This window comes from Microbacterium sp. 01T413_2, assembly GCF_056398985.1.
On sequence record NZ_JBFTQL010000016.1, the window covers coordinates 1 to 56306 of the forward strand.

At 70.8% G+C, this 56306-nt stretch carries 51 protein-coding genes (1 of these 51 running past the window's edge); 34 read left to right on the forward strand and 17 right to left on the reverse strand.

The window, feature by feature from the left end; translation table 11 throughout:
- A partial coding sequence (locus AC1DMN_RS09955) for an NAD(P)-dependent oxidoreductase (protein WP_477384192.1) occupies positions 1-493 on the forward strand: 493 nt, incomplete at its 5' end.
- A gap of 130 nt (positions 494-623) precedes the next feature.
- Positions 624-1730, forward strand: a complete 1107-nt coding sequence (locus tag AC1DMN_RS09960; protein WP_477231118.1) for a LacI family DNA-binding transcriptional regulator — start codon at positions 624-626, stop codon at positions 1728-1730.
- A 24-nt stretch (positions 1731-1754) separates the two neighbouring features.
- Here AC1DMN_RS09960 and AC1DMN_RS09965 read toward each other — a convergent pair whose 3' ends face one another.
- Both AC1DMN_RS09965 and uxaC read right to left on the reverse strand, forming a co-directional pair.
- Complete coding sequence (locus AC1DMN_RS09965; RefSeq protein WP_477231119.1) at positions 1755-3119, reverse strand: mannitol dehydrogenase family protein; 1365 nt, start codon at positions 3117-3119, stop codon at positions 1755-1757.
- Positions 3116-4528, reverse strand: coding sequence for a glucuronate isomerase (gene uxaC, locus AC1DMN_RS09970; protein ID WP_477231120.1), 1413 nt, complete (start codon positions 4526-4528; stop codon positions 3116-3118). Before uxaC ends, AC1DMN_RS09965 begins: the two co-directional genes overlap by 4 nt.
- Positions 4529-4817: 289 nt before the next feature.
- Here uxaC and AC1DMN_RS09975 point away from each other — a divergent pair, with 289 nt between their 5' ends.
- The 3 genes from AC1DMN_RS09975 to AC1DMN_RS09985 all read left to right on the forward strand — a co-directional run bounded on the left by AC1DMN_RS09975 (position 4818) and on the right by AC1DMN_RS09985 (position 7811).
- Complete coding sequence (locus AC1DMN_RS09975) at positions 4818-5864, forward strand: LacI family DNA-binding transcriptional regulator (protein WP_440734168.1); 1047 nt, start codon at positions 4818-4820, stop codon at positions 5862-5864.
- Between the two features lie 182 nt (positions 5865-6046).
- Complete coding sequence (gene manD / locus AC1DMN_RS09980; RefSeq protein ID WP_477231121.1) at positions 6047-7285, forward strand: D-mannonate dehydratase ManD; 1239 nt, start codon at positions 6047-6049, stop codon at positions 7283-7285.
- The gene (locus AC1DMN_RS09985) at positions 7275-7811 is read left to right on the forward strand and encodes a gluconokinase (RefSeq protein WP_477231122.1); all 537 of its coding nucleotides are present in this window, start codon (positions 7275-7277) and stop codon (positions 7809-7811) included. The genes manD and AC1DMN_RS09985 overlap by 11 nt, the downstream gene beginning before the upstream one ends.
- Positions 7812-7939: 128 nt before the next feature.
- Here the strand turns inward: AC1DMN_RS09985 and pgm are convergent, their stop codons facing one another.
- Positions 7940-9583, reverse strand: coding sequence for a phosphoglucomutase (alpha-D-glucose-1,6-bisphosphate-dependent) (gene pgm, locus AC1DMN_RS09990; protein WP_477231123.1), 1644 nt, complete (start codon positions 9581-9583; stop codon positions 7940-7942).
- Between the two features lie 81 nt (positions 9584-9664).
- Here pgm and pheA point away from each other — a divergent pair, with 81 nt between their 5' ends.
- Positions 9665-10642, forward strand: coding sequence for a prephenate dehydratase (gene pheA, locus AC1DMN_RS09995; RefSeq protein ID WP_477231124.1), 978 nt, complete (start codon positions 9665-9667; stop codon positions 10640-10642).
- Positions 10643-11035: 393 nt separating this feature from the next.
- On the opposite strand, the gene AC1DMN_RS10000 is transcribed toward pheA, so the two are convergent.
- Positions 11036-12079 carry an LLM class flavin-dependent oxidoreductase gene (locus AC1DMN_RS10000; RefSeq protein WP_477231125.1) on the reverse strand — a complete coding sequence of 348 codons (1044 nt, stop codon included), beginning with the start codon at positions 12077-12079 and terminating at the stop codon, positions 11036-11038.
- 224 nt (positions 12080-12303) lie between these two features.
- Between AC1DMN_RS10000 and AC1DMN_RS10005 the strand changes: the two genes are divergently transcribed.
- The gene (locus AC1DMN_RS10005; protein ID WP_477231126.1) at positions 12304-12951 is read left to right on the forward strand and encodes a phosphoribosyltransferase; all 648 of its coding nucleotides are present in this window, start codon (positions 12304-12306) and stop codon (positions 12949-12951) included.
- Between the two features lie 67 nt (positions 12952-13018).
- On the forward strand, positions 13019-14758 hold the full coding sequence (locus tag AC1DMN_RS10010) for a cation:proton antiporter (protein WP_440734162.1): 1740 nt from the start codon (positions 13019-13021) through the stop codon (positions 14756-14758).
- Between the two features lie 71 nt (positions 14759-14829).
- Here the strand turns inward: AC1DMN_RS10010 and AC1DMN_RS10015 are convergent, their stop codons facing one another.
- Positions 14830-15045 carry a DUF2795 domain-containing protein gene (locus AC1DMN_RS10015; protein ID WP_477231127.1) on the reverse strand — a complete coding sequence of 72 codons (216 nt, stop codon included), beginning with the start codon at positions 15043-15045 and terminating at the stop codon, positions 14830-14832.
- Positions 15046-15073: 28 nt separating this feature from the next.
- Positions 15074-15496 carry an Hsp20/alpha crystallin family protein gene (locus AC1DMN_RS10020; RefSeq protein WP_440734160.1) on the reverse strand — a complete coding sequence of 141 codons (423 nt, stop codon included), beginning with the start codon at positions 15494-15496 and terminating at the stop codon, positions 15074-15076.
- A gap of 117 nt (positions 15497-15613) precedes the next feature.
- Between AC1DMN_RS10020 and AC1DMN_RS10025 the strand changes: the two genes are divergently transcribed.
- Entirely contained in the window at positions 15614-15955 is a 342-nt protein-coding gene (locus AC1DMN_RS10025) for a MerR family transcriptional regulator (RefSeq protein WP_441976831.1), read from the forward strand.
- Between the two features lie 121 nt (positions 15956-16076).
- On the opposite strand, the gene AC1DMN_RS10030 is transcribed toward AC1DMN_RS10025, so the two are convergent.
- The 4 genes from AC1DMN_RS10030 to AC1DMN_RS10045 form a co-directional block, all read right to left on the reverse strand.
- A complete protein-coding gene (locus AC1DMN_RS10030) occupies positions 16077-17513 on the reverse strand; it encodes a dicarboxylate/amino acid:cation symporter (protein WP_477231128.1) in 1437 nt (478 codons plus the stop codon).
- Positions 17514-17795: 282 nt separating this feature from the next.
- On the reverse strand, positions 17796-18416 hold the full coding sequence (locus AC1DMN_RS10035) for a VOC family protein (protein WP_477231129.1): 621 nt from the start codon (positions 18414-18416) through the stop codon (positions 17796-17798).
- Between the two features lie 174 nt (positions 18417-18590).
- Entirely contained in the window at positions 18591-19274 is a 684-nt protein-coding gene (locus AC1DMN_RS10040; protein WP_477231130.1) for a hypothetical protein, read from the reverse strand.
- Positions 19275-19695: 421 nt separating this feature from the next.
- Positions 19696-20952, reverse strand: coding sequence for an LCP family protein (locus AC1DMN_RS10045; protein ID WP_477231131.1), 1257 nt, complete (start codon positions 20950-20952; stop codon positions 19696-19698).
- Positions 20953-21132: 180 nt separating this feature from the next.
- Here AC1DMN_RS10045 and AC1DMN_RS10050 point away from each other — a divergent pair, with 180 nt between their 5' ends.
- Positions 21133-21537, forward strand: coding sequence for a YbjQ family protein (locus AC1DMN_RS10050; RefSeq protein WP_441976826.1), 405 nt, complete (start codon positions 21133-21135; stop codon positions 21535-21537).
- Positions 21538-21640: 103 nt separating this feature from the next.
- Here the strand turns inward: AC1DMN_RS10050 and AC1DMN_RS10055 are convergent, their stop codons facing one another.
- Positions 21641-21880: a helix-turn-helix domain-containing protein gene (locus AC1DMN_RS10055; protein WP_441976825.1), complete on the reverse strand. Its 240-nt coding sequence runs from the start codon at positions 21878-21880 to the stop codon at positions 21641-21643.
- On the reverse strand, positions 21877-22518 hold the full coding sequence (locus AC1DMN_RS10060) for a hypothetical protein (RefSeq protein ID WP_477231132.1): 642 nt from the start codon (positions 22516-22518) through the stop codon (positions 21877-21879). The genes AC1DMN_RS10055 and AC1DMN_RS10060 overlap by 4 nt, the downstream gene beginning before the upstream one ends.
- 179 nt (positions 22519-22697) lie before the next feature.
- On the opposite strand from AC1DMN_RS10060, the gene AC1DMN_RS10065 reads away from it, so the two are divergent.
- Both AC1DMN_RS10065 and AC1DMN_RS10070 read left to right on the forward strand, forming a co-directional pair.
- On the forward strand, positions 22698-23879 hold the full coding sequence (locus AC1DMN_RS10065; RefSeq protein ID WP_477231133.1) for a low temperature requirement protein A: 1182 nt from the start codon (positions 22698-22700) through the stop codon (positions 23877-23879).
- A gap of 223 nt (positions 23880-24102) precedes the next feature.
- Complete coding sequence (locus AC1DMN_RS10070) at positions 24103-26631, forward strand: ATP-dependent Clp protease ATP-binding subunit (RefSeq protein WP_477231134.1); 2529 nt, start codon at positions 24103-24105, stop codon at positions 26629-26631.
- Positions 26632-26718: 87 nt separating this feature from the next.
- On the opposite strand, the gene AC1DMN_RS10075 is transcribed toward AC1DMN_RS10070, so the two are convergent.
- Complete coding sequence (locus AC1DMN_RS10075; protein WP_440734141.1) at positions 26719-26976, reverse strand: hypothetical protein; 258 nt, start codon at positions 26974-26976, stop codon at positions 26719-26721.
- A gap of 385 nt (positions 26977-27361) precedes the next feature.
- On the opposite strand from AC1DMN_RS10075, the gene AC1DMN_RS10080 reads away from it, so the two are divergent.
- The 8 genes from AC1DMN_RS10080 to AC1DMN_RS10115 all read left to right on the forward strand — a co-directional run bounded on the left by AC1DMN_RS10080 (position 27362) and on the right by AC1DMN_RS10115 (position 36742).
- On the forward strand, positions 27362-28810 hold the full coding sequence (locus AC1DMN_RS10080) for an aldehyde dehydrogenase family protein (RefSeq protein ID WP_477231135.1): 1449 nt from the start codon (positions 27362-27364) through the stop codon (positions 28808-28810).
- A 189-nt stretch (positions 28811-28999) separates the two neighbouring features.
- Positions 29000-30880: an FAD-dependent oxidoreductase gene (locus tag AC1DMN_RS10085; protein ID WP_477231136.1), complete on the forward strand. Its 1881-nt coding sequence runs from the start codon at positions 29000-29002 to the stop codon at positions 30878-30880.
- Positions 30881-31061: 181 nt separating this feature from the next.
- On the forward strand, positions 31062-32063 hold the full coding sequence (locus tag AC1DMN_RS10090; protein ID WP_477231137.1) for an amidohydrolase family protein: 1002 nt from the start codon (positions 31062-31064) through the stop codon (positions 32061-32063).
- Positions 32064-32096: 33 nt separating this feature from the next.
- Complete coding sequence (locus AC1DMN_RS10095; protein ID WP_477231138.1) at positions 32097-33119, forward strand: DODA-type extradiol aromatic ring-opening family dioxygenase; 1023 nt, start codon at positions 32097-32099, stop codon at positions 33117-33119.
- Complete coding sequence (locus AC1DMN_RS10100; RefSeq protein WP_477231139.1) at positions 33116-33787, forward strand: RraA family protein; 672 nt, start codon at positions 33116-33118, stop codon at positions 33785-33787. The genes AC1DMN_RS10095 and AC1DMN_RS10100 overlap by 4 nt, the downstream gene beginning before the upstream one ends.
- Positions 33784-34437, forward strand: coding sequence for an RraA family protein (locus AC1DMN_RS10105; RefSeq protein ID WP_477231140.1), 654 nt, complete (start codon positions 33784-33786; stop codon positions 34435-34437). Before AC1DMN_RS10100 ends, AC1DMN_RS10105 begins: the two co-directional genes overlap by 4 nt.
- Positions 34434-35096 carry a 4-carboxy-4-hydroxy-2-oxoadipate aldolase/oxaloacetate decarboxylase gene (locus tag AC1DMN_RS10110; protein ID WP_477231141.1) on the forward strand — a complete coding sequence of 221 codons (663 nt, stop codon included), beginning with the start codon at positions 34434-34436 and terminating at the stop codon, positions 35094-35096. The genes AC1DMN_RS10105 and AC1DMN_RS10110 overlap by 4 nt, the downstream gene beginning before the upstream one ends.
- Entirely contained in the window at positions 35093-36742 is a 1650-nt protein-coding gene (locus AC1DMN_RS10115; protein ID WP_477231142.1) for an FAD-dependent monooxygenase, read from the forward strand. The genes AC1DMN_RS10110 and AC1DMN_RS10115 overlap by 4 nt, the downstream gene beginning before the upstream one ends.
- 147 nt (positions 36743-36889) lie before the next feature.
- Here AC1DMN_RS10115 and AC1DMN_RS10120 read toward each other — a convergent pair whose 3' ends face one another.
- Both AC1DMN_RS10120 and AC1DMN_RS10125 read right to left on the reverse strand, forming a co-directional pair.
- Complete coding sequence (locus AC1DMN_RS10120; protein WP_477231143.1) at positions 36890-38272, reverse strand: aldehyde dehydrogenase family protein; 1383 nt, start codon at positions 38270-38272, stop codon at positions 36890-36892.
- Between the two features lie 96 nt (positions 38273-38368).
- Positions 38369-39529: a PucR family transcriptional regulator gene (locus AC1DMN_RS10125; RefSeq protein WP_477231144.1), complete on the reverse strand. Its 1161-nt coding sequence runs from the start codon at positions 39527-39529 to the stop codon at positions 38369-38371.
- Between the two features lie 146 nt (positions 39530-39675).
- Between AC1DMN_RS10125 and AC1DMN_RS10130 the strand changes: the two genes are divergently transcribed.
- The gene (locus tag AC1DMN_RS10130; RefSeq protein WP_477231145.1) at positions 39676-41286 is read left to right on the forward strand and encodes a thiamine pyrophosphate-binding protein; all 1611 of its coding nucleotides are present in this window, start codon (positions 39676-39678) and stop codon (positions 41284-41286) included.
- Between the two features lie 101 nt (positions 41287-41387).
- Here AC1DMN_RS10130 and AC1DMN_RS10135 read toward each other — a convergent pair whose 3' ends face one another.
- Entirely contained in the window at positions 41388-42590 is a 1203-nt protein-coding gene (locus AC1DMN_RS10135; protein WP_477231146.1) for a M20 metallopeptidase family protein, read from the reverse strand.
- 158 nt (positions 42591-42748) lie between these two features.
- Here AC1DMN_RS10135 and AC1DMN_RS10140 point away from each other — a divergent pair, with 158 nt between their 5' ends.
- The 11 genes from AC1DMN_RS10140 to AC1DMN_RS10190 all read left to right on the forward strand — a co-directional run bounded on the left by AC1DMN_RS10140 (position 42749) and on the right by AC1DMN_RS10190 (position 52866).
- Positions 42749-43429 (forward strand): FadR/GntR family transcriptional regulator, encoded by a 681-nt coding sequence (locus AC1DMN_RS10140; protein WP_477231147.1) that lies wholly within the window; start codon positions 42749-42751, stop codon positions 43427-43429.
- Between the two features lie 92 nt (positions 43430-43521).
- Entirely contained in the window at positions 43522-44571 is a 1050-nt protein-coding gene (locus AC1DMN_RS10145; protein WP_477231148.1) for a pyridoxal phosphate-dependent aminotransferase, read from the forward strand.
- A gap of 237 nt (positions 44572-44808) precedes the next feature.
- The gene (locus tag AC1DMN_RS10150) at positions 44809-46584 is read left to right on the forward strand and encodes an ABC transporter permease (RefSeq protein WP_477231149.1); all 1776 of its coding nucleotides are present in this window, start codon (positions 44809-44811) and stop codon (positions 46582-46584) included.
- A gap of 20 nt (positions 46585-46604) precedes the next feature.
- Positions 46605-47723, forward strand: coding sequence for an ABC transporter substrate-binding protein (locus AC1DMN_RS10155; RefSeq protein ID WP_477231150.1), 1119 nt, complete (start codon positions 46605-46607; stop codon positions 47721-47723).
- A 44-nt stretch (positions 47724-47767) separates the two neighbouring features.
- A complete protein-coding gene (locus AC1DMN_RS10160; protein WP_477231151.1) occupies positions 47768-48940 on the forward strand; it encodes an ABC transporter ATP-binding protein in 1173 nt (390 codons plus the stop codon).
- A 26-nt stretch (positions 48941-48966) separates the two neighbouring features.
- Complete coding sequence (locus AC1DMN_RS10165) at positions 48967-50232, forward strand: amidohydrolase family protein (RefSeq protein ID WP_233311165.1); 1266 nt, start codon at positions 48967-48969, stop codon at positions 50230-50232.
- Position 50233: 1 nt separating this feature from the next.
- On the forward strand, positions 50234-50551 hold the full coding sequence (locus tag AC1DMN_RS10170) for a hypothetical protein (protein WP_477231152.1): 318 nt from the start codon (positions 50234-50236) through the stop codon (positions 50549-50551).
- Positions 50548-50937, forward strand: coding sequence for a Rieske (2Fe-2S) protein (locus tag AC1DMN_RS10175; RefSeq protein ID WP_233311163.1), 390 nt, complete (start codon positions 50548-50550; stop codon positions 50935-50937). The genes AC1DMN_RS10170 and AC1DMN_RS10175 overlap by 4 nt, the downstream gene beginning before the upstream one ends.
- A 101-nt stretch (positions 50938-51038) precedes the next feature.
- Positions 51039-51542, forward strand: a complete 504-nt coding sequence (locus AC1DMN_RS10180) for an amino-acid N-acetyltransferase (protein ID WP_441976821.1) — start codon at positions 51039-51041, stop codon at positions 51540-51542.
- 9 nt (positions 51543-51551) lie between these two features.
- Positions 51552-52226 (forward strand): hypothetical protein, encoded by a 675-nt coding sequence (locus AC1DMN_RS10185; RefSeq protein ID WP_441976820.1) that lies wholly within the window; start codon positions 51552-51554, stop codon positions 52224-52226.
- A 229-nt stretch (positions 52227-52455) separates the two neighbouring features.
- Positions 52456-52866 (forward strand): SseB family protein, encoded by a 411-nt coding sequence (locus tag AC1DMN_RS10190; RefSeq protein ID WP_477231153.1) that lies wholly within the window; start codon positions 52456-52458, stop codon positions 52864-52866.
- A gap of 67 nt (positions 52867-52933) precedes the next feature.
- On the opposite strand, the gene radA is transcribed toward AC1DMN_RS10190, so the two are convergent.
- Positions 52934-54301: a DNA repair protein RadA gene (gene radA / locus AC1DMN_RS10195; RefSeq protein ID WP_477231154.1), complete on the reverse strand. Its 1368-nt coding sequence runs from the start codon at positions 54299-54301 to the stop codon at positions 52934-52936.
- A gap of 117 nt (positions 54302-54418) precedes the next feature.
- On the opposite strand from radA, the gene AC1DMN_RS10200 reads away from it, so the two are divergent.
- Positions 54419-55651, forward strand: a complete 1233-nt coding sequence (locus tag AC1DMN_RS10200; protein ID WP_477231155.1) for a molybdopterin molybdotransferase MoeA — start codon at positions 54419-54421, stop codon at positions 55649-55651.
- A 5-nt stretch (positions 55652-55656) separates the two neighbouring features.
- On the forward strand, positions 55657-56306 hold the 5' portion of the coding sequence (gene mobA / locus AC1DMN_RS10205; protein ID WP_477231156.1) for a molybdenum cofactor guanylyltransferase. 124 nt of this gene lie beyond the right edge of the window; the window shows 650 of its 774 coding nt (coding positions 1-650); it begins with the start codon at positions 55657-55659; its stop codon lies beyond the right edge, outside the window.

The window sequence follows — 56306 nt, forward strand, 5'->3', positions numbered from 1 at the left end:
GCTGGAGGGCAGCGGGCTCCGGCTGCTCGCCGCGGATCCGTTCGCCGATGCGGCAGCGGCGGCCGAGGTCGGCGTCGAACTCGTCGGTCTCGAGGAGCTGTTCGCCACCGCCGACGTCGTGAGCCTGCATGCGCCGCTGCTGCCGGCGACGACGGGGATGATCGACGCCGCGCTGCTCCGCCGGCTGCCGGAGGGCGCGACGCTCATCAACACCGCGCGGGGCGGACTCGTGGACGAGGACGGACTCGTGGCGGTCTGGCAGGAGCGCCCCGACCTCACGGCTCTGCTGGACGTCACCGTGGAGGAGCCGCCCGCGGAGTCCTCGCCGCTGTGGACGCTCGAGAACGTCGAGCTGACGCCGCACGTGGCCGGATCCATGGGTGAGGACCGCGCGGCGATGGGGCGGCTCGTCGCTGCCGAGCTGCGGCGCTGGGCTGCCGGCGAGGCACTGCAGCACCGGATCGATCCGACATCGCTCGATCGCATCGCCTGAGGTCCGGAGGCCACGTTCCGGTGGTGGATCGGCAACCGATTGCCCGTCCCGGATGTTGAGGTCGGCGGACGGTCGTTCCGTCGTCCGCGTGCCCGCGGGAGCAGCGCCCTCGGGGCACTATGCTCGGGGCATGAGCCCGGAAAGCCTTTCCCCGACGGGTGCCGATGCGTCGGCGCGGAGCACGTTCGGTGCAGGGTCCGGGGCGCCGCACGCGGCGACGCTGCAGGACGTCGCCCGCGAGGCGGGTGTGTCGCTGGCGACCGCATCACGCGTGCTGAACGGCTCCGCACGCAAGGTCGCGGGGGCCTTCCGCGAACGGGTCGAGCGTGCGGCGGAGGAGCTCGGCTACACCCCGAACGTGTCGGCCCAGGCGACCGCTCGCGGCCGCTCGCCGGTCATCGCCCTGCTCGTCGCCGACATCGCCGACCCCTACTTCGGTCAGATCGCCGCCGGGGTCGCCCGGGGCGCCGACGAGCGCGGTCTCGTCGTGACGATCTCGATCACCGAGCGCGACCAGGAGCGGGAGAACCGGATCCTGAGGGCCTTGCGCGGACAGCGCCCGCAGGGACTGATCCTCGCCGCATCCCGCGCGGAGTCGGGCGACAGCGGATCCGGGAACTCGGAGCTGGAGGCCTTCGAGCGCTTCGGCGGTCGCGTCGTGACGTTCGGCGATGCCTCCGGCGCCGACCGGAACGGCAACGGCGGGCGCTCGATCGTGATCGACAACGCGGGCGGCGCCGAGGAGCTCGGGCGGCGCATGGCCGCGCTCGGCTACCGCACGGCGATCGGCATTGGCGCCGCCGAGGGCGTGCGCACCTCCGATGACCGGCTGAACGGCTTCGCCCGCGGGTTCGCATCGGACGGAGGGCGCGTGGAGCGCATCCACCGCGGCGACTTCCGGCGGGAGTCGGGAGCTGTGGCCATGACCGCGGCGCTGGCGGAGGGCGTCGCATCCGGCACTCTGGTGTTCGGCATGAGCGACGTGGTCGCGCTGGGCGCGATGTCCGCGATCCGGGCCGCCGGGCGCGAGGTCGGCACGGACATCGCCGTGTGCGGCTTCGACGATGTCTCCGCGAGCGGCGACGTCACCCCCGCGCTCACCACCGTGCGGGTGCCGCTGAACGAGGCGGGGTATCAGGCGTTCCGCGCGGTCGTCGACGACGACTGGGCGCAGTCCGACCTGCCCGTCGAGGTGGTCGTGCGCGCGAGCACCCCGGGACCGTCCGGCGTGGCCTGAGCCGCGTCATCGGTGCGGCCCGACTCAGCCGGTGCTGACTGCGGCGGGTTCGAGACGGACGGCGGCCACGGCCGCGGTGATCTCCTCGGTCGCGAGGGCGGGATCCAGGACCCGGAGCAGCGCGCGCACCGGATCCGCGGCCTGCCGTGCCTGGTCGATCGCGATCCGTCTCGCGTCGGGGGCGCCGGCGCCCGAGCACACGAGCCGGATCCAGGCGGCGAGGGCGCGGAGGGAAGCGGCCCCTTCTCGTCCGGCCGCACGCTCCGCGCGCAGCACCGGCACGACGCGGATGGCGAGCTTGGTGGCGCTCTCCTCGGAGATCTGCGCGAGATGATGCGCGATCCGGCCGTTGGCGAAGCGGTCCGCGAGCGCGCGACGGTACGCGTCGAGATCGAGACCGCCCGGCAGCTGCCGCGCGGCCTCATCCCAGAACGCGTGCACCCAGATCCGGCAGTCGGGATCCGCCATCGCATCGGCGACGGTCGCGTGCCCGCGCAGGGTGCCGATGCCGGCGAGCAGGCTGTGCGCGCCGTTGAGCATCAGGAGCTTGCGCCGCTCCCACGGCTCGATGTCGTCGACGAAGCGGGCACCCGCCGTCTCCCAGCGCGGGCGGCCGTTCGGGAAGCGGCCGCTCAGCACCCAGTCGGAGAACGGCTCGGCGACCACGGGCGACGTGTCGTGGAACCCGGTCAGCGCGGCGGCGGCAGTCCGGTCGGCGTCCGTCGTGCGCGGAGTGATCCGGTCCACGGACGTCGACACGAAGGAGACCTGTTCGCGGATCCCGTCCGCGAGCGCCGGGTCCACCGCCTCGGCGAGGCCGAGCAGTCCCGTGCGTACGAGGGTCCCGTTGTCCGGGATGTTGTCGCAGGGCACGATCGCGATCGGGCCCGCGTCGGCTGAGAGCCGTGCCCTGAGCCCCGACAGCAGGCGTCCGAGCGTGGTCGCGGGTGGTCGACGGCTGCGCAGCGCGACGAGGTCGGCGGTGACGGCCGGGTCGTCGAGGTCGGGGGATCCGTCGCGTCGCAGCCGATACGCGGGCTCGGTGATCGTGAGCGTGACCAGGGCCGTCCCGGGGGCGGTGAGCAGGCGTTCGAGCCGGATCGTGTCATCGGCGGGGTGCGCCTCGACGACCGCCGGGACGATCTCGGCCCGATCGTGCTCGGGGCCGCGCTCTATCAGGGTGTACAGCCCGCCCTGCCGGGAGAGGTCGTCGGCGACGCGTGGACTGCGGCCGGTGAAGGCCGCGATCGTCCACTCCGCCGCATCCGCCGCGTGCGCGGTGTACCACGCCTGGTGCGCGCGATGGAAGGCGCCGAGGCCCAGGTGCACGATGCGCGGCGGTGCGGCCGGGCCGCCGACCGCGCCCCGGCGCAGCGCGGCACCCGTCACAGCTTGAACACCTTCCGGGGCAGCGTGTCGACCAGGTCGTGCGCGATCCGGTGCGCCGCCGGCTCGTCCAGTCGCCCCTCGGCCACGAGTCGCGCCAGGAAGGCCGCATCCAGGCGGCGGGCCATGTCGTGGCGAGCCGGGATGGAGAGGAAGGCGCGGGTGTCGTCGACGAAGCCCGCGCCGCGGTAGAAGCCCGCCGTCTCGGTCACCGCGGCGCGGAAGCGCAGCACCGCATCCGGGGCGTCGAGGAACCACCAGGGCGCGCCGATGTACACGCTCGGATAGAAGCCTGCGAGCGGGGCGATCTCGCGCGAATAGGCGGTCTCATCCACCGCGAACAGCACGAGATGGAAGTCGGGGGCGTTCCCATAGCGCTGCAGCAGCGGGCGCAGCGCCTCGGCGTAGCCGGTGCGCACGGGGATGTCGTGGCCGGTGTCAGGGCCGAACCTCTCGAGCGTCGCTGCGCTGTGGTTGCGGAGCACCCCGGGGTGCACCGTCATCACCAGGCCGTCCTCGACCGACATCCGCGCCGACTCCAGCAGCATGTGCCCCTGGAACGCCATGGCCTCTGCCGCATCGAGCTCGCCGCGGACGGCGCGCGCGTACAGGGCGGACGCCTCGCTCGCCGTCAGGTCGACGGCCAGGGGTTGCAGCACCCCGTGGTCGGCCGAGACCGCGCCGTTCGCGATGAAGTGCGCACGCCGCGCCTCGAGCGCGCCGAGGTAGCCCGCATAGTCGTCGACGGCGGATCCGCTCCACGCGGCCAGGCGCTCGACGTTCGCGGCGAAGGCAGGATGGGCAGGGTCGAGGTAGGCGTCAGGGCGGAACGTCGGCGCGACCCGGCCGCGGAAGGCGGGGTCCGCGGCGAGAGCACGGTGCACGCCGAGGTCGTCGAGCGGATCGTCGGTCGTCGCGAGGAACTCGATGCCGAATCGGTCGAAGAGCGCACGAGGGCGGAAAGATGGGAGAGTCAGCACGGCGCCGATGCGGTCGAACAGCGCATCGGCGTTCGCCGCATCCGGCTGCTCGTCCAGACCGAACAGCTCGGCGAACTGATGGGTGAGCCAGTAGCCGGATGCCGTGCCCGCGAACAGATGCCAGCTCTCGCAGAACCGCCGCCAGGCGTCACGGGCGGAGGCTGTCGGTGCGGCCCCGGTCCGGTCGGGGACCGCGAGCTCGTTGAACGGGATGCCGGAGGCGTGCAGCAGACGCGTGACGTAATGGTCGTGGCGCAGCAGCAGTTCGGTGGGATCGGGGAACGCGGCGTCATCGTGCAGCAGGCGGGGATCGACGTGCCCGTGCGGGGAGAGGATGGGCAGCGCCGCGACCCGCTCGTACAGCTCCCGGGCGATGCCGCGCGTGCGCGGATCGACGGGGAGTAGGCGGTCGGGGTCGGCTTCGAGGTGCATGGGCGCTTTCTGGATCGCGGGGGCGGTCGTGGTCGCACGGCCGGCTCGCCCCGCTCGTGCCTGGATCATGGGCGCTCCGGCCCGCGAGGACGGTGCTGCCTGACCGGTATTCTGTCCAGCGTCGCTCCGGCTTGTCAACCGATTGCCAAACTCGATCGAATCGGATGCGCGGCGCGGCGGCCGTGCGCGGGGAACGCGGACGGCGGCGGCCGGGAGGGATCCGTCCCGTGATGAGCGCGTCGTCGTCGGCGCGCGGTACGGTGGTGCGAAGTCGTGAAGGAGTGTGACCGTGGCAGCGGACGCAACGGAGCCGCGGCCGACGCGGGCCAGAGCACGCGCGGCCGCCACGATCTATGACGTGGCGAAGCTGGCGGGTGTGAACCCCTCGACGGTGTCGCGTGCGCTCACGCAGCCGGGGCGCGTCAACGCCGGCACCGAGGCGCGGATCCGCGAGGCGGCCGCGCAGCTCAAGTACCGCACCAATCCGATGGCGCGCGCCCTGCCCACGGGGCGCACGAAGACGCTCGGCCTGCTCATCGCCGACATCACCAACCCGGTGATCTTCGGCATCGTCCGCGGTGCAGAGCAGGCGGCCGGCGAGTTCGGCTACACCCTCGTGTTCGCGGAGTCGCAGGAATCGGGGGAGCGCGAGGCGCGATCGGCCGAACGCATCCTGCCGGCGGTGGATGCGCTCGTGCTGGGCACCACTCGCCTCCCGGACGAGCAGATCCGAGAGCTTGCCGAGGTCAAGCCGGTCGTCGTGCTGAACCGCGAGATCCAGGGGGTCTCGACCGTGACGCCGAACCTCGAGCCGGGGATCGACCAGGCGCTGGCGCACTTGGAGATGCTCGGCCACACGTCTCTCGTCTTCCTCGCAGGGCCGGCCGAGTCGTGGATGAGCCGGCGGCGCTGGGATGCCCTGCGCACCGGCGCCGAGGCGCGTGGGATGACGATCGCGTCGATCGGTCCGGTCGAGCCGACGATCGACGGCGGCCGCGGCGCGCTCGCCCGGGTCATCGCCTCCCGCGCGACCGCGATCATCGCGTACAACGACATCATGGCCATCGGCCTGCTCCGGGCCGCCGGTGAGCACGGCGTCCTCGTCCCCGGCGTCTTCAGCATCCTGGGCTTCGATGACATCTTCGGATCCGACTTCACGTCTCCGGCGCTGACGACCGTGCGCTCACCGCTCGCGGCGGCGGGACGATACGCCGTCCGCAAGGCGCTGGAACTCGCGGGCGCGGTCGAGGCCGACGATGCGGCCGCCGTGGAGGCGGCGACGCTGGAGACCGAGCTCGTGATCCGCGGCTCGACCGGACCCGCCAGGGCGGTCTGAGGGGCGCGCTGCCCTCGCGCCGGGGATCACTCGGATGCGGAACGGCTTCCGCCTATCTCCTCTACGGTCGTCGCAATGCATGGCAAGCGTTTGCCAGATTGCCACTCGACGTGCTTCAATGAGCGCGGATCTCCCCGGAGACGCCCCGGCACCGCAGCCGCGCACACCGAAAGGACACCTCGATGAGGATCGACAAGGCCGAGGTGATCGTCACCAGCCCCGACCGCAACTTCGTCACGCTGAAGCTCACGACGTCCGATGGCGCGACGGGCCTGGGGGATGCGACCCTCAACGGCCGTGAACTGGCGGTGGTCGCCTACCTGCGTGAGCACGTGGTGCCGCTGCTGATCGGGGCGGACGCCTCGCGCATCGAGGACACCTGGCAGTTCCTGTACCGCTCGGCGTACTGGCGCCGCGGGCCCGTCACGATGGCCGCCATCGCCGCGGTGGACATGGCGCTCTGGGACATCAAGGCCAAGGCCGCGGGGATGCCCCTGTACCAGCTGCTCGGCGGAGCCAGCCGGGAGGGCCTGCTGGCCTACGGCCATGCCTCGGGCAAGGAACTGCCCGAGCTGTTCGACTCCGTGCGCGCGCACCTCGAACAGGGCTACCGGGCCATCCGGATCCAGACCGGCGTGCCGGGACTGAAGGCGATCTACGGAATCGCCTCGCAAGCGGCCGACACCGGCGGCGGCGAGGCGCGCTACGACCACGAGCCCGCCCGGCGCGGGGCGGCGCCCGTGCAGGAGGACTGGGACACCCGGGCCTACCTGCGCCACCTGCCCGGCGTCTTCGATGCCGTGCGCAACGAGTTCGGCCCCGAGATCCCGCTGCTGCACGACGGTCATCACAGGATGACGCCGATCCAGGCCGCCCGGCTCGGAAAGTCGCTGGAGCCCTACGACCTGTTCTGGCTCGAGGACTGCACGCCCGCTGAGAACCAGGAGGCGCTGCGCCTGGTGCGTCAGCACACCACGACGCCGCTCGCGATCGGCGAGGTCTTCAACACCGTGTGGGATTTCAAGGACCTGATCCGCGATCAGCTCATCGACTACGTGCGCGGAGCCGTCACGCACATGGGCGGCATCACCCCGCTGCGCAAGACGATCGACTACGCCGCGATGCACCAGATCAAGTCGGGCTTCCACGGGCCGACGGACATCTCCCCGGTGGGCATGGCCGCGCAGATGCACCTGGGGCTGGCGATTCACAACTTCGGGATCCAGGAGTACATGCAGCACGGCGAACGGACCGACCGGGTGTTCCAGCAGTCCTTCAGATGGAACGGCGGCCTGCTGCACCCCGGCGACGCCCCCGGCCTGGGGGTCGAGCTGGACGTGGACGAGGCTGGCCGGTATCCGTACGAGCAGGCGTACTTGCCCTACAACCGGCTCTCGGACGGCACCGTCCATGACTGGTGAGGCGACGGCCCCGGTCGATGCGGGCACCGGATCCGCGCCGCTCATCGTCGTCATGGGGGTGTCGGCAGCGGGCAAGACCAGCGTCACCCGCGCGCTCGCCGCGCGCCTCGGTGTGGGCGGATGGGACGCCGATGACCTGCACTCGGCGGCCAACGTGGCGAAGATGGCCGCGGGAACGCCGCTGACCGACGAGGACCGCTGGCCGTGGCTGGACGCCGTCGGCGCCGCCCTCGCCGGAGGTCGTGGCGAGGGCGGGCGGGTCATGGCGTGCTCGGCGCTGCGCCGCGTCTACCGCGACCGACTGCGTGAGGTCGTGCCGGAAGCCCGGTTCGTGCACCTGCACGGCACGCCCGAGCTGCTGCGGGCACGCGCCGCGGGGAGGGCGGGGCACTACATGCCGCCGTCGCTGCTGCCCTCGCAGCTCGCCCTGCTCGAGCCGCTGGAACCGGACGAGGACGGAACCGCGCTCGATGTCACCGGCACCGTCGACGAGATCGTCACCGCCGCCGTCGCCTGGATCCGCTGAGCGCGCGGCAGCCTCCGCACGACCACGCGGATCCGGTGAATCACGACGCTCGCTGGTCGCAGATTGCGGTATCGCGGCTCAGATGACGGCAATACGCGACCAGCGAACCGGGGAAAGGCCGCAGGCGATCAGCCGCCGAGCGCGGCGCTGACCACCGCCCGAGCCTCCTCCTGCACGCGGGCGAGGTGGTCGGGGCCCAGCAGCGACTCGGCGTAGAGCTTGTAGACGTCCTCCGTGCCGGAGGGGCGCGCAGCGAACCAGGCGTGCTCGGTCTGCACCTTGAGGCCGCCGATGGCCGCGCCGTTGCCGGGCGCGTGCGAGAGCTTGGCGGTGATCGGCTCGCCGGCGAGCTCGGTGGCCGTGACGGAATCCGGCGACAGCTTGCCGAGCGTGGCCTTCTGCTCCGGGGTCGCCGGAGCGTCCACGCGCTGATAGGCGGAGGCGCCGAACGCCTCCTCGAGCTCGCGATAGCGCTCGGACGGGGTCTTGCCGGTGACGGCGATGATCTCCGCGGCCAGCAGGCAGAGCAGGATGCCGTCCTTGTCGGTCGACCACACGGATCCGTCCTTACGCAGGAACGACGCCCCGGCCGACTCCTCGCCGCCGAACGCGACCGAGCCGTCGAGCAGTCCGGGCACGAACCACTTGAACCCGACGGGCACCTCGAGCAGGTGCCGGCCCAGCGACTCGGCGACGCGGTCGATGATCATCGACGACACCAGCGTCTTGCCGATCGCGGCGTCGCGGCCCCAGCCCGCGCGGTGCGAGAACAGGTAGTCGATCGCGACAGCGAGGTAGTGGTTCGGGTTCATCAGGCCGGCGTCGGGGGTGACGATGCCGTGCCGGTCGGCGTCGGCGTCGTTGCCCGTGAGCACGTCGTAGTCGCCCTTCTTCGCGACCAGGGACGCCATCGCCGAGGGGGAGGACGGATCCATCCGGATCTTCTCGTCCCAGTCCAGGGTCATGAAGCGCCAGGTGGGGTCGACCTCGGGGTTCACCACCATGAGGTCGAGGCCGTGCATCTCGGCGATGAGCGCCCAGTACTCGACCGACGCGCCGCCGAGTGGATCCGCCCCGATCCGGACGCCTGCGCGCTTGATCGCGTCGATGTCGATGATCGACGGCAGGTCGCGGACGTACGCCTCGCGGAAGTCGTAGGTGCCGAGGCCGTCGGCGTCGATGTCGGCGAAGCGCGTGCGCTTGACGCCCTCGAGGCCCTGCTCGATGAGTTCGTTCGCGCGGTTCGCGATCCACGCGGTCGCGTCGGTGTCCGCAGGTCCGCCATGCGGAGGGTTGTACTTGAAGCCGCCGTCGCGCGGCGGGTTGTGCGACGGGGTCACGACGATGCCGTCGGCCCGGCCGGGCTCGTCGTCGGCGCGGTCGCGGTTGTAGGTGAGGATCGCGTGGCTGAGGGCCGGGGTCGGCACCCAGGCGTCGCGGGAGTCGACGAGCACGTCGATGCCGTTCGCGACGAGCACCTCGATCGCGCTGCGTTCGGCCGGGCGGCTGAGAGCGTGCGTGTCGCGGCCGAGGAAGAGCGGGCCCGTGATGCCCTGCGCGGTGCGGTAGTCGACGATCGCCTGGGTCGTGGCGAGGATGTGCTGCTCGTTGAAGCTGCCGCTCAGCGACGAGCCGCGATGCCCGCTCGTGCCGAACACGACTCTCTCGGTGGAGATCTTCGGATCCGGGATCCGGTCGTAGTAGGCGGCGATCAGCTCGTCGACGTCGATCAGGTCGCTTTCCTCCGCGGGGAGGCCGGCACGGCTCGTCATGCAGACAGTCTGCCCCGCGGAGCCGCGGAACGCATCATCGTTTCGATATGGAACCTCAGGTCACGAAGGCGGGGGCGTCCGATGCCCCGGACTAGGCTGAACGCCGTGACCGAAGCCGCCCCCGCCCGCCGTACCTACAGCTACCTCGGCCCCGCGGGGACGTTCACCGAAGCCGCGCTGGAGCAGGTGCCCGAAGCGCGCGGACACGACTGGCGACCGGTGCACAACGTGGGCGAGGCGCTCGCCGACGTGCTCGAGGGACGCAGCGATGCCGCCATGATCGCGATCGAGAACTCGGTGGAGGGCGGGGTCACCACGACCCTGGATGCCCTGGCGACGCTGCCCGGCCTGCGGATCGTCGGCGAATACCTGGTGAAGGTCGACTTCGTGCTGGTTGCTGCTCCCGGGACGCGGATCGAGGACGTCACGGTCATCGCCGCGCATCCCGTCGCCTACGCCCAGTGCTACGGCTGGCTCGGCGAGCACATCCCCACGCACCAGCACGTGCCCGCCGCGAGCAACGTCGCCTCGGCACTGGGGATCCTGGACGGCTCTCTTCCGGCCGACGCCGCCATCGCGGCCCCCGGCATCGTGGCGCACCACGAGCTCGAGCTCCTCGCCGACAGCATCGGCGACAACGACAACGCCGTCACGCGCTTCGTGCTGGTCGCGCGCACGGTGGCGCCGGCCCCGCCGACCGGTGCGGACAAGACCTCGCTCATCGTCGAGCTGCCCGTGGACCACGCCGGTGCGCTGCTCGAACTGCTCGAGCAGTTCTCCACCCGAGGCATCAACCTGTCGCTGCTGCAGTCGCGCCCCATCGGCGACGAGCTGGGCCGGTACCGGTTCGTCCTCGACGCGGACGGCCACATCCAGGACGAGCGCATGGCCGACGCGCTGCTCGGCATCCGGCGGTTCAGCCCGCGGGTCGTGTTCCTCGGGTCGTACCCCCGCGCCGACCGCCGCATCGTGCAGTACCCCGAGCGCTACGCGGACGACGTGTTCGTCGAGGCCCGGGACTGGATTCGCGGTCTGATCGCGGGGGAGCCCGAGGCGTAGGCCCGAGCCCGAGGCGCAGACCCGAGCCCGAGGCGTAGGGATCCGGCGAGATCCGTCCGTCGCGTGGATGAATCCGCGCGACCCTCTTTCCGCTCACTGGTCGCAGATTGCGGTCTAGAGCGGGATTTGACCGCAATTCGCGACCAGTGAGCGGGGCAGGCTGGACTTCTTCTGTTCGGGTCGCACTTCTCCCGTTCAGGTCGCACTTCCCCGGTTCAGGTCGCACTGCCCCGGCTCGGGTCGCACTTCCCCGGCTCAGGTCGCACTTTCTGCGGTAACGGACCGGGTTCTGGAGCCGTTTCTGCGACCTGAACGGGAGTGGACGGCACGACGAACGGATCCGGATCCGGATCGGGCGGCAGCGCCAGACGAGAGAGAAGAAGGAGCGTCGCCTCAGCCCGCGAGCAGCTCCAGAGTCTGCGCCCGGCCGGGCGTGCGGTCGGGGTCCTCGGCGGCGAAGGATCCGGCGACGGGGGAGACCATGATCTCCTCGACGCCGTGCTTCGCGGCGAATGCCTCGAGCTCTGCCCGCACGGTCGCGCCGTCGCCGACGAACCAGTTCGCGAGTGCGGCGGCGTGGATCTGCTCCTCCTGCGGATCGGGATTCGCGGCGAGGGCCGCGCGCGCCTGCTCCACGGTCTCGAGCGCGGTGAGCGGGCGGTTCAGGCGCAGCCGCGCCATCATGCGCAGCTGCGGGATCGCCCGGTCCGATGCCTCCTCGGCGGTGGGCGCCGCCACGACGTTCGCGGTGAGGAAGGTGCGCGGTGCGGGGTGCGCCTCCGAGGGGCGGAAGCCCTCGCGGTAGAGCGAGAGGGCGCGGTCCAGCCCCTGACCGGAGAAGTGGTTGGCGAACACGTACGGCAGGCCGAGCGATGCGGCCAGCTGGGCGGAGTAATCGCTCGACCCGAGCAGCCACACCTCAGGGGCGCCGGTGGCCGCCGGCGTGGAGCGCACCGCGTACTCCCCGCCCGAGGTGAACTGCACGGTGGCGCCGTCGGGCTGCAGCATGAGGGCGATGTCCTGCACGTGCTCGGGGAAGCGCTCGACGTCGCCGGCGGTGCCCGAGGCGCGCAGCAGCTGGGTGATGACGGGGTCGCTGCCGGGGGCACGGCCGATACCGAGGTCGATGCGGCCGGGGGCGATCGCCTCGAGCGCGGCGAACTGCTCCGCGACAATGAGCGGCGCGTGGTTCGGCAGCATGACGCCGCCGGATCCGACCCGGATGCGCTGCGTGCGCGCGGCGGCGGCGGCGATCAGCACGGGCGGAGCGGTGGAGGCGACGGCCGGCATGTTGTGGTGCTCGGCGAACCAGTACCGCCGATAGCCGAGGTCGTCGGCGCGCGCGGCGAGGGCGAGCGACGCCGACACCGCCTGGGCGCTGGTCTGCCCGGTGCGCACCGGGACGAGGTCGAGGACGGAGAGCGCGAGAGAAGACATCGCTTCGGACAACGCGAGCGGATCCCCGTGCATTCCGGATCCGGTGGGGTCGTTGAGCGAGGACGCGCGAAGCGCGACAAAGACGAAACGCCGCACTATCGCGAAGCCGCGATGCAAGAGCACGGCGTTTCGTCCCACTCCGGCTTCGCCGGTGTTCGCTCAACGACTCCCCGGGGCGTGCCGCCTGGCTTGACCGCGCGCCCGCACCGGCGTAGGCCGGAGGCATGCACGGGTTCGCGGATCGCGCCGAGGCCGGCCGGCGGCTCGGCGCGCTGCTGGCGGTCGATGCTGCCCGGGATCCGGTCGTGCTCGGCCTGCCTCGCGGCGGGGTTCCGGTGGCGGCCGAGGTGGCTCGGACGCTCGGGGCTCCGCTCGACGTGCTCGTGGTGCGCAAGGTCGGGGTGCCGTGGCAGCCCGAGCTCGCGATGGGTGCGGTCGGCGAGGAAGGCGCTGCGGTCCGCAACGCCGACGTGGTGCGCGCAGCCGGAGTGGACGAGCAGACCCTGCGTGCAGCGGAGCGCCGGGAACGCGCCGAGGTGGAGCGCCGGGCGGCGCTGTTCCGCAGCGGGCGTGCGCCCGAGCCGCTCGCCGGGCGCACCGCGGTCATCGTCGATGACGGCATCGCCACGGGCGCGACCGTGCGCGCCGCATGCGCGATCGCACGAGCCAGGGGCGCCGCGAGGGTCGTGGTGGCGGTGCCGGTCGCTCCGCCGGAGGTGCTCGCCGACCTGCGGGCCGGGCCGGATCCGGATGCCGACGAGGTGGTCTGCCTCGAGGCGCCCGCCGGCTTCATGGCGGTCGGCATGCACTACGTCGACTTCCGGCAGACGCCCGACGAGGAGGTCATCCGCCTGCTCGCCGCCGCACGGTGAAGACGCGGTTCCGCCCCGACAGCCACGCGACAGAGGCGCGACAGCGGCGCACCGCTACCCTGGCGGCATGGACGCCGAGATCTTCTATGTGCTGGTCGGATCCGTCATCGTTGCGGCGGTCGCGCGCTGGCGCGGCTGGCCTGCTCCGCTGCTCGTCACGGTGGTGGCGCTCGCCGTGTCCTTCATCCCGGCGGTGCCCAACCTCCGCATCGATGGGCACGTGCTGCTCACGCTCGTGCTGCCGCCGCTGCTGTACTCGGCGTCGCTCGACGTGTCGTTCGTGAGCTTCCGCCGCAGCATGCCGCAGATCCGCCGGCTCGGCATCGGCCTGGTCGTCGTCACGACCGCCGCCGTCGGGCTCGTGGCGTGGCTGCTGATGCCGTCGCTGACCCTGCCGGGCGCCCTGCTGCTCGGTGCGATCGTGGCGCCGCCCGACGCGGTCTCGGCCGCGGCGATCGGCCGCAAGCTGGGCCTGCCGCGGCGGGTGATGACGGTGCTGTCGGGGGAGAGCCTCATCAACGACGCCACCTCGCTGACGCTGTACCGGGTGTTCGCCGCGATCGTCGCCGGCGCGACACTCACGGTCTGGGACGGCATCTGGCAGTTCGCCGTCGCGGTCGTCGTCGGCGTCGCGCTCGGCGTCGTCGCTGGTCTCGGCATGCATCAGCTGCGGATGCGCATCTCGGATCCGGTGGTCATCGGCACGTTCGGACTGCTCGCGCCGTTCGGCGTGTACGCGATCACGGAGCACCTGGGCGGATCCGGTGTCCTCGGCGTCGTCGCGATGGGCCTGGTGGTCGGCTTCAACGCGCCCCGTACGAGCTACGCGACGCGCATGCAGGAGGCGCCGATCTGGCTGTCGGCCGACTTCCTGCTGGAATCCTTCGTGTTCGCGTACATCGGGCTGCAGCTGCCGCCCGTGATCGGCGAGCTCGGCGCGACGCATGTCGGAGGCGTGCTCTGGCTCGCGGCGGCGGTGTTCGTGGTGGTGCTGCTGGTGCGGCCGCTGTTCGTGTATCCGGCGTCGGCGTGGGGCGCGTTCTGGTCGCGGCTGCGGCTGCGCCAGTTCGAGAAGAGCCTGGCGTCGGGACAGTTCCAGAAACGGGTCGACGCCGTCGCCGAGAAGCAGCGGCGGCGGGGCTGGACCGGTCGCAACCCGAGCGAGGACGAGCTGCGCGAGCGCTTCCGGGAGTCGCAGCTGAGCTGGCGCGACAACGCCGTGATCTCGTGGGCGGGGATGCGCGGCGTGGTCACCCTGGCGACCGCGCTCGCCGCGGCGGACCTCGCCGGGCTCGACACGGCGGCGGCGCACGCGATCGTGGTCGTCGCGTTCCTGGTGACGGTGGGCACGTTGCTGCTGCAGGGGCTGACCCTGCCGCTGCTGATCGGGGCGCTCGGCGTCGCCGACGTCACCGATGAAGAGGAGGAGGACCGCCGTCAGCTCGCGCAGGTGCGCTCCCGCACGAGGGAGGTGGGCAAGGTCTTCCTCGATGAGAAGCGCGCGGCGTGGGAGCAGAAGCACGGTGCGGCGTCGCTGGGCTGGTTCGACCGCTTCGCGCAGCGGTTCACCCGCGTGGAGCGGGACACCGAGAAGGGCCAGCGCGACGAGGATGCCATGCCGCGTCCGAGCCGCGACGAACTCATCGGTCTGTCGAAGGGCTGGCTGCAGGTGCGTCGCGACGTGCTCATCTCCGAGCGCGATGCCGGCACGCTGAACGAAGAGGTCATGCGCGAGCTCATCACGGCCATGGACGCGGAGGAGCTCGCGCTCGATACCCGGATGGCGACGGCCCCGGTCGAACGCTGACGCCGGATCCTGACGCGAACGAGGGAGGCCCCGGGATCGACCGATCCAGGGGCCTCCCGTCTCGCAGCCGGTCAGGCCACGGCGGCGACCCGCTCGAACGGGGTTCCCGAGCGGGTCAGCGACAGGCGGACGTGCCAGCGAGAGCTGTAACTGCGGTCCGGCAGCTGATCCAGCAGGTCGCGGTCCGCGATGCCGAGGCCGTCGTGCACGGCCTCGCGCCGCAGGTCGTCCTTCGACGCCGGGTACTCCATGCCGGCGAGGAACCGGTCGAGTGTCGAGGGCAGCATCATCTTCTCCTCTCGGATCCGGCCTGGCTCAGGCGTCGATCTGCTCGCGGCGCTCGGGCGAGTCCACCGCGATCCGACGCGGCTTGGCGCGCTCGCTCACCGGGATGATGATCGAGAGCACTCCGCTGTCGTAGGACGCGCTGATGCGGTCGATGTCGACGCCGTCGCCGAGGGCGAACTGGCGCAGGAACGATCCGGACTCGCGCTCGCGGGCGAACCAGCGGACGCCGTCCTGCGAGCCCATGCTCCGCTCGGCGCGGATGGAGAGCTGGCCGCCGTCCACGTCGACGTCGATCGAGCCAGGGTCGATGCCCGGCAGGTCGGCGTGCAGCACGTATCGGTCGCCGTCGCGGTAGAGGTCCACGGGCATGCGCCGAGGCGCACGCGGGGAGTCGAACACGCTTGCGGCGAAGCGATCGAGCTGGCTGAGAGGATCGAAACTGAGGGTCATGTCTTACTCCTTTCCAATGGCCCGTTCGGGCGTGGTGTCGATGCAGGATCTGCATCTCGTGGTGTAGATTTTTTATAGATCAAAGTCAGGAAAGTTGCAAGTACGAGGAGTGCACGCATGGCAGGACGCGATTCGGCGACGCCGGTGTACGGCATCGCCGTAGCTGCGCAGCTGGCGGACATGAACGCGGCGAGTCTGCGCCTGCTGGAGCAGAAGGGCCTGCTGACCCCGGCGCGCAGCGAAGGTGGAACCCGCCGGTACAGCGACGACGACGTCGCGCGGCTGCAGCGGGTCGCGCTCCTGCGGGACGAGGGCATGAACATCGCGGGGATCGGGCGTGTGCTCGCGCTGGAGGACGAGAACGAGGGGCTTCGCGACGAGCTCGAGGCGGAGCGCGCGGAGAGCGCGGAGCTGCGTCGCCGCGAGGCTCATCGCCGTGGGAAGCCAGATCCAGCCTGAGGCCCAGCCTCTCAGAGGACGGGTCGCGTGCTGAAGGTGGTCTCTCGCGAGCAGTAGCGCCGGCCGTACGCGACGAGGCCCCCGGATCCCGAAGGTTCCGAAGGCCTCGTATGCGATGAGGTCAGCGCGCGGATCCGACCGCGGCCTCGTCGGCGGCGGACTCGACCGACTCGGGCGCCTCGTCATCGACGTCCTCGGCGAACGGCAGGCCGCCCCGCGGAGCGTTGTAGAGGTCCAGGTCGAGGATGCCCTCGCGCTTGGCGACGATCGTCGGGACCAGGGCCTGGCCGGCCACGTTGACCGCAGTGCGGCCCATGTCGAGGATCGGGTCGATCGCGAGCAGCAGGCCGACGCCCTCGAGCGGCAGGCCCAGAGTCGACAGCGTGAGCGTCAGCATGACGATGGCGCCGGTGGTGCCCGCGGTCGCCGCGGATCCGACCACCGAGACGATGACGATCAGCAGGTACTGCGTGATGCTCAGGTCGATGTGGAAGAACTGGGCGACGAAGATCGCGGCGAGGGCCGGGTAGATCGCGGCGCAGCCGTCCATCTTGGTGGTGGCGCCGAGCGGCACGGCGAACGAGGCGTAGCCGCGGGGCACACCCAGGTTGCGCTCGGTCACGCGCTCGGTGAGGGGGAGCGTGCCGATCGAGCTGCGGCTCACGAACGCCAGCTGCACCGCCGGCCACACACCGGAGAAGTACTGCTTGATCGAAAGGCCGTGCGTCTTCACCAGGATCGGGTAGACGACGAACAGCACGAGCGCGAGGCCGATGTAGATGGCGCCGGTGAACCAGGCGAGTGAGGTGAGCTTGTCCCAGCCGTAGTTGATGACGGCGGATCCGATGAGGCCGAAGGTGCCGAGCGGGGCGATGCGGATGATCCACCACAGCACGCGCTGGATGACCTTGAGCAGCGACTCGGTGAAGGCGAGGAACGGCTCGGCCCTGCGGCCGGCCTTGAGCGCGGCGATTCCGACCGCCACCGCGACGACGATGACCTGCAGGATGTTGAAGCTCACGCCGGAGACGAACGTGCCCTCCGCCGGGCCGGTGGCGGTGTTCACCGCGAGACCGAGGAAGTTCTGCGGGATCAGGCCGAGGAGGAAGTTCCACCAGGTGCCGACCGTGGGCGGGGCGCCCTTGGCCAGGTCGGTGCCGGCGTGCGCGCCGGGCTGGATGGTGATGCCGAGCACGATGCCGATCGAGACGGCGATGAACGCGGTGATCGCGAACCAGAGGAGGGTCTGGCCGGCCAGGCGCGCGGCGTTCTGCACACGGCGCAGGTTGGAGATGCTCGCGACGATCGCGGTGAAGATGAGCGGAACCACGGCCGCGCGCAGCAGCGTGACGTACGAGCCGCCGATCTTGTCGAGCGTGTCGGACAGCACGGTGTGGGTGTCGTGCGTCGCACCGAGCTGGCGGCCGATGAGGCCCGCCGCGATGCCGAGCACGAGCGCGGCGATGATCTGGAAGCCGAACGAGGTCAGCAGCTTGCGGACGGGGCCGCGCGTGTCCGGCGCCTTGGGGCGCCGTGCCGCGGGGGTGGTTGTACTCATCAGAGACTCCAAGTCGGTGCGCTGGGGTGCGCCGGGAGGATGGGCGCGAGTTGCGCCGGGACGTCGACGCCGTGGCGCCGGATGTCTTCAACGCTATGAGTCCGCTGGTATTCCAAGCCCGGGTGTGACGAACGATGACACGTTCGGTCGCTGAGCCTGTCGAAGTGCCGGCTCGCGGCCCCGGTCCCTGAGCTTGTCGAAACGCCGCGCCCTCCCGGGCTCACCGGGATCCGGTCTCTGAGCGTGTCGAGGGGCCGGATCCCCGGAGGCTCCTCCCGGTGATCACCCCGCGCTGACGATGCTCTCCGCAGCCATCCACGCGTAGCCGTCGGGGTCGGTGAAGGTCCCGTCCGCGACGACCGCGAGCCGGTGGGATCCGCTGCCGCTCGGGTCGATGCCGACCTGCTTCGCGAGGGAGCCGCGCTTGTAGAGGGCGAGCTTGACGGCGCCCGAGTCGAACTCGACGTAGGAGGGGAAGCTCTTCGCGACGGTCAGGCCCTGCTCCTGGTAGAAGCGCTTGCTGGCCTTGACGCTGTCGACGCCGAGCAGCAGCACGAGCCGCTCGACCTCGCCGGTGGCGGGCGCGGTGGCGGTCTTGTTCGCGCTCGCGATCTGCCACGCGGTGCCGTCAGGCGCGAGGAACGAGCCGCCGTAGCCCCACAGGCTCTTGGCGACCGGCTTGATGACCTTGGCGCCGGCGGCCAGCGCCCGCTCGACGGCCGCGTCGACATCGCCCGGCTGAACGAAGATGAGCGATGGAGCGAAGCCGCGGAACCCGGCGCTCGGCTCGGAGGTGGCGCGGACGCCGACGTGGTCCGGCAGTCCCAGGGCGTCGCGGTAGAAGGCCTCGGCCGCCTGCACGGCGTCGGAGCTGGTCTCGATGATGATGCGCTGAATGTTCATGCTTCGAGTCTCGGATCCGGCGCCGCAGGCCGCTTCTCGATTCCTGCTCGATGCGGGCAGAACTCAGCGGGGCCACGACGCGCGGTGTGGCGCACGCGACGTCAGGCTCGAGCTGCGCCGCCGGCGGAGGCTGACGGAGCAGTTCGCAGGTCTAGACGGGAGTGCTGCCCATGCTCAGCCGCAGTACTCCGGGTAGGCGCGGTCTTTCGTGCTGATCTCGATATGTTCGATCACGCCATCGCGGGCGGTGCCGGTGACGAAGTGCATCCGGGCGTCACCGGGGCCGCGCAGGGTGAGCACGTCGCCGTAGGGGAACTCTGTCGGCGCGACATCGGGATAGGCAGCGCGCACCTCGTCGAAAGTGGACCCGGCGCCGATGCCCTCCGCTGTCCGGAAAGCAGTGCCGGGGATGATCAGCACCACGGTTCCCGGTCCGCGCGGGTCGCCGTCGAGCGGGACGCCGAGCATGAACCCGGCCGCCGAGACGCCGGTGACGCCGGTGCCAGGCGCGGGGTCTTGCAGGTTCGCCACGTTCTTGATCCATCCCTGAGCAGACGAGCCGACGCAACCGTCCGACACCTGCAGCTCCGGACGTTGTGCGAGCAATGGGGTGGTCTCCGTGGCGAAGTTCTGCCCGACGCGGATCGGCCCGAGTCCGTCCGGACGGATGGTCCAGTCGGCGGTCACCGGCCCGGGTGCGGGCGGCGGAGTGGGCGTTGCCGTCGGCGTCGAGGACGTGGGCGCTGCCATCGCGTCGGTGGTCGCGCTCGGGTCCGTCGCGGGTGGGCTCGCGCAACCGCTCATGATGAGCGCTGACATGACGAGCGCGAGCGCTCCGATCTTCCCCCGCGTGTTCATATCTGAAACATAGCGCTCGCGCGGCGTCATCCCGCCCTGCGACGCCGGTCCGATGCTGCCGTCGGGACATGTCGTACTGCGAGGCGCATCACGTCAACGAACGGCCCCGCGACCACGGGACGCACCGATATCGACCGAGGGATGATCCTGTTGTGCCGGTTCCATCACGGGGAACTGCACCGCGCGGGCTGGTCGATCACCCGTGACGGGAAGAGCGACTTCGTCCTGCACGGAGCGGATGGGCACGCGACTGCTCTGAGCCGCCGGTTGCCGCTTCGCTACTTGTGGGGTGACGTGGATCCACCTCCGAAACGGTTCCGCCCCGCCGCCTGATCGAGCCCGCGAAAGGTCCTCCGTCGGGCGTGCCGGAGTGCGCGAGCGTGTGGGGCCCAGGGGTGGGTCCCGGCAGGACCGGACCGGCTCAGTTCACGCAGGGCACGTTCCCGGACTGCAGCGGAGACGACGAGTCCCTGTAGACCGGGTTCGGCGTCGCCGGGGCGGACGAGCCCGACGAACCGGAACCGGATCCGGACGTCGATCCCGCAGACGACGACGGTGTCGGTGACGCGGATGCCCCAGCGGTCGGCGGGTTCAGCAGGTCGTGCACCTGCGCGCGGATCGCGTCCACGTCGACGATGTTCACGCTCTGCCCGTCGACCGTGTCGAAGTGATCGATCGGCAGCGTGACGAAAGAGATGTTGCCGCCGGCCAGGCTCTGCGCCTGCTGCGCGAACGACAGCAGATCCAGCTGATCGTCGAGCGCGACATCCTTCTTCGCCACGTCGATGAGCTTCTGCAGCTTGCCGAAGTCGGTGAACGTCGACGCCTGCTTGAGCTTCACCGCCAACGACACCATGAACGCCTGCTGACGCCGGGTGCGATCCAGATCCGTCATGTCGAAGTCGCTCGAGGTCGTGTCACGGCGCTGTCGCACGAACGCCATCGACTGCGCGGCGTTCAGCTCCTGCACTCCGGCGGGGAAGTCGGCGCCCGAGAATGTGTCCGCGGTCGCGTGGTTCAGGCACACCGTGATCGGCTGCACGGCCTGCGCCACCTCGTAGAACGCGGCCATCGTCACCTCGACGAAGTGGTCGATGCGCACATCACCGAGAAACGCCGACACCGTCTTGATCGTGCTCTGACGCGCTGCCGTGCGCGACTGCTGATACGCGTCGGCCTCCGAGACGCCCTTGCTGGTGAGGGCCGTCATCGAGGCCTCCATGGCATCGCCGTACGCCTCCTTGATCTTGCCCTTGTCCACACCGCCGGGGGAGTCGGGGAAGTCCACGTAGTCGTCGCGGGGGATCGAGATCCCCACCGCCTTCCCGCCGTTTGCGGGGATGTGGATCAGCATCAGCACGTTCGTGTTGTACCCGCCGACCGACGCATCCTCCGCGTGGATCTGGTCGTAGATGGCCTGCGGGAACGGCTTGCCGTTCTCATCCACCCGGCTGTCCAGTCCCATGATCAGGATGTTCGTCTCGCCGGTGTTCTGCTTCGGCCCGGTCATGCCGGCGATCGACGAACGGTGGATCCCGTTGTTCGCGTCGGCGTAGGTGATGGCGACGAACGCGGCCGCCGCGATCAAAGCGAGCACGATCACAGCGATGATCCCCACGACCCACCGGCGTCGTCGATACGTGCGGCGCCGGGCGGCGTGCTGCGGGCTCATCGTCATCGTCCGGATCCGTTCCTGTCGGGGGCAGTTGTCGTGCGGGACTGTGGTCTGGCGGGACTTCGATCCTCCGTCGGGCACCTGTGCAGACTCCGGGAGCGCCTGTGTGGACTCTGGGAGAGGCGGGAGCCGGAACGGAGAAGACGGATGCGCCGGATCCGGTCTCCGTGCGACGATGAGCGCATGTTCATGGTGACGACGAACGACGTTCCCGGCTATCGCGTGACCCAGGTGCTCGGAGAGGTCATGGGCCTCACCGTGCGCTCCACGAACTTCGGCCAGGGCTTCACCGCCGGCTTCCGCGCCCTCGGCGGCGGCGAGATCCCCGAGTTCACGCAGCTCATGTACGAGAGCCGCTACGAGGTGATGAACCGGATGTGGGGCGAAGCCGTGCAGCGCGGCGCCAACGCCGTGATCGCGATGCGCTTCGACTCCGGCTCGCTCGGCAGCTTCAGCGAGATGTGCGCGTACGGCACCGCCGTGGTGATCGAGCCGGTCAACGGCGCCGTGCCCGCGCAGCCGGCCGCCCCGGCTCAGCCCGCCGCACCGCCTGCCCCCGCCGCGCCGCCGGCTCCGCCCGTGGCCTGACGCGATTCAGCGCAAAGGACCTTTGCAACTTTGAAGGATGGATCCGGTGAGATTCTCCTTCAGAGTTGGAAACGTCCTGCATTCCTGACGTGAAACTCCCGCCTCAGCCCCGAGGGGCGAGCACCAACAACTCACCCACCTCGCACTCCAGCGCGTCGCACACCGCGCGCAAGGTCGAGTAGCGGATCGCCCGAGCCCGGTCGTTCTTGAGCACCGACAGGTTCACGATACTCACGCCGACCGCCTCGCTCAGCTGAGTGAGGGTCATGCCGCGCGCGGCGAGCAGCTCGTCGAGGCGGCAGTGGATCCCGGTGTCCTCCTCGTCCTGCGCCGCAGGGGTCATACAAGGCCCTGCGCATCCTTCTGCAGGCGCGCGCCCAACTGGAACGCCGTCGCGATGAGTGCGAGAGCGAAGCCCCAGCCGACGGGGGCGAGATCGAGCTCGAGCAGGAACGGCCACAGCACCTTATCCACGTGCGGGTCGCCCACGGCCAAGTGACTGACTGCGATCGACCGGCCGAAGGCCCCGGCCGCCTGGCCGAGCACGCCCGCCGCCATCACGAGGATCGCGGCGATCCCGATCGCGATCGACATCGACCGCCGGAACGGGCGCGAGCGGATCAGGGAGACCCCGAGCCACCACGCCACGGCGCAGACGCCCACCGTCGCGAGAGCGGGAAGGGCCCCCTCGAGCACCAGGAGAAGGCGCGCGAAGAAGGGGAGCCCCTCGATCGTGACGTGCACGCTCGCGTAGCTCGACTGCAGCACGGCCGGCGCCTGCCCCAGCGCCTTCACTGCCTCGCCGTCGCGCAGCGGGAGCAGGACCGTCGGAGCGAGGCCGAACAGATCGACCGCGCGCAGCACGATCGCGATGACGGCGGCGATCGCGACGCTCACGGCGCCGGTCGCGATGAGTCCGAGCACGAAGCCCTCGGCCAGGCGCGGCCGCCCGTGGGCGGTCGTCGTGTCCTTCGCGTGCATGGCAGCTCCTTATCGAGAAACGTTGTTATCGATGTTCGTTAACATAACGACAGTCGATAAACGTGTCAACGCCGGATCCGTCATCCTCGCCCGGGGGTGAAAGGTCATCTCGAGAGCCCGAGCCGCCCGTGGCCCGTGGGCCCTACGCTGTCGAGGGACCACGACCGACAGGAGCCCGCATGCCGCTTGATCCGCGACCGCGCCGCCCCCTCGCCGCGACCTCCCGCGACGGCGACCGCGTCACCGTGCTCGAGCTGTTCTTCGACCTCGTCTTCGTGTTCGCCCTGCATCAGGGCGTCGGCGTGATCACGCACGGGAAGCACCCGCTGGAGAGCCTCGGCCAGGCGCTCGTGCTGCTCGCACTGGTGTGGTGGTCGTGGTCCTCGTACGCATGGCTCGGCAATCAGGCCCGCGCCGACGTGGGCATCGTCCGGATCGCGATGATCGCCGCCATGATGCTGGTGTTCGTGGTGGGACTCGCCATCCCGGAGGCCTTCCACGACCTGCCCGGCGGGCTCGACGGACCGCTGGTGTTCGTGATCGCCTACCTTCTCATCCGCGTGGTGCACGGCGTCGTCTACCTGACGATCGCGGGCAGCGACCGGGCACTCCGCAAGCAAGTGGCGTTCACCCTGTCGACCGCGTTCGTGCCGGCGGCCGTGCTGCTCGTGGTCGGCGCCCTGGTCGGCGACGGGGCGCGTCTCGGCTGGTGGGCGGCGGCCGTCGCCTACGACTTCCTCGTGGTGTACGTCACGGCGCGGGTGGGACGCAGCTGGCGTGTGAAGTCGGCGTCGCACTTCGCCGAACGGCACGGCCTCATCGTGCTCCTCGCGCTCGGCGAGTCGGTCGTCGCGATCGGCGCGGACGCCGCAGAGGAGCCCGTGGGGGTCGGGATCATCGCGGGCGCCGTGCTCGCCCTGGGTCTCGCGACCGCGCTGTGGTGGGCGTACTTCGTCCGCCTCGCCGACCTGGTCGAGGAGTCGGTCACGGAGCGGCCGGAGCAGGACCGCTACGTGATCGCCGTCGACGTCTACACCTACCTGCACCCCGTCCTGGTCGCTGCGATCCTGTTGGTCGCCGTCGGCGTCGAGCTCTCGATGCCCACGATCGAGGAGGGTCGCGCGATCGGGGGCTTCGCCGCCTGGATGCTCGTCCTCGGGCTCGCCGTCTTCCTGCTCACCACGGTGCTGCTGCGCGCCAGAGCTGCGCGGAGCTGGTCTCTGCCGCGGATCGCCGCGACCGTGCTGCTGCTCGCACTGGGCCCCCTCGTGTCGGGGCTGTCCGCACTCGCAGCCCTCGGTCTCGTGCTCGCGATCGTCGTGGCGGCGTTGGTCACTGAGCGCCTCGCCGTCCGCGCCTGAGTCCCGCCGGATCCGCCGTTCGAGGTCGAAGGGTCTGGATCGCGGCGCCTCGACGACGGGACGCGGATCCGGATCCGCGCACGTCACAGTCCGTCGCGGGCGTTAGCCGACGGCGAACAACGGCATACGGCCCCCGCCCGGTGGTTACTCTCGATGTATCCGGCACGAACTGTGCCATCGCCCTCACCGGGCAGCCCCCACTGGGCAACGAACAAGGAGTGACATGTTCGAGAGATTCACCGACCGAGCCCGTCGTGTGGTCGTCCTCGCCCAGGAAGAGGCGAAGATGCTCAACCACAACTACATCGGCACCGAGCACATCCTCCTCGGCCTCATCCACGAGGGCGAGGGAGCCGCCGCCAAAGCGCTGGAGTCGCTCGGCATCTCCCTCGAGTCCGTGCGCGAGCAGGTGCAGGACATCATCGGCCAGGGGCAGCAGCAGCCCACCGGCCACATCCCCTTCACGCCGCGCGCGAAGAAGGTGCTCGAGCTGAGCCTCCGTGAGGCGCTGCAGCTCGGCCACAACTACATCGGCACCGAGCACATCCTGCTCGGCCTCATCCGCGAGGGCGAGGGCGTCGCCGCTCAGGTGCTCGTCAAGCTCGGCGCCGACCTGAACAAGGTGCGCCAGCAGGTCATCCAGATGCTCTCCGGATCCCCGGGGCGCGAGCCCGCCGCTGTCTCCGGCGCCGCGCACGACAGCAGCCAGCAGCAGGCGCAGGGCGGATCGCAGGTGCTCGACCAGTTCGGTCGCAACCTCACCCAGGCCGCGCGCGACGGCAAGCTCGACCCCGTGATCGGGCGCGAGAAGGAGATCGAGCGGGTCATGCAGATCCTCTCCCGCCGCTCCAAGAACAACCCCGTGCTGATCGGCGAGCCCGGCGTCGGCAAGACCGCCGTCGTCGAGGGCCTCGCCCAGGCGATCGTGAAGGGCGACGTCCCCGAGACGCTGAAGGACAAGCAGCTCTACTCGCTCGACCTCGGATCCCTCATCGCCGGATCCCGCTACCGCGGAGACTTCGAGGAGCGCCTGAAGAAGGTCACCAAGGAGATCCGCACCCGCGGCGACATCATCGTCTTCATCGACGAGATCCACACCCTCGTGGGTGCGGGCGCCGCCGAGGGCGCGATCGACGCGGCGAGCATCCTCAAGCCGCTGCTCGCCCGCGGTGAGCTGCAGACGATCGGCGCCACGACGCTCGACGAGTACCGCAAGCACTTCGAGAAGGATGCGGCGCTCGAGCGCCGGTTCCAGCCGATCCAGGTGCAGGAGCCGAACCTGCCCCACACGATCAACATCCTCAAGGGTCTGCGCGACCGCTACGAGGCGCACCACAAGGTGCAGATCACCGACGGCGCACTCGTGGCCGCCGCGAACCTCGCCGACCGCTACGTCGCCGACCGGTTCCTGCCGGACAAGGCCATCGACCTGATCGACGAGGCCGGCGCACGCCTGCGCCTGTCGATCCTGTCCTCTCCGCCGGAGCTGCGCGAGTTCGACGACAAGATCGCCAAGGTCCGCGAGGAGAAGGAGCTGGCCTCCGAGGAGCAGGACTTCGAGAAGGCGGCCTCGCTGCGCGACCAGGAGAAGGAGCTGCTCGCCGAGCGGCTGCGCCTGGAGAAGCAGTGGAGGAGCGGCGACGTCGCGACCAACGCGGTCGTCGACGAAGGCCTGATCGCCGAGGTGCTGGCCCAGGCCACGGGCATCCCGGTGTTCAAGCTCACCGAGGAGGAGTCCAGCCGCCTCGTCTTCATGGAGAAGGCGCTGCACCAGCGCGTCATCGGCCAGGAGGAGGCGATCGCCGCCCTGTCCAAGACGATCCGCCGTCAGCGTGCGGGTCTGAAGGACCCGAAGCGCCCCTCGGGCTCGTTCATCTTCGCCGGCCCCACGGGCGTCGGAAAGACCGAGCTCGCCAAGGCGCTCGCCGAGTTCCTGTTCGACGACGAGGGTGCGCTGATCTCGCTCGACATGAGCGAGTTCGGCGAGAAGCACACCGTCTCGCGGCTGTTCGGTGCCCCTCCCGGGTTCGTCGGCTTCGAGGAGGGCGGCCAGCTCACCGAGAAGGTGCGCCGCAAGCCGTTCTCCGTGGTGCTGTTCGACGAGATCGAGAAGGCCCACCCGGACATCTTCAACTCGCTGCTGCAGATCCTCGAGGAAGGTCGCCTCACCGACGGCCAGGGCCGCGTCATCGACTTCAAGAACACCGTGATCATCATGACCACGAACCTCGGTTCGTCGGCGATCGCCGGTGGTCCGGTCGGCTTCCAGATCGAGGGCAACTCGCAGACGACCTACGAGCGGATGAAGGGCAAGGTGGACGAGGAGCTCAAGCGCAACTTCAAGCCCGAGTTCCTGAACCGTCTCGACGACGTCATCGTGTTCCCGCAGCTCAACAAGGACGAGCTGCGCCAGATCGTCGGCCTGTTCACGAAGCGCCTCAGCGACCGCCTGCTCGACCGCGACATGACGGTGGAGCTGACGGATGCGGCCAAGGACCAGCTCATCGAGATCGGGTTCGATCCGACGCTCGGCGCCCGCCCGCTTCGTCGTGCGATGCAGCGCGAGGTCGAGGACCAGCTGTCGGAGAAGATCCTGCACGGCGAGCTCAACCCCGGCGACCACGTGCACGTGGACGCGAAGGACGGGAAGTTCGTCTTCACGACGGGTCCGCGCGGCGAGAAGGTCTCGGTCGGTGTGAACACCGCCGGCACGATCCCTACCACGCCGGACATCGCGGCCGGCGCAGCCTGATCGGATCCGGTTCCCGCACGACGAAGGGGGACGAGCACTTCGGTGCTCGTCCCCCTTTCGCGTGTTCGAGGTGGGTGCTTCGCGCGCTCAGCGGCTCCGTGCGATAGAAGGACGGCGGCGGCTCCGGGCGGAACGGCGCGGGCGGTGCGGCGCGGCGGACGCGGGCGCACCGAAGGACTCCAGGGCGCTGCGCGCGGCGGAGAGGGACGGGTAGCTGCCGAGGCGGCGGCTGTGGCGGTCGTGCAGGACATGCGAGGCGCCGTCGACGGCCACGAATCCGGCGTACTCGCCGTCGGTGGTCGCCACGTACACGTCGTGGTCCGCCTGTTTCCAGGTGATGTTCATGGTGATGCTTCTTCGTGCTGTCCGGTGGCGCGCGGCCACCGGGAAAGTCGGATCCTGTCCGGACGCGCGAGAACGCATCGGTGCGATTCGCGACCCTGAGACTCAGGGACCGTTCGGACGGGTGGCCCCAGATTCATCTCGAGGATTGATCTCAGGACCGGATGGCGCGGCGCCGAAGAGACGTCGGCGGGCCAGGCGCGCAATCCATCAGCATAGCAGATCCCGTGGCTTCGCGCAGGCCGTCGGGCTCGCGCATCGACCTGGCGCCCCACGACACGGTGTCTGAGCCGAGCGCCCCGCCTTGCGCCGCCGCGACGGGGAGGACAGTTGCAGGCGTCGAATAGCATCGCCCTGGCAGCACTCGACGAGGAGGACGGAGACGGCGATGGCGCAATGGGAGATCGAGGACATCGACGGGCTGATCTTCTCGGACGGGTGGCGTCAGGGGGCGGGCGGCGTTCAGCCGATCGTGTCGCCCGGGGACGGCGGCGTCGTGGCGCAGGCCGGACTCGCAGACGCCTCCGACGTCGAACGCGCGGGTGTGAGCGCCGTCGCGGCGCAGAGCACATGGGGCCGCACCTCGTACCGCACCAGAGCCGAGGTGCTCATGGGGGCGGCCGCCGCGTTGCGCGAGATCCGCACGGACGTCGAGCATGTCCTGATCCGCGAGAGCGGCTCGCTCCCGGGCAAGGCGCGGCATGAGGTCGACAAAGCCATCGACGAGCTCGTCGCTGCAGCGGGGCTGGTGACGATGTCGCAGGGCGACCTGCTGCCGGTGGAGGACCCCGGGACGATCGGGATGGCGCGGCGGATCCCCGTCGGCGTCGTCGGCGTGATCTCGCCCTGGAACGCTCCGCTCATGCTCGCGATCCGCTCGGTCGCGCCGGCGATCGCGCTCGGCAACGCCGTGCTGCTCAAGCCCGACGTCAAGACGGCGTTCTCCGGAGGCGCGGCGATCGCTGAGGTGTTCCGCCGAGCCGGACTTCCGGACGGCGTGCTGCACGTACTCCCCGGCGGGCCCGAGACGGGGGAGGCCGTGGTGCGCTCCCCGCACACGAACGTGATCTCCTTCACCGGCTCCTCCGCCGCGGGCCGCAGGGTCGGCGAGGTCGCCGGGGGTCTGCTCAAGCGTGTGGTGCTCGAGCTCGGCGGCAACAACGCGTTCCTCGTGATGGCCGACGCGGATCTGGATCAGGCGGTCGCCGCCGGCGTCGCCGGCTCCTTCCGGCACCAGGGACAGATCTGCATGGCGACCGGACGCCACCTCGTGCATGAGAGCATCGCCGACGAGTACGTGGAGCGCCTGCGGGCGGCCGCGGCGGCCCTGGTGCCCGGCGACCCGCTCGCACCCGGTACGACGCTCGGCCCCCTCATCACCGCCGCGCAGACCGAGCGGGTGCACGGGATCGTCCAGGCGGCGATCGCCGACGGCGCCCGTGTCGTCCACGGCGGCGCCCACGACGGTCTGTTCTACGCGCCGACCGTGCTGGACGGGGTGGACCAGGACAATGCGGCCTTCCGGTCGGAGATCTTCGGCCCCGTCGCGCCCGTCACCCGGTTCCGCACCGAGGAGGAGGCCCTCGCGCTGGCCAATGCGAGCGACTACGGCCTCACGGCGGCGATCCACACGCGCGATGTCGCCCGCGCGCTCGGCTTCGCGGCGCGGCTGCGGGCCGGCATGGTGGCCGTCAACGGGCAGACGATCTACGACGCCGCGCACATCCCGATGGGCGGGATCGGCGCATCAGGCAACGGCGGCCGACACGGCGGTCACTGGAACCTGGACGAGTTCACCTACTGGCAGTGGGTGACCGTCCCTACGATCTCGGGCTGAGAACCGGCCCGCGGGCGGAAGAGGGCGTGCTGCTCCGAGGGGGACGGCACGTCCTCCTTCGTCGTGTCCGGGGGTGGTGACGGGTTGCGACATCGTGTCGGAATCAGCGGCCGACTTTCGCGTTCTCGGCACGTATCGTCGCGTTCCGGCCCATCCCTAGCCTGGGATTCCGCATTCGAGGAGGAATCCGTGACCGCATCCGTGAAGAGCCCCCGCGCCCCCCTGCCGCCGCGCGGCGAGGACGAGTGGCCCGAGGCCGTCGAGGTCGTCATCATGGGCGGCGGGCCGGTCGGCCTGAGCTGTGCGATCCTGCTCGCCCAGCGCGGCGTCGACGTGCTGCTCGTCGAGCGGCGCGACTTCGTGTTCCGCTTCCCCCGCGCGCACCTGCTCAACCCGCGCACCATGGAGGCGTTCCACGACATGGGCGTCGCCGACGACATCTACGCCGCAACGCCCACACACGACCGCTGGCGCAAGGCGGTCTGGTACACGACCGCGACCGGACCCGGACGCTTCGACGGACTCAAGATCGGCGAGGTCCCGGCATGGGGAGGCGGACCCGACGCCGAGCGCTACCGTGCCTCGAGCCCGCGGGCGTTCGCGAACATGCCGCAGCTGCGGCTGGATCCCCTCATCCACCGGCACGCGGTCGCCGCAGCACCCGGCCGGATCCGAGCGAGGCAGGAGGTCGTCGGCATCCGGCAGGACGCGGAGTCCGCGACCGTCGAGATCCGCGACGTGGTCTCGGGCGAGGTCCGCGAGGTGCGCGCCCGCTACGTGATCGGCGCCGACGGCGGACGCGACAGCGCGGCTCTGCTCGGCGTCGAACTGGAAGGGCCGCGGGACATGCGCGAGGTCGTGAACTACCACGTCAGCCTCGACCTCTCCGCCTGGTCGGAGCCGGATGCGCTGCTCGGTCATTTCCTGCACCCGGCGGGCGGCGCGCGCCGGCGCGGTACGATCCAGGCGCTCGGCCCCACGCACTACGACCGCGACTCCGAGGAGTGGCTGGTCTCGGTCGCGGGCTGGATGGTCGAGGGGGATCCGAGCGACGAGCAGGTGCTCTTCGACTCCATCCGGCGCATGCTCGGCCTCGCCGAGGACCACGCCATCACAATGCACTCGATGACCCGGTGGACGTACAACGGACTGGTCGCGAAGCGGTTCCGCACCGGTCGCGTGTTCCTCGCGGGCGACGCGGCCCACAAGCACCCGCCGACGGGCGGCCTGGGCCTGAACAGCGGGATCCAGGACGCGCAGAACCTGTGCTGGAAGCTCGCCGCGGTGCTGGACGGCCAGGCCCCCGATGCGCTGCTGGACAGCTATCAGGCCGAGCGTCGGCCGATCGTGGCCTGGTACACCGCGCACTCGCTCGAGAACGCGAACCGGCATCCCCCGATCGCCGCGGCACTCGGCTTCAGCGAGGACGAGGCGGAGGGGTTCCGCAACCTCGAGGTGTTCGTGAGCGAGACCCCCGAGGGGGAGGCGATGCGCGCCCGCGTCGAAGCCGAGGTCGCGCACAACGCGCACGATTACAGCCAGCTCGGCGTCGAGGCCGGGTTCCACTACGCGGCGGGCGCTCTGGTGCCGGACGGCACTCCGGTGCCGGGCGACCCCGCCGACCCCACCGACTTCCAGGCGACGTCGCGTCCGGGCCATCACCTGCCCCACGTCTGGCTGGCGAGCCGCACCGCGGAGGGCGCCGCCGCGGTGTCCTCGCACGACCTCGTCGAGCGTGTGGGACTGACCCTGCTCACCTCCGAATCCGCCGCGGGCCGGTGGCAGGAGGCGATCGACCTCATCGGCGGCGCCCTGCCGGTCACCGTCGTCGCGATCGACGACGCCGACGGCGCGTGGAACGGTGCGCGCGAGATCGGCGACGAGGGGGCGCTGCTCGTGCGCCCCGACCGCAAGGTCGCGTGGCGGTCGGTGTGCATGCCTGAGGATCCGTCGATGGTGCTCGACGACGCGCTCGCGGTGATCCTGCGCGGCGGCGACGTCCCCGTCGAGGACCCGGCCGAGCCGTTCCTGAAGCGCATCCGCGCCGCCGCGAGCGTGCTCGTGCAGTGACCTCCGAGCCGCGGCGCCCGAACCGCGGCGCCCGGGACGGATCCGATTCGGACACCGTGTCGGATCCGTCCGGGGGAGTTTCCCGCAGCCGGCCGATCCGCCCTGATGCGGCCTCTCATAGCGTCGAGACAGCGACGAAGCCCCGGCCCTCCGGACCGCAGAAGACTCAGAAGGAGCCCCCGTGATCATCGATGTCCACGGCCACATGTCCGCCCCGGATGCGTACTACGCGTGGAAGGCCTCGCTGCTCGCCGCGCGCGGCTCGCACGGCGGCAAGCCTCCGATCATCAGCGACGACGCCCTCATCGCCTCGTACAACGCACCGCATCCGAGCTTCGGGAACATCTCGCACCTCGACCACATCGACGGCGCGGGGATCGATCTGCAGCTGCTCTCCCCGCGCCCGTTCCACGCGATGCACTCCGAGCGCCCGACGAAGATCGTCGAGTGGTTCACGGCCGAGACCAACAACCTCATCCACCGCGCGACCGAGCTCTTCCCCGGCCGCTTCCGGGGCGTCGCCGGGATCCCGCAGAGCCCGTACCTGAGTGTCGAGCAGTGGCTGCCCGAGCTGCGCCGCGCCGTCACCGAGCTCGGCTTCGTCGGGGCGATGGTCAACTCCGACCCCTTTGAGGGCACCGAAGTGCCGCCCGCGATGGGCGAGCGCTACTGGTACCCGCTCTACGAGGCGCTCTGCGAGCTCGACGTGCCGATGCTGCTGCACTCGGCGGGGTGCAAGTTCCCCTCCCGTGAGCCGTACAGCCTGCACTTCATCCAGGAGGAGACGGTCTCGGTCTGGAGCATGATCCAGGCGAACGTCTTCGCCGATTTCCCGGATCTGAAGGTCGTCGTCGCGCACGGCGGCGGGGCGATCCCGTACCAGATGGGCCGGTTCCTGCCCTCGGTCGTGCGCACCGGCGTCTCCTACCTCGACAAGCTGCGCAACTTCCACTTCGACTCCTGCCTCTACACCCAGGAGAGTCTCGAGCTGCTGCTCAAGGCCGTCGGGGCCGACCGCGTGCTCTTCGGATCCGAGAAGCCGGGCACCGGGTCGCAGATCGACCCGGCGACCGGGCGCTGGTTCGACGACATCCACCTGCTCATCGACGACATCGAGTGGCTCGACGACGACCGTCGCGCCGACGTGCTCGAGAACAACGCGCGCGCCCTCTTCCGTCTCTGACGGCCGCGCCCGCACTCCGAGAAAGGATCCACCATGACCGAGATCGTCGCCGGATTCGGCACCTCGCACGGCCCGCAGCTCAAGGCCGCGCCGCCCGAGGCCTGGGAGACGCGCGGCGTCGCCGACCGTCGCAGCAAGGGCCTGAAGTTCCGCGGGGGCACGTACTCGTTCGAGGAGCTCAAGGCCCTCCGCGAGGACTTCTCCGCCGAGATCACCCACGACGTCATGCAGCGCCGCTGGGACAGCTGCCAGGCGTCGATGGACTCGCTCTCGCGCTTCATCGCGGACCAGGACGTGGACGTGCTCGTCATCATCTCGAGCGACCACAAGGAGACCTACGGCGACGAGTGGCTCGCACCGTTCTCGGTGTTCTGGGGCGACGAGGTCGCCCACGTGCCGTACACGCAGGCGCAGCTGGACGAGATGGCTCCCGGCCTCGCCGAGGCCGCGATGGGGGATGTGCCCGACCGCACGGTCATGCGCCCCACGCACCGCGCGCTCGGCAAGCACATCATCCAGTCGACCCAGGCGGATGACTTCGACACCGGCGCGACGGAGATCATCCCGGCCGGACGCTACGAGAACCACACGATCCCGCACGGCTTCGGCTTCATCTACCAGCGCTTCCTCGGCCAGGAGTCGACGATCCCGATGGTGCCGATCTTCATCAACACGTTCTGGGAGCCGAATCCGCCGAGCGCCAAGCGCTGCTACGACTTCGGACGCGCCGTCGGCCGGGCGATCCAGTCGTTCCCCGGCGATCTGAAGGTCGGCGTCGTCGCGTCCGGCGGCCTCAGTCACTTCGTCATCGACGAGAAGCTCGACTCCGAGTTCATCCAGGCGATGAAGGACCACGACGCCGCATACCTCTCCTCGGTCCCCGCGGGCGAGATGATGTCGGGGGCCTCCGAGCTGCGCAACTGGATCGCGGTCGCGGGCATCGCCGACGAGGTCGGCCTCAGTGTCACGAATGTCGACTACGAGCCGTGCTACCGCACCGAGGCCGGCACTGGCAACGCGATGGGCTTCCTCACCTGGGAGCGGACCGCCCGATGACGGATCCGATCGTCGCGGCGCTGCGCGAGCTGGACAGCTGCGCGGTGTCGGACGCGCTGGACACGCTCGGCCTCTCCGGCGCCGTCACGGCCCTCGCGCCGCGGTGGCCGTCGGCCGGTGTGACCGCGGGCCGGGTGCGCACGGTCACGGCGGCGCCCAAGGGCGCGGCCGGACCGGCGACGCACATCGCGACGCCGCTCGTCGCCGTCGCCGAGCCCGACGACGTCGTCGTGATCGACAACCACGGCCGCATCGACGTGTCGTGCTGGGGCGGCCTGCTCGCCGAGGCCGCGGTGCGCCGCGGTGTGGCCGGCGTGATCGTCGACGGCGCGTGCCGCGACGTGCAGGAGAGCGCCGCGCTCGGCCTGCCCCTGTTCGCCCGCGCCGCCGTGCCGGTGAGCGCGCGCGGCCGGATCGTGCAGCAGGCGGCGGACGAGCGGATCCAGGTCGCGGGCGTCCCGGTCGCCTCCTACGACTACGTGATCGCGGACGTCAACGGCGTCGTCTTCGTCGCCGCCGACCAGGCCGAGCGGGTGGTGGGCCTCGCCCGCCGCATCGCCGACCGGGAGGAGCGGATGGCGGAGGCCGTGCGCGCGGGCCGGGACGTGAGCGAGGTCATGCACGACTCCCAGTTCCCCACCGTCACCGCAGAGGAGCAGAACTCATGACGGATCCCCTCATCGGGCGCTTCCGGGCGCTCGGCACCGCGACCGTCTCGGACGCGCTCGACAAGCTGCGTCGCCCCGGAAGCCTGCTCGGCCTCGCGCCGCTGGCCGACGGCCAGAGCATGGTCGGCCGCGCCTTCACCGTCCGCTACGTCAGCGCCCAGGTGCCGGCCGGCACGGTCGGCGACTTCATCGACCAGGTCGAGCCGGGGCAGGTGGTCGTGCTCGACAACGACGCCCGCGTCGACTGCACGGTGTGGGGGGACATCCTCACCGCCGTCGCGCATCACAGGGGGATCGCCGGCACCGTGATCGAGGGCGTCTGCCGCGACACGCATCGCGCCCTGTCGATCGGCTATCCCATCTACAGTCGCGGGCGCTTCATGCGCACCGGCAAGGACAGGGTCGAAGTCGCCGAGGAGCAGGGGCCGGTCACGATCGGCGGGGTCACGGTCCGTCCAGGCGACATCCTGCTCGGCGACTCCGACGGGGTCGTCGCCATCCCGCAGGACTGCGAGGCCGAGGTGCTCGAGGTCGCGGAGACGATCCACGCCCGCGAGGAGTCGATCCTCGTCGCGGCGCTCGGCGGCGCCTCGATCGCCGAGGCCCGCGCGCGCTACGGCTACCACGACCTGCAGCGGGCCGAGGCGTGAGCGGCGCGAATACGGTCGACGCTGCGGAGCTGCTGCGCCTCGGGAGCGCGACGCTGTACGAGGCCTCCGGGCAGGACTGCTTCCTCGACGCGGCGCTCCGCCCCGCCTGGGACGGCGCGGAGATCGTCGGACGCGCGGTGCCGGTGTCGGCGCAGGCGGGGGACAACCTCGCCCTGCACCACGGCCTCGAGGCGGCGGGCCCCGGCGACGTGCTCGTCGTCGACGGCGGGGGAGCGCCCTTCGGCTACTGGGGCGAGGTGATGGCGGTGGCGGCGCAGGCGCGCGGCATCGCGGGCCTCGTGATCGACGGCGGCGTGCGCGACACCGCGCAGCTGCGCGAACTCGGCTTCGCGGCGTTCAGCACCTCGATCTCGATCCGCGGCACGATCAAGCACTGGCCCGGCACGATCGGGATCCCGATCACGCTGCGCGGCCGCGTCGTGAACGCGGGCGACCTGGTGGTCGCGGACCGCGACGGCGTCGCGATCCTGCCCTCCGGGGACGTCGACCGCATCCGGGACGCGGCGCGCGCCCGTGCCGCGAAGGAGGACGCGTACATGGCGCGCCTGCGCGCGGGGGAGCTCACCCTCGACCTCTACGACTTCCGCCGCCTCGGGGATCCGATCCGTCCGGCGGCCGACCCGAACGGAGCACGATGACCGGCACGCCGGACGCCGACGTCCTCATCATCGGAGCGGGCCCCGTCGGCCTGCTCGCCGCGCTCGATCTGTCCTCCCGCGGGGTCTCGGTGATCGTGGTCGAGACGCGCGACTTCCTCGAGCCGCCGAACGTGAAGTGCAACCACGTCGCGTCCCGCACCATGGAGAGCCTGCGTCGGCTCGGGATCGCGGCCGAGGTGCGCGCGGCGGGGCTGCCCGCCGACTATCCGCAGGATGTGGCGTTCCGCACCTCGCTCACGGGGCGCGAGCTGTCCCGCATCCCGATCCCGGCGAGCGGCGAGCGGTACACCGCGACGGACGGGCCCGACACGACCTGGGCGACGCCCGAGCCGCCGCACCGCATCAACCAGACGTTCCTGGAGCCGATCCTCGCCCGGCATGCGGCGGAGGCGCCCGGGGTGACGCTGCTCAACCGCACCCGGTTCCACTCCTTCGCACAGGACGACGACGGCGTCACCGCGACGATCAGCGACCTCGACGGCGAGAACGAGCGCACGCTGCGCGCTCGCTACCTCATCGGCGCCGACGGCGGCCGCTCGGCCGTGCGCAAGCAGATCGGGGCGAAGCTCAGCGGCGATCCGGTGCTGCAGCACGTGCAGTCGACGTGCATCCGCGCCCCGCACCTGTACGGCCTCATGTCGGCCGACGAGCCCCGCGCCTGGGGCTACTACACGTTCAACCCGCGCCGGGTCGGACACGTCTACGCGATCGACGGCACCGGGACGTTCCTCGTGCACACCTACCTCTCGCCCCAGGAGGCGGAGGATCCGGGATCCGTCGACCGCGATGCGGCGATCCGCGCGATCCTCGGCGTCGACGAGGACTTCTCCTACGAGGTCGTCTCGAAGGAGGACTGGGTCGCGCGGCGCCTGCTCGCCGACCGCTTCCGCGACGGCCGGGTCTTCATCGCCGGCGACGCCTGCCACCTCTGGGTGCCGTTCGCCGGATTCGGCATGAACGCGGGCATCGCCGACGTGCTGAACCTCACCTGGCTGCTGGGCGCGCGAATCGCGGGCTGGGCGGACGAGCGGATCCTGGATGCGTACCAGGCCGAGCGACGTCCGATCACGGAGCAGGTCTCGCACTTCGCGATGAGCCACCAGCAGAAGCTGGCCAAGCCCGGACTGCCCGCGGCGCTCGAGGACGACGGGCCGGAGGGGGACGAGGCGCGCCGAGCGTTCGGCGCCGCCGTCCACGACCTCAACGAGCCCCAGTTCGCGGCGGCGGGACTCAACTACGGCTACAGCTACGACGCCTCGCCGATCATCCGGTACGACGACGGGACGGCGCCCGAATACACGATGGGCTCCTACACGGCCTCGACGGTCCCCGGCTGCCGTGCCCCGCACTTCCGGGTCGCGGACGGGACCTCGCTCTACGACCTGCTCTCCGCGGGCTACACGGCGGTGTGCGCGCCGGGCACGCCGACGGCCGTGCTCGCTGCATCGGCCGAGCTCCGCGGAATCCCGTTCACGACGGTCGAGGCCGCGGCGGCGCACCTTCCGGAGGAGTACGAGCTCCCGATCACCCTCGTCCGACAGGACCAGACCGTGGTCTGGCGCGGCGCCGCGCCGACCGCTCCGGAGGCCGCCGCGCTCTGGGAGCTGCTCCGCGGGGCTGTCTGACCCGGTCCCCGGGTGCTCCCGTCGCAAAGATGCCACTGTGCAACGCTCAGAACGGCATTCTTTGCGACGGGAGCGGATCCGTTCTGGCGACGGGAGCGATCCGACGACGGGAGGGGGTGGATCCGACGACGGGCTACGGGCCGCCGCTCAGCGGCGGATGACCTTCGTCGCCGCCATCGCCTGCAGTCCCTCGACGCCGAACTCCAGCCCGTAGCCCGAGGCCTTGGTGCCGCCGAAGGGGATCGACGGATCTACGCCGCCGTGCTGGTTGATCCACACCGTGCCGGCGTCGAGGCGCTGGGCGACCTCGGCGGCCGCATCGGCGTCCGGACCCCATACCGAGGCGCCGAGGCCCTGCTCCGTACCGTTCGCGCGGCGCACCGCGTCGTCGACCTCGGTGTAGCGCACGACGGGCAGCACGGGGCCGAACTGCTCCTCGTCGACGATCGCCGCGCCGTCCTCGACGTCGGCGACGATCGTGGCGCGGTAGAAGAGCGGGCCGAGATCCGCGGCCGGCTCCCCGCCCGTGACGATCCTGCCCCCGCGCTCGCGGGCGTCGTCGACGAGGCGCGAGACGATGTCGAACTGGGCGGGGTTCTGCACCGGGCCGAGCCGGTTGCTCTTGTCGTGCCCCGAGCCCATCGGCGCGGCCTCGGCGCGCTCGGCGAGCGCGGCGACCACCTCGTCGTAGACGGAGTCGTGCACGTAGAGGCGCTTGAGGGCGGCGCACACCTGCCCGGTGTTCATGAAGGCGCCCCAGAACAGGCGATCGGCGACCGCGGCGACGTCCGTGCCGGGCAGTACGATCCCGGCGTCGTTGCCGCCGAGCTCGAGCGTGAGTCGGGCGAGGTTGTGCGCCGAGCTCTCCACGATCCGCCGGCCGGTCGGGGTGGATCCGGTGAAGACGATCTTCGCGACGTCGGGGTGCGCGGCCAGCGCCGCCCCCACCTCGCGGTCGCCGGAGACGGCGGTCACGACGTCGGACGGCAGGTGGCGCCGGAAGATCTCCGCGAGCGCGAGGACGCTCAGCGGGGTGTTCTCCGACGGCTTCATGACGACTGTGTTGCCCATGCGCAGCGCCGGCGCGATGTGCCAGACCGAGATCATGACGGGGAAGTTCCACGGGCCGATCGAGGCGACGACGCCGAGCGGGACGTAATGCAGCTCGGTGCGGGAGGCGCCCTCCTCGCGCAGCACCTGCGGCTCCAGGACCGTATCGGCGGCGGCACGCAGCCAGTGCGCGGCGCCGTGCACCTCTCCGGCGCCGTCGATCTTGCCCTGCTCGGCGGTGACGATCTCGCCGAGCTCGTCGGCGTGCGCGTCGAGCTCGTCGGCGACGAGGTGCAGCAGTCGGGAGCGCTCGGCGTGGCCGAGAGCGGCCCAGCCGGGCTGGGCGGTCCGGGCGGCGTCGATCGCCCGCTCCAGATCCGCGACGGTGCGGACCGGGGCGCGTCCGACCTCCGCGCGGGTCGCGGCGTCGAGGATCGGGCGGCCGTCGGGGTCGGAGACCGAGGTCAGCAGTGCGTTCATGGCAGCTCCCTTGCGTGCGGCGGGGTCGCGGCGGTCGGAGGACGGCCGCAATAAACTCTAATCAATATAGTCAATTGTCCGATCGCTGTCTGCGCGTCAGCGCAGGCCGGCGAGCGTCGCGACGCGAAGTGCGGTGTGCAGCTCGCGGCGCACGCCTCCGTCGGCGAGGTCGACGTCGGCGATCGCGCGGATGCGGTCGAGCCGGTAGTAGAGCGTGCTCCGGTGCACGTGGAGCTCCTGCGCGGTGCGCTGCGCATCGCAGCCGCAGTCCAGATAGGCCTCGAGAGTGTGTGCGAGGTCGGGCCCGGACTGCGCATCGAGCAGACGCTGCACCGCTTCGGGGAGATCGGTGAGTGCGAGCTCGGCGAGCGGCAGCTGCAGGAGCACACGGTCGAGGCCCAGGTCGGCCCAGTGCGCGACGCTGCCTCGTGCTTCGTCGACGACCGCGGCGCGCTGGGCGATGCGCGCCTCCCGGAGCGACCGCACGGCCGAGGCGAGCGGGGCGTGCGCGCCCCCGATTCCGGCACGCAGTGCGGAGAAAGCGGGCTGCGCGAGCAGGGCGGTGAGGCGATCGGCGTCGATCTCGTAGGGCACGGCGAGGACGGCCTCGCCGTCGATCACCGCTCCCACCGCCTTGAGGGTCGGGAACACCGGGATGCTCGCGACGGCACGGTCCAGCAGGAGGCGCAGGGTGGCTGCGCTCGCCACGGCGCCGGGTGCCACCGCGAGCGAGATTGCGGTGTAGTGCGGGGCGGGGGAGAGCAGGCCGCTCGTGAGCAGCTCGTCCGCGGCGCGTGCCCGCTGTTCCGCCGCCCCGCCGAACAGTGCGGAGAGCAGTCGCAGCGCCCTGTCCTCGTCCTGCCTGTTGCCGAGCGCCATCGCGGCGAGCACCACGCCCAACTGCTCCCGGCCTGTGCGCAGCACCTCATCATCGGCGACGGGCTCGTACCCTTCCGGGACTGTCGACGACACGTAGCCGACAAGGTGCCCGTCGTGCCGGATCGGTGCGACGAGTCGCGTCTGCCCGCCCTCGATCGCCGGGATCACTACCGGGCCGTCCGCCTGCCCGACCCGGAACTCCTTGATCGACTCCCGTGCGCGGGACGAGCCGCGGTGGGCCAGGATGATCGCCAGCCGCGCATGGTCGACATCGCCGTCGTGCACGCTGAACGCGGTGACGGCGAACTCCGCGTCGAACACGATGATCGGCCGTCCGAGTCGGTCCGCATACGCCTGTACCTGTGCTTCGAGGGTCATCGCCCGCCTCCCGGTTCTCCGGCGCTCCCGGCGGCGTCGGGGGAGCGGTCGTGAGCCTCCGTCCGGACGGCCCGGGAGGGGTCGCGTTGCGAGGACTCTGCGAATAGATCTATATTCATTATATTCATTTCTTGAGAGGCGATGCGATGGCAAAGATGACAGGCGGCGACGCGCTCACCCTGGCCCTGCTCAGCGAGGGCGTCGAGACGGTCTTCGGGATCCCCGGCGTGCAGCTGGACGGGCTCACCGACGGGATGTACCGCAAGCAGGACGAGATCGGCCTGCTGGTCCCGCGGCACGAGCAGAGCACGACGTATATGGCGGACGGCTACCACAGGGCATCCGGGAAGCCGGGCGTCGCGATGGTGGTGCCCGGGCCCGGCGTGCTCAACGCCGGAGCGGGCATGGCGACCGCGTACGCCTGCTCCTCGCAGGTGATGCTGCTGGCCGGAACGATCCCCTCGCGTCTCGTCGGCGGCGGGCTCGGTGCGCTGCACGAGATCCCGCGCCAGACCGAGACGGTCGGGGGGCTCACCAAATGGGCGGTGCGGCCCACCCGGGCCGAGGAGATCCCCGAGCTGGTGCACGAGGGCTTCCGCCAGATGCGCACCGGACGTCCGCGCCCCGTCGCCCTCGAACTGGGGCCGGATCTGCTGCACGCCGAGATCGACGTCGAGGTCGGCGACCCGTTCGCGGTGGAGGCGCCGGTCGCGCCCGCCGAGGACGTGGCGGCGCTCCTGCGCCTGCTCGCCGAGAGCGAGCGCCCGGTCCTGCACGTCGGGGGCGGCGTGCGCGGGACGCGCGCGTTCGCGCTCATCGCAGCCCTCGCCGAGAAGCTGGACGCCCCGGTCGTCATGAGCGAGAACGGCCGCGGGGCGATCGACGCACGCGATCCGCATGCCCTCCCTGCGTTCGCCCTCTGGGAGCTGCGCGCGACGGCCGACCTCGTGATCTCGTTCGGCAGCCGCTTCCTCACCCCGTTCGGGCAGCAACTGAACGTCGGCGACGCGAGGATCGCGCTCGTGAATGTCGAGGCCGCGGATCTCGGATCCCCGCGACGGCCCGACCTCGCGATCCAGGCCGACGCGACCGCGGTGCTCGAGGCGCTCGTCGCCGAGGCCCCGGCGCGCGAGGGCTGGGGCGACGAGCTGCGTCGCCTGCGTGCCGAGTGCGAGGAGCGGATCCGCGAGCGCGTGGCGCCGCAGATGGCCTTCGTGGACGCGATCCGCGCCGCGCTGCCCGAGGACGGCGTGTACGTGAACGAGCTCACCCAGATCGGCTACGTCTCCACCTACGGCTTCCCCGTGCAGGCGCCGCACTCCTACGTGTGGCCCGGGTACCAGGGCACGCTCGGCTACGCGATGCCGACAGCGCTCGGCGCCGCGGTGGGCTCGGGCGGCCGCCCGGTCGTCGCCGTCACCGGCGACGGCGGGATCGGCTGGTCGCTGCAGGAGTTCGCGACCGCCAAGCGGTACGGGATCCCGCTGGTGACCGTGCTGTTCGAGGACGGACGGTTCGGCAATGTGTGGCGCATCCAGCGCGACACCTACGGCGGGCGCTTCATCGGCTCCGACCTCGTCAACCCCGACTTCGCGCTGCTCGCGCAGGCGTTCGGGATCGACTTCGTGGACGTCGAGGACGCCGACGGCGTCCGCACCGCGATCGAGGCCGCGATCGTGGCCCGGCGTCCGGCGATCGTGCGGGTGCGGGTGGACGTGTTCCCCTCGCCCTGGTCGCTCATCCACGAGAAGCACTGATCCGCCCGGGGGCGGCGGTGGTCGGTGGCGGAACGATCCCGCCCGGCCGTCGCGGCCCCCGATCCGGCGGTCCGTGGCGCTCCGCAGCGATCCGGCGGGGCTCATCGGGGGCCGACGTGCGCGAGCGCGAGCGCGGCGAGCGCTGCGGCCTGATCCGCGAGGACGCCGTCGTCGAAAAGCGCACGGGGGGAGTGGTTCATCTCCGCCTCGTCGGGATCGATGCCCTCCGGTGTGGCGCCGAGGAAGAGGAATGCTCCCGGAACCTCGGCCAGGACCGCGGAGAAGTCCTCGGAGGCCATCGACGGCTCGGCAGCCGGGACCGTGCGTTCCGTGCCGAGCAGCCCGCCGATCGTTCCGAGCGCCCGCTCGGCGCACGTCTCATCGTTGACGGTGACCGGGTAGACGGTGCGGAAAGAGATTCTGGCGCGGCAGCCGTGCGCAGCCGCGATACCGTGCGCGAGATCCGGCAGTTCCCTCTCCAGCACCTCGCGGCTGCGGTCCGAGAGGATGCGGACCGTCGCTCCCAGTGAGGCCGTGTCGGGGATCGCGTTGATGATCTCGCTGCCCGCGAGCTTCGTGACCGAGAGGACGATCGGATCGAAGGTCGGGAAGCGGCGGGTCGCGAAGGCGTGCAGGGCCAGGACGATCTGCGCGACGGCCGGCACCGGATCGATCGCCTGCTGCGGGCGGGACCCGTGTCCGCCGCGGCCCTCGACCACGATCTCGAGCGCGCAGGCGCCCGCCATGATCGTCCCACCGCGGGTCGAGAACACCCCGGCAGGCCCGGGCAGGACGTGCACGCCGTACGCCGCCTCGACGCGGGGACCCGCGGCGTCGAGCACGCCTTCGCGGATCATCCGGAGAGCTCCGCCTCCGGCCTCCTCGCCGGGCTCGAACATGAGCACGACCGAGCCGGCCATCCGCTCCCGCCGCGCTGCCAGCAGCCGGGCCGCGCCGACGAGGCCGGCGGTGTGCAGGTCGTGCCCGCACGCGTGCATCAACCCGTCGACATCTGACGCGTAGGGGAGCCCGGTGCGCTCCTGCACTCGCAGAGCGTCCATGTCGGCACGCAGCAGCACGGCGGGACCAGGCCGGGCGCCCCGCACGACGGCCGTGATCGAGGAGAACTCCTCCGGCCCGGTCTGCATCTCCAGGCCGAGACCGTCGAGCGCGTCGCGCACGGCGCGCTGGGTGCGGGGAAGCGCGAATCCCGCCTCGGGGTGCGCGTGCAGCGCGCGGCGCAGGCGCACCAGCTCGGGCTGGAGGGATCTGGCGTCTGCGCGCAGCGCGGCGGGATCCGTCATGGGGGGCTCCTTCGTCCCGAGTCGACGATCCGTGGCCGCCGATGGTCATTGGATATGATGAATATATCCAATAGAGGGTGCGCCGAGGCGGGTCACCTCATACTCTGTACTCACGCGTGGCCGGCTCGGGGTCACCGCAGGGATCACCGGGGGAAGCCATGACGCAGATCACCAACGCCGCCGTCGCCGTGCAGGTGGCGAAGTCGCTCGAGGACGAGATCGTCTCCGGCGGCTGGAAGGCCGGGCACTTCATCGGGAGGCGGCAGGAGCTCGCGACCCGGTTCGGGGTGGCGCCCGCGACCCTCGGCGAGGCGATCCAGCTGCTGCGCTCGCGCGGCATCGTGGACGCGAAGCCCGGCCCCGGCGGCGGCATCTTCGTCGCGTCGCGCTCGCCGTTCATGCAGCTCAGCGACCAGCTGCTGCAGTTGCGCGAGGGCAAGGCGACCGCGAGCGACTGCCTCCGCGTGCTGGACGCGCTGGACGGTCTGGTGCTGCACGATGCGATCGAGCACGCGAGCGACGACGATGTCGCCGAGATCGCGACGTTGGCCGAGCGGCTCCAGGCCGTGTGGGGCACCGAGGCGGGGCCGTCGGCGATCTGGGCGCTGCACGCGCGGATCGCCCTGATCACGCCGAACGAACTGCTGCGCAGCCTCTACACGAACCTCGTCGAGTACATCATCGCGGAGCAGCTCGAAGGCGCCACGGCGCCCAGCACTCCCGAGCGGCTGCGTACGCACCTTGACTTCGCCGCGGCCGTCGCTCAGCGCGATCACGACCTCGCCCGGTCCGCGGCTGAGCGGCACCGGCATTCCTCGGTCGCGACACTGCTCTCCTGAGGCTCCGAGGGCGGAGCGGGTTGACAGGGCGGCGCGTCTTCAATAATGTTCATATTCATTATTAACAATTGACTTCCGCCCGAGGAGGACGCATGTCGCTCGAGTTCCGAAGCGTCGTCGATGAGATGCTGCAGACCCCGAACCGTCCCGCCGGCGCGACACCGCCGCCCATCCGGCTCTCGCAGAACGAGATGCCCTGGACGCCGTCGGCGCCGATCGTCGCGGCCATGACCGTGGCGGTCGAGACGTTGCACCGCTACCCCGACTATCACCGCGCCGCGGCCCGCGCCGCGATCGCCGGAGCTCTCGGTGTCGCTCCCGACCGGGTCGCGGTGGACAACGGCTCCGGGTCTCTGCTGCACGGTCTCGCGCGGCTCGTCTGCGAGCCCGGCGTGCACGGCGTCTACCCCGCACCGTCCTTCGAGGCGTACAAGGCCGCTCTGGCGCTCGCCGGGGCCGAGACCACGGCGGTCGGTCTCGCCGACGACGGCGCGATGGACCTGGGCGAGATGGCCGCGGCGATCCGTCCCGAGACGCGCATCGTGTACCTCTGCAACCCCAACAACCCCACCGGCGGCCTGATCCCGGTCGAGGGCGTGCGTGCGTTCCTCGGGCAGGTGCCGGAGAACGTGATCGTCGTGCTCGACGAGGCGTACCGGGAGTTCGTCACCGACGAGCCCGTCGAGGCCACGCTGCCGCTGCTCGATGAGTTCGAGAACCTCGTGATCCTGCGCACGCTCTCGAAGTCGCACGGCCTCGCGGGCATCAGGGCCGGATACGCGGCGGCCTCGGAGCGGATCGCGGAGGCGCTGCGGCGCACTTCGGTCGGCTTCGCGCTGAACGGGATCGCCGAGGCCGCGCTCATCGCGGCCTTCCGTCCCGAGGGGATCGCGATCGCCGACGAGCGCATCGCGATCATCGTCGCGGAGCGGGCGCGCATCGTGCGGGCTCTCGACGGCGCGGGAGTCTCCGTGCTCCCTAGCCAGTCCAACTTCCTCTTCCTCCCCGGCGATGCCGGCGCCCTCATGGCGCGCTTCGCGGAGCAGGGCGTCCTCGCCCGGCCGTTCCCGAACGCCGGCGGTGCGCGTGTCACGGTCGGCCTCCCCGCGGAGAACGACGCCGTCCTCGCGGCCCTCCTCTGACCCCCTGATCGATCCCGGCGCGTCGCGATCGCGCGCCGGGGATCGCCGACGGACACGATCGCGCCACCGGCGGCCCGGGTTCCGACACCGTGTCGGATCGCCCGGGAAGGACTTCGGAGCCGGGCCCGATGAGGCTCGCGCAGCGGCTTCCTACGCTGACAACACGACAGACGGAGCGGTCTGATCCCGGGTGACCGGAGGTCTCGGATCCGCTCTCGCGAACGGAAGAAGAGGGCAGTGACGGCAAGCGACTTCGAACGCGACCGGCGAGCATCGATCCGGCGCTCGCTGACCGGCGGGTTCGGGTGGACGGTGTTCCTCGCCGCCCTGACGCTCGTGTTCGTCTACCCGGTCTCGATGATCGCGATCGGCGCGTTCCGCGACGGACTTCCGTCCGACGACCTGCCCTTCACGCTCGGCGGGCTGCTCGCGGCCTTCCAGGATCCCGAGACGTGGAAGACCATGGGCAACTCGCTGCTGCTCGTGGTCGTGTGCGGCACGATCTCCGTCGCCGGCGGAGGGCTCTTCGCGTGGATCGCGGCGAACACCAACGTCCCCGGTCGCCGCCTGCTGACGCCGCTCATGGCTGTCAACCTGTTCGTGCCGCCGCTGTTCCACACGCTCGGGTGGATCATGCTGGGCAACCCGCAGAACGGCCTGCTGAACCAGTTCGGCCGCATGCTCGGCATGCACGGGCCGCTCATCAACATCCAGAGCTGGGGTGGCCTGTTCCTGCTGATGTCGCTCGGCTACATGCCGTTCGCGTACCTGCTCATGCTCGGCGCCTTCAAGAATCGCGACCAGTCGCTCGACGAGGCGGCCGCCATCAGCGGCGCGGGTGCCGTGCGGACCTTCTTCACCATCACGATCCCCTCGGTCGGGCCCGCGATCACCGGGGCCGCGATCCTCATCGCGGTGCTCGTGTTCCAGTCCTTCGACAGCCCGCAGCTGATCGGACGGCAGGCCAACATCTTCGTGTTCTCGACCCAGATCTTCCACTACGTCCGCGATCAGGCGCCGGCGGAGTACACGAAGGCCTTCGCGCTGTCGCTCGTGCTCATCGTGCTCGTGCTGTTGCTGTTCCTCGCACAGCGCTGGATCCTGCGGGGCCGCAGCTTCACCACCCTCACCGGAAAGACCTCGCGCCGGGAGCCGCAGGAACTCGGCCCGGTGCGCTGGGTGCTGTCCGCCCTCATCGTCGTGTTCCTGCTGCTGAACCTGATCCTGCCGCTGTTCGCGATGATCCTGGGCAGCCTGCAGCCGATCTTCGGCGTCGTGAGCACAGGGCTCACGTTCGACAACTACGTGCAGATGCTCACAGATCCCGAGTTCAGCTCGAGTCTGGGCCTCACCGCCTGGCTCGCCGTGATCGGCGGCTTCGGCTCGATCGCGGTCGCGCTGCTCACCACGTACGTCACAGCGCGCCGGACCGGCTTCATCCGCTCCTACACGTCGTTCTCGGTGTGGATCCCGTGGGCGCTGCCCGGCATCGTCCTGGCGCTCGCGTACATGTTCGCAGTGCTCTACGTGCCCGCCTTCCGCAGCCTCTACGGGACCGCGTTCCTCATGACGCTCGTGCTCATCGTCGCGACGATCCCGGTCTCCAGCCGGATCGCGGAGGGGGCGCTCGCGCAGCTCTCGCCGGAGCTCGAAGAGGCCGGGCGCACGTCCGGCGCCGGATCCTGGCGCGTGCTGCTCACGATCGTGCTCCGACTCGTCGTCCCCAGCTTCCTGTCGGGCTGGTTCCTCTCCGCGCTCTTCATCGCAGGCAACCTGTCGGTGCCGATGCTGCTCGCCCCGCCGGGACTGCAGCCGGTCTCGCTGACCGCGTTCCAGCAGTTCCTGCAGGGCAACATGTCGCAGGGCGCCGCGCTGTTCATGATCATCCTCGTCGCGGCCATGGGCGTGCTCGCGCTCGCCGCGGGGTCCATGAAACTCGCCGCGGTCCTCCGCGCCCGCGCCGGCCGCTCGGGCCGCGCCCCCTCAGTCCCCCTCACCCGGATCACTCCCTGACACACCCGAGAGGAAGAATGATGACGTTCTCCCGCACCACCCTCCGCCTCGCCACGGCCACCCTGGCCATCGGCGCGCTCGCCGCCCTGACTGCGTGCTCCTCCGGCACGGCCGCGGCCAAGCCCGACACTCCGATCGAGGTCCCCGGCACCAGTGCCGCGGGCAACAAGCACATGAACGACCTGTACGGCAAGGCCGTCGCCGACGGGAAGACGGACATCGTGGTCTACGGGCCCAGCGTCTCCTCCCAGAAGGCGCTGTTCAAGGCGTTCACGGACCGCTTCCCCGGCATCAAGGTCGTCCAGCAGGACCAGCCGGACGCGCAGAGCATCACCAAGATCGAGACCGAGGCGCAGAGCGGCAACCGTATCGCCGACATCTACGACGGCGGGGAGTCGCCGCAGGTCGCCGCGAAGGCAGATCTGTGCACCAAGGCCGACGTGCAGACGGCTCCGGACGGCTTCGAGATCCCGACGAACTTCGACGGCCGCCTCACCTACTACGCGATGCGCTACTTCGTGTTCGTCTACAACACCGACATGGTGAAGGAGAACGAGGCCCCGAAGAACTGGAAGGACCTGCTCGACCCCAAGTGGAAGGGCAAGATCACGGTCGGCGACCCGACCGTCCCCGGCGGCATCCGCTACATCCTCACCTCGCTCATGGTGCCGGAGAGCGCCGACAAGTGGGGCAAGCCCTACGTCGAGGCGCTCGCCAAGCAGGACGTGCAGTTCGCCCAGTCGGAGCCCAACGTCCCCGCGGACGTGGCCAGCGGTCGGTTCCCGATCGGCATCGCGGTCTACCAGGGCTTCTACGAGGACGTGAAGGCCAAGGGCGGCCCGGTCGCCGCGGTCTTCCCGCTCGACGACGGCGGCAACTTCATGTCCCGCACCGGCATGTGCATCGTGAACAAGGCCCCGCACGCGGACGCCGCGCAGCTCTACATCAACTGGCTGTACTCGCCCGAGGGGCAGAAGGCGCTCGCCGAGAAGAACAAGTCGTACGGCTGGACGCCGGACGCTCCCGGCCCGCAGGGCGCTCCGGCGCTGAGCAAGCTCGGACGCCTGCCGTTCTCCAACCCCGACCCGAACTTCAACCAGCCCTACTTCGACTTCATCAACGCGCAGTTCAAGAAGTAGCCGTTTCGACCCCGACGTCCCCCAGCGAGAGAGCACTGATCGGCATGACTGAGGTCCAGGTATCCGGACTGACCAAGCGCTACGGCGGCAAGACCGCCCTGCACGGATTAGATCTGACGATCGGATCCGGCGAGTTCGTCACCCTGCTCGGCCCCTCGGGCTGCGGCAAGACGACGACTCTGCGGTGCCTGGCCGGTCTCGAGCGCCCCACGGGCGGTCGGATCAGCATGGGCGATCGCATCGTCGTGGACACCGACCGGCGCACGTTCGTGCCGGCCGACAAGCGGCAGGTGGGCATGGTGTTCCAGAGCTATGCGCTCTGGCCGCACATGAGCGTGGCGGAGAACGTCGCGTACCCGCTCAAGGTCGCGAAGGTGGGGGCGGCCGAGCGCCGCACCCGCGTCGCCGACATGCTCTCCGCGGTGGGACTCGCGGACTTCGAGAAGCGTCCGGTCACCGCCCTGTCGGGCGGCCAGCAGCAGCGGGTGGCTCTCGCCCGCGCACTGGCCGCCCGGCCGGGCATCATCTTCTACGATGAGCCGCTCTCCAACCTCGACTCCAAGCTGCGCTATCAGATGGGGCAGCAGGTACGGGCCCTGCACAACCAGTTCGAGACGACGTCGGTCTACGTCACGCACGACCAGGAGGAGGCGATCACGCTCTCGGATCGGATCGTCGTCATGAGCGAGGGCACGATCGTGCAGGACGGCACGCCGAGCGAGCTGTACGACCGGCCGAACTCGGCCTACGTCGCGGACTTCATGGGATTCCAGAACATCCTCCCCGGCACGATCCTGGCGGTGCGCGACGGGATCGCCGACGTCGAGGTCGACGGCACCTCGCTCGTGATCGCCGGCACGGTGACCGGTGACGCGGCGCCGGGGGAGCGGGCCGATGTCGCCTTCCGCGCGGCGCACGCCCGGATCATGCCGGTCGACGACCTCGCGCCCGGCGCCGGACGGTTCCGCGCGGCCGTCGAACGCAGCACGTACCTCGGCAGCGCCGTCAACCTCCTCGTCCGCGCGGACGGCCTGCCGCTGCGGGTACGGGTCGACACGGGCGAGATGGCCGCAGACGCCGTGCCCCGCCCCGGCGACGCGTACGGCTTCGCGATCAACCCCGCCCGCGCGGTCGTGATCCCGCACCGCGTATCCGCCGCGCCGTCCGAGGACGACTACCTGACCACGATGACCGATGCGATCGTCGCCGCGCACTGAGCGATCGACGCCCGAGAGGAATGCCCATGAGTGACCTGCCCACACCCCGCTCCGACGCGCCGCGGATCCGCGAGCTCGCCGAGATCGGCGGCCGCTCCGACACCCGCGACGTGCTCGCCCACGCGACGAAGCAGGCGCGAGACGACTACGACGACTACTTCATCGTCGACATCGACGCCCACGTCTCCGAGGACCACTTCTGGGGCGAGGTGCTCGACCTCATCGACAACGATGTGTGGCGGGACCTCGGCCTGAGCCAGTTCCACGGATTCGGCGGCAACAACGCGCTGCTGAACATCCAGCCGGGCATGTCGCACCAGAGCGTCGGCGGCCGCATCGGTCACCAGGGCCGCAAGGAGCCGGTGGAGGGCACGGAGGGGCACCCGTTCGTGACGGCGGCACGTCGCGGCATGGACGCCATGGGCCTCGACTATCAGGTGGTGTTCCCGAGTGCGATGCTGATGCTCGGGATGCACCCGCAGGACGAGGTCGAGGTCGTGCTCGGTCGCGCGTTCAACCGCTGGCTGACCGAGGTGATCCTGCCTCCGAATCCGCGTCTCAAGGGCATGCTCTACCTGCCGTACAACACCCCTGAGGTGTGCGAGGAGCTCGTCGAGACCTATGCGGACGATCCAGGCATCATCGGCTACACGGTGTGCTCGACCCGCAACAATCCTGTGCACTCTGACGTCTACACGCGCCTCTACAAGCTCATCGAGGACAGTGGCAAGCCGCTCGCCTTCCACTCCGGCTACCACTGGGGGGATCCGTCGTTCTCGCAGCTGAACCGGTTCCTCTCGATGCATGCGCTCTCGTTCACGCATTACAACCAGATCCACGTCACCAACTGGATCATCAATGCCATGCCGGAGCGGTTCCCGAAGCTGAAGATGGTGTGGGTCGAGAGCGGACTGGCCTGGATCCCGTTCCTCATGCAGCGGCTCGACCACGAGGTGCTCATGCGCCCCAGTGAAGCTCCGGGTCTCAAGCGCCTGCCGAGCGAGTACATGAAGGAGATGTGGTACACGACCCAGCCGATGGAGCGGACCAACATGGAGCTGCTCGAGGCGACCATGAAGTCGTTCAATGCGGAGACCCAGCTGCTCTACTCGTCCGACTGGCCGCACTGGGACTGGGATGCACCGTCCACGATCACGCGCCTGCCCTTCCTCTCCGAACAGGCCAAGCGCAACATCCTCGGGCTGAACGCCGCACGAGTGTTCAACCTCCCCACCGACCGACAGAAGCCCTCCGCGGAGCGCGTGCTCCAGGAACGACCCGGGATCTCCTGACATGACTGACAACACCAGCACCACCACCGCCCCCGAGACCGCCGAACTGTCGACGGTCATCGCCCGCCTCGGCGAGCTCGTGCAGCACGTCGCCGCCGAGGAGCGCGGCGCCGAGGTCTCCGACGAGCAGATCGCCGACGTGCTCTACGCGGCCGCGCGGCTCTTCTCCGCCAAGACCGATCGGGTCGGCAAGATCGCGTGGCCGATCCGCGAGGACGCGCTCAACGCGACCGAGACCGTCGTCCTCGTCACGGCGTTGCTGGACGCCGCAGACGTGAACCTCTTCGACATGGCCATCTGGTACCGGAGGGCCGAATGAGCGCGCAGGTCGTGCGTCGGGACGTCGTGGTCGCGAGCCTCGCCGACCTGCAGGAGCGCGAGCGGATCGTCGTCGATGTCGACGGGACCGAGCTGGGTCTGTACTTCCACGCCGGAGAGGTGCGCGCCTGGTACAACGTGTGTCCGCATCAGGGCGGGCCGGTCTGTCAGGGCAAGATCATGCCGCGCACCGTGCAGCTCGTACGGGGCGAGGACGGCCTCAAGAGCGGCGGACCGGGTTTCCACCCCACGGACCGGAACATCGTGTGCCCCTGGCACGGCTTCGAGTTCGACATCCTGACCGGCAAGCACCCGGCGGATCGCCGCGTCGGGCTCCGCCCTGTCCCCGTGCGAGTGGATGCGGATGACGTCATCGTCACCGTCTGAACGTGCCGGCCAGGCTTCAGGCCCCGTCGTCCGTTCCCTGTGAGCGGGCGATGGGGCCGCGTCGCCCCCGCAGGGCGGAGGCGCGGCCGTAGGCTGGAGGGATGAGCGACTATCTCGTCCGGCCCGCACGGGCCGGTGACGTCCAGGGCATCTACGCGCTGCTGGAGCCGCTCGTGGAGCGACGGATCCTGCTCGGCAAGGACATCGCGGTGCTCTATGGCGCGGTGCAGGAGTTCGTGGTCGCCGAGGCGGACGGGCGGCTCATCGGCTGCGGCGCGCTGCACGTGATGTGGGAGGACCTCGGTGAGGTGCGCACCCTGCTCGTCGAAGAGGGATGGAAGCACCACGGCGTGGGGCGGGCGATCGTGGAGCGCCTCGAGGAGCACGCGGTCGGGCTCGGCCTCAGCCGCCTGTTCTGCCTGACCTTCGAGGTGCCGTTCTTCCAGCGCCGGGGGTTCGAGCCGATCGGCGAGCAGGTCGTGGATCCCGACGTCTACACCCAGCTGCTGCGCAGCGGTGACGAGGGTGTGGCCGAGTTCCTCGACCTCGCGCATGTGAAGCCGAACACGCTCGGCAACACGCGCATGCTCAAACACCTTGTCTAACCTGGAGGCATGAGCCCTCGCCAGTCCGCCGCCGTCTATCGTCGCCGGCGGATCGTGGTCCTCGGCATCATCATCGTGCTGCTCGCGCTGCTGATCGGGCTCGTCTGGGCGCTCGTGGCCCGCACGGGCGCGGATCCGGCTCCAGTCCCCACGAGGTCGTCCACACCGTCGCCGACGGCGTCCACCCCGCCCGCGTCACCGGATCCGAGCGCGGACGCGAGCCCCGACCCGTCCGCGACGACGCCCGCCCCGACCAGCACCGCCGATGCCGGCCCGGTGCCGTGCACCGCCGCCGAGGTGCAGGTGACGGCCGTGACCGACCACGACACCTACTCCGCCGACGAGAATCCGAAGCTGTCGATCTCGCTGACCAACAGCAGCACCAAGGACTGCACGATGAACGTCGGCACCACGACGCAGGCGTTCACCATCACGAGCGGTAACGACACGTGGTGGCGTTCCACGGACTGCCAGCAGACTCCGAGTGACGCGATCCAGACCATCAAGGCCGGCGCGACCATCACCAGCTCCACCCCGGTCACGTGGGATCGCACGCGCTCCAGCGTCGACACCTGCGAGGCGACGGACCGGCAGCGCGCTCCGGGCGGCGGAGCCGCGTACCGCCTGACGGTGTCGATCGGCGGGTTCCAGAGCACGAACCCGATGCAGTTCCTGCTCAACTGAACCTGGACGGAAAGTGGGAATATGTCGCCCGCGTCCAACCTTTGGGATACCATAGAGATCAAGTCTTCGAGATCTGACGGTTGCCATCCCCAGTGGCTTCGACAATCTCAAGCGTCCCCAGCGCATCGTCGTCCGTCGTCGAGGACTTTGAGGGCCTCTTCATTCATCTGTCCCCAAGCGATGAGAGAAGAGGTCCTCCTCTTTGTGCCGGAACTTCTAAGCTGGAACGATGGCCGTGAAGAAAGCGAAGAAGAAGGCACCCGCCGCGGCGGACTTCCGCTCCGAGGCTCTCGCGCAGGCGCTCGAGAAGCAGGACATGGCCGCAGTGGCGCTCGCATTGCGCAACGGCAACACGGTCGTGCCTCTCATCCGGCCGGGCGCGAGGGACAACCCCCGGGACAGCGGCGAGGTGTGGACCTACCGGGATCCGTCCACGGGTGACGTCGCGCTGCTGCTGTTCAGCGATGCGAAGAACAAGCCCGCGAATCTCCCACCCGGCGTCGGCATCTACTCGCCGGTGTGGCTGCGCTCGTTCCTCGCGACCCACCGCGACGTGATCACCACCGTGTTCCTCGACATCGCAGGCCCCCACCCCATGCAGGCGCCGCCCGAGGAGCTGCTGCGCGCGCTGGAGGCGTGATCGCTCTCAGAACAGGGGGCGATCCGTCAGAACGCTCGTGACCGCCCCTCAGAACGGGTGACGGCCGTCAGAATGCGGGGATCTCGTCGTCGAGGCGGCGCGGCGCCCGGTGCGCCTTGACGTCGCCGAGCGCCCCGCGCAGCGTCGCCGAGCGGTCGTCGATCACATGCGCATAACCGAGCCGGGCCGCCTCCGAGCGACGCTGGGACGCCTGGGTGACCGGGCGCACCTCGCCGGCCAGGCTCAGCTCGCCGACCGCCGCGAGCGTGCGCGGCACGGCGTTCTCCGTGAGGGATCCGGCCACCGCGATCGCGATCGCCAGGTCTGCTGCGGGCTCGATGAAGCGCACTCCGCCGACCGTGGAGACGTACACGTCCTTGTCGCTGGTCCTGATGCCGGCCCGGCGTTCGAGCACCGCGAGCACCATCGCCACGCGTGACGAATCGAGACCGTTCACGACGCGTCGGGGATTCGGGGCCTGCGTGGGGATGGTGAGAGCCTGCACCTCGACCGGCATCGCACGCCGCCCCTCCAGCGCGATCGCGACGCACGTGCCCGGCTCAGGGCGACCGCGGGAGAGGAACAGGCTCGACGGATCCGGCACCTCGGCGATCCCGGATCCGGTCATCTCGAAGCAGCCGACCTCGTCGGTCGGGCCGAACCGGTTCTTCAGCGCCCGGATGAACCGCAGTGAGGTCTGCCGGTCGCCCTCGAAGTGGCAGACGACGTCGACGAGGTGCTCGAGCACGCGGGGGCCGGCGACCGACCCGTCCTTGGTGACGTGCCCGACGATGACGATCGGGAGATCCCGCTCCTTCGCCACCCGGATGAGGGCCGACGCGACCTCGCGCACCTGCGCGGGCTGGCCCGCGGCGCCGTCGGACAGGGCGGAGGCGACGGTCTGCACCGAGTCGACGATCACGAGCTCGGGGGACACCTCGTCGATGTGGCCGAGGATCGTGCCGAGATCCGTCTCGGCCGCGAGATACAGCTCGTCGTGGAGGGCACCGGTGCGCTCGGCGCGCAGCCGGACCTGGGCCGTGGACTCCTCGCCGCTCGCGTAGAGCACCCGCCGGCCGGCGCGGGCGGCCGCGGCGGCCACCTCGAGCAGCAGCGTGGACTTGCCGACCCCGGGCTCGCCGCTCAGCAGGATCGCCGCCCCGGGCACGATGCCGCCGCCGAGCACGCGGTCGAACTCGGCGACCCCGCTCGAACGCCGAGGCGACTCCTGCGACGTGAGCGAGGTGATGGGGCGCGCTCGCCGAGCGGCCGCGGGGGTCGTGGCCTCGACCCGGCGCACGATGCCGGTCTGCGCGGCCTGCTCGGTCACGGTGCCCCACTGCTGGCATTCGCCGCACCGGCCCACCCACTTCGCGGTCGTCCAGCCGCACTCGGTGCAGACGTACGCGGGTGCGGTGGGTTTCCGGGAGGCCATGCAGCAAGGCTAGCCGGGGGTGCAGACAGTGCCCGCCGTCTCGAGCCGCCGCCCTCCCAGGGGCGGCACCGGTAGCCTCGAACCACACACCGACTCGATCGCCTTGAGGGAGCGCGCATGAGCCACGGCACCACCTTCCGCACGGTCGAGGAACAGCAGGAACGGGTGCTCGCCGCCGTGCGTCCCCGCCTTGCCGAGACGGTCGCCGTCGACCGGGCGGGCGGGTCCACGCTCGCCGTCGACGCCACGGCGGTGAACCCGGTGCCCGTGTTCGACAACTCCGCGATGGACGGCTTCGCCGTGCGCTTCGCCGATGTCGCGGGCGCCTCGGAGGACATGCCCGTCACGCTGCAGGTCACGGCGGATCTGCCGGCCGGGAGCCCCGAGGATCCGCCTCTCGCCCCGGGCTGCGCCGTGCGCATCATGACCGGATCCGCGCTGCCCACCGAGGCCGACACGATCGTGCCCTTCGAGGACACCGCCGGCGGGCTCGCGGACTCGCTGCAGACCGCCGTCGTGCAGCGCGCTCCGCGCGCGGAAGGCGCGCACGTGCGGCGAGCCGGGAGCGATGCTGCGGCGGGAGCGATGGTGCTGCCCGCCGGTACGCTGCTCGGGCCTCGCCAGCTGTCGGCGCTCGCGTCGGTCGGTATCGCCGAGGTGCAGGTCGCGCCGCGTCCGCGCGTGGCCGTGGTGTCGACCGGATCCGAGCTGGTGCCGCCTGGGACGCCGCTGCAGCGCGGGCAGATCCCCGAGTCGAATGGAGTGCTGCTGGCCGGTCTCGCCGCCCAGGCCGGGGCGGAGATCGTGCTGCGCGAGGTCGTCGGCGACGAGGGCGACGGGCCCGCCGAGGCGGCCGCCCGGGCCGCAGCGCTCGGCGCAGATGTCGTCATCTTCTCCGGCGGGGTGAGCGCTGGGGCGTACGAGGCCGTGCGACTGAGCATGGGCGAGGCGATGGAGTTCGTCGCCGTGGCGATGCAGCCCGGCAAGCCGCAGGCGTTCGGAGTGACCGCCGAGGGCATGCTGCTGTTCGGGCTGCCGGGCAACCCCGTCAGCGCCGCGGTGTCGTTCGAGACCTTCGTGCGCCCGGCGCTGTTGCGGTTGCAGGGTCGGGATGAGGTCCTCCGTCCTGTGCGGCGCATCCCGGCGGGCGCTGCCTGGCGCACTCCGCCGGGGCGGCGCCAGTACCTGCCCGCCGTGATCGTCGATGGCACGGTCGTGCCGGCGGCGCGCGGCGGGTCCGGCTCGCACCTCACCGTCGGTCTTGGCGGCGCGACGGCCTATGCCGTGGTGCCGGCCGAGGTGTCGGAGGTGGAGATCGGCGACCTCGTCGACGTGCTGGAGCTGGACTGAGCGCCATGTCGGCGCCCGGCTCCGACTCGACGCCCCTCGGTGCGGTCGTGCTCGTGGGCGGTCGCGCCCGGCGCATGGGCGGTGCGGCCAAGCACCTGCTCGAGCTCGGCGGTTCCACGCCGTGGGACCGCACGCTCGCCCCGCTGGCGGCGCACGGGATCTCTCCGATCATCGCGGTGGGGTCCGCGCCCGCCGACGGCCGGCTGGCGGATGCCGCGGCCGTGCCCGTCGTCACGTGGGTGCGCGAGGATCCGCCGTTCGGAGGCCCCGTCGCGGCGCTCGCCGCGGCACTGTCCCGCCCCGAGCTCGACGACGCAGCGGAGTTCCTGCTCCTCGCGGGAGATCTCGCGCACCCCGAGGCCGTCGTCGCCCGCCTGGCGGAAAAGAACCCCGTGGTCACGGACCCCGCCGAAACCGAGGCCGAAACCGAGGCTTCGCTGGTCGCGGATTGCGGTTCTGAGCCTCGCAGAGCCGCAATCTGCGACCAGCGAGCAGAAGGGCAGCGCGCGCACGTCCCGCGTCCGACCGACGCCGTCGTGTTCCGGGCCGGCGAGCACCCGCAGTGGCTCGCCGGGCGGTACCGCGTCGCCGCCGTGCGTGCCGCGCTCGCCGCGTTCGGCGGGGTGGATGGCGCCTCCTGCCGCGCCGTGCTCGG

Coding starts and splice junctions, on each gene's coding strand:
- AC1DMN_RS10130 (WP_477231145.1), top strand. CDS start 39,676: ATGGCAAAGATGACAGGCGGCGACGCGCTCACCCTGGCCCTGCTCAGC.
- AC1DMN_RS10105 (WP_477231140.1), top strand. CDS start 33,784: ATGACGGATCCCCTCATCGGGCGCTTCCGGGCGCTCGGCACCGCGACC.
- AC1DMN_RS10100 (WP_477231139.1), top strand. CDS start 33,116: ATGACGGATCCGATCGTCGCGGCGCTGCGCGAGCTGGACAGCTGCGCG.
- AC1DMN_RS10005 (WP_477231126.1), top strand. CDS start 12,304: ATGCACGGGTTCGCGGATCGCGCCGAGGCCGGCCGGCGGCTCGGCGCG.
- AC1DMN_RS10185 (WP_441976820.1), top strand. CDS start 51,552: ATGAGCCCTCGCCAGTCCGCCGCCGTCTATCGTCGCCGGCGGATCGTG.
- AC1DMN_RS10060 (WP_477231132.1), bottom strand. CDS start 22,518: ATGCACGCGAAGGACACGACGACCGCCCACGGGCGGCCGCGCCTGGCC.
- AC1DMN_RS10095 (WP_477231138.1), top strand. CDS start 32,097: ATGACCGAGATCGTCGCCGGATTCGGCACCTCGCACGGCCCGCAGCTC.
- AC1DMN_RS10035 (WP_477231129.1), bottom strand. CDS start 18,416: ATGAACATTCAGCGCATCATCATCGAGACCAGCTCCGACGCCGTGCAG.
- AC1DMN_RS10015 (WP_477231127.1), bottom strand. CDS start 15,045: ATGCTGCCCTCGACACTCGACCGGTTCCTCGCCGGCATGGAGTACCCG.
- AC1DMN_RS10070 (WP_477231134.1), top strand. CDS start 24,103: ATGTTCGAGAGATTCACCGACCGAGCCCGTCGTGTGGTCGTCCTCGCC.
- AC1DMN_RS10190 (WP_477231153.1), top strand. CDS start 52,456: ATGGCCGTGAAGAAAGCGAAGAAGAAGGCACCCGCCGCGGCGGACTTC.
- AC1DMN_RS10080 (WP_477231135.1), top strand. CDS start 27,362: ATGGCGCAATGGGAGATCGAGGACATCGACGGGCTGATCTTCTCGGAC.
- AC1DMN_RS10140 (WP_477231147.1), top strand. CDS start 42,749: ATGACGCAGATCACCAACGCCGCCGTCGCCGTGCAGGTGGCGAAGTCG.
- pgm (WP_477231123.1), bottom strand. CDS start 9,583: ATGACGAGCCGTGCCGGCCTCCCCGCGGAGGAAAGCGACCTGATCGAC.
- uxaC (WP_477231120.1), bottom strand. CDS start 4,528: ATGCACCTCGAAGCCGACCCCGACCGCCTACTCCCCGTCGATCCGCGC.
- AC1DMN_RS10075 (WP_440734141.1), bottom strand. CDS start 26,976: ATGAACATCACCTGGAAACAGGCGGACCACGACGTGTACGTGGCGACC.
- AC1DMN_RS10135 (WP_477231146.1), bottom strand. CDS start 42,590: ATGACGGATCCCGCCGCGCTGCGCGCAGACGCCAGATCCCTCCAGCCC.
- manD (WP_477231121.1), top strand. CDS start 6,047: ATGAGGATCGACAAGGCCGAGGTGATCGTCACCAGCCCCGACCGCAAC.
- AC1DMN_RS10045 (WP_477231131.1), bottom strand. CDS start 20,952: ATGACGATGAGCCCGCAGCACGCCGCCCGGCGCCGCACGTATCGACGA.
- AC1DMN_RS10165 (WP_233311165.1), top strand. CDS start 48,967: ATGAGTGACCTGCCCACACCCCGCTCCGACGCGCCGCGGATCCGCGAG.
- pheA (WP_477231124.1), top strand. CDS start 9,665: ATGCCCCGGACTAGGCTGAACGCCGTGACCGAAGCCGCCCCCGCCCGC.
- AC1DMN_RS10010 (WP_440734162.1), top strand. CDS start 13,019: ATGGACGCCGAGATCTTCTATGTGCTGGTCGGATCCGTCATCGTTGCG.
- AC1DMN_RS10175 (WP_233311163.1), top strand. CDS start 50,548: ATGAGCGCGCAGGTCGTGCGTCGGGACGTCGTGGTCGCGAGCCTCGCC.
- AC1DMN_RS10200 (WP_477231155.1), top strand. CDS start 54,419: ATGAGCCACGGCACCACCTTCCGCACGGTCGAGGAACAGCAGGAACGG.
- radA (WP_477231154.1), bottom strand. CDS start 54,301: ATGGCCTCCCGGAAACCCACCGCACCCGCGTACGTCTGCACCGAGTGC.
- AC1DMN_RS10160 (WP_477231151.1), top strand. CDS start 47,768: ATGACTGAGGTCCAGGTATCCGGACTGACCAAGCGCTACGGCGGCAAG.
- AC1DMN_RS10020 (WP_440734160.1), bottom strand. CDS start 15,496: ATGACCCTCAGTTTCGATCCTCTCAGCCAGCTCGATCGCTTCGCCGCA.
- AC1DMN_RS10055 (WP_441976825.1), bottom strand. CDS start 21,880: ATGACCCCTGCGGCGCAGGACGAGGAGGACACCGGGATCCACTGCCGC.
- AC1DMN_RS10000 (WP_477231125.1), bottom strand. CDS start 12,079: ATGTCTTCTCTCGCGCTCTCCGTCCTCGACCTCGTCCCGGTGCGCACC.
- AC1DMN_RS10170 (WP_477231152.1), top strand. CDS start 50,234: ATGACTGACAACACCAGCACCACCACCGCCCCCGAGACCGCCGAACTG.
- AC1DMN_RS10115 (WP_477231142.1), top strand. CDS start 35,093: ATGACCGGCACGCCGGACGCCGACGTCCTCATCATCGGAGCGGGCCCC.
- AC1DMN_RS10050 (WP_441976826.1), top strand. CDS start 21,133: ATGTTCATGGTGACGACGAACGACGTTCCCGGCTATCGCGTGACCCAG.
- AC1DMN_RS10180 (WP_441976821.1), top strand. CDS start 51,039: ATGAGCGACTATCTCGTCCGGCCCGCACGGGCCGGTGACGTCCAGGGC.
- AC1DMN_RS10025 (WP_441976831.1), top strand. CDS start 15,614: ATGGCAGGACGCGATTCGGCGACGCCGGTGTACGGCATCGCCGTAGCT.
- AC1DMN_RS10040 (WP_477231130.1), bottom strand. CDS start 19,274: ATGAACACGCGGGGGAAGATCGGAGCGCTCGCGCTCGTCATGTCAGCG.
- AC1DMN_RS10125 (WP_477231144.1), bottom strand. CDS start 39,529: ATGACCCTCGAAGCACAGGTACAGGCGTATGCGGACCGACTCGGACGG.
- AC1DMN_RS09960 (WP_477231118.1), top strand. CDS start 624: ATGAGCCCGGAAAGCCTTTCCCCGACGGGTGCCGATGCGTCGGCGCGG.
- AC1DMN_RS10065 (WP_477231133.1), top strand. CDS start 22,698: ATGCCGCTTGATCCGCGACCGCGCCGCCCCCTCGCCGCGACCTCCCGC.
- AC1DMN_RS10155 (WP_477231150.1), top strand. CDS start 46,605: ATGACGTTCTCCCGCACCACCCTCCGCCTCGCCACGGCCACCCTGGCC.
- AC1DMN_RS10120 (WP_477231143.1), bottom strand. CDS start 38,272: ATGAACGCACTGCTGACCTCGGTCTCCGACCCCGACGGCCGCCCGATC.
- AC1DMN_RS09985 (WP_477231122.1), top strand. CDS start 7,275: ATGACTGGTGAGGCGACGGCCCCGGTCGATGCGGGCACCGGATCCGCG.
- AC1DMN_RS10030 (WP_477231128.1), bottom strand. CDS start 17,513: ATGAGTACAACCACCCCCGCGGCACGGCGCCCCAAGGCGCCGGACACG.
- AC1DMN_RS10145 (WP_477231148.1), top strand. CDS start 43,522: ATGTCGCTCGAGTTCCGAAGCGTCGTCGATGAGATGCTGCAGACCCCG.